This window comes from Paenibacillus sp. BGI2013, assembly GCF_002843485.1.
Classification (GTDB): domain Bacteria; phylum Bacillota; class Bacilli; order Paenibacillales; family Paenibacillaceae; genus Paenibacillus; species Paenibacillus amylolyticus.
Genome location: NZ_PJFA01000001.1, coordinates 288,358 through 346,028 on the forward strand (window position 1 = coordinate 288,358; position 57,671 = coordinate 346,028).

The window sequence follows — 57,671 nt, forward strand, 5'->3', positions numbered from 1 at the left end:
CCGGATGTGAATGAGAGCGGTATTCTGTTTACACCTGTATTTCTGCCGTCCGGCAACGCAGGAACTGGGGATCAGAGCAATGTATCGCAGCAGACTGCGGGAGCAGATGCAGAGAGTGATGCCGGAAGCCCTGCCGAAGAACATGCCACGAACAGTAACGGGAGTTCCTTGAGGGAAGATCACGTTCATGAGCATGATGGGCATTCGGGACAAGCCGAATATGGTGAAGCACCTCTGCCGGATGATCCCGGTCCTGGACCGGAAGAGGACGGTGGTGGATATGAGTGGCAGGCAGCGACAACCATGCCTGAGGCATCCGACAACCGGAAGGAACCGGGATTGGTGACGGTTTCTTCAATGGATAATGGTAATGACGAAGGACAAGAGGTGTCTTCTTCGCGCGCGGAACAAGAGGAGCTGTCCTCTGTGGAGAAGAACGTTGCAGTGTCTGATGATAATTCGGATGAGGAAAAATTAACGGGTGCAATACGATTTGGTCTGGCCGCTGTGAAAAATGTCGGTACCCAGGCAATGGAAAGCATTATGATCGTAAGGCAGGAGAGACCGTTCGACAGTTTGCTCGATTTTTGTCGTCGTGTGGATTTGCGTGTATGCAACAAACGTGTGATTGAATCGCTGATCCAAGCCGGAGCTTTTGACACATTACCTGGGCACCGGGCCCAATTGCTGGCGATGCTGGATGAGACTGTTGAAGCAGCGTTGAAATGGCGCAAGGAACGTGAGGATTTGCAGATTCAATTGTTTGACTTTGTTGAGACGCCAAACTGGGAGATTGAATATCCGGAAATTCCTCCTTATTCCTCAGGGCAACAACTGGAGCTGGAGCGTGAGTTGTTAGGTTTGTATCTCTCCGGGCATCCGCTGGATGACTATGAAGATGTGCTGGAATCGAGTGGGGCTGACCGGATCATGGAGCTGACCGAGGCGGCAGACGACACGATGACCGTCGCCGCGGGTATGGTTGTGTCTGTGAAGTCGATTACGACGAAACAGGGCAAGGCTATGGCGTTCATGGAGCTGGAAGACCAGATTGAACGCTGTGAAGTGGTTCTCTTTCCCGAGGTATGGCGGCGTAGCCAGCAACATGTCGGGAAAGGTGAACTGCTCGTCGTGCGTGCCAAAGTGCAGCAGCAGGACGAAGGGTTTAAGCTGCTGGCTGAGGAAGTGGTGGCGTTGTCACCGGCGGCACTGGAGCAGCAGCTGCGCAGCCGTGACCGGCGCGTCAAGCCCGGCAGCGGCAGCTCTTCGCGCGCGGCGCAGGCGGCTTCGCCGCGGCGACCAGCGGGCGCAGGAGCCGAAGCGCAGCGCAGCAGCGCAGGCGGGGATGCTTCCGCTGTGCGTAGCAGCGGGAGCCAAGGCTCGGCAGCGACGCGCAGCGATGCGGGAGGTACGGGCGCAGCCACGGCGGCGGCAGGCAGCCCGGAGCAGAGCCGCGAACCGCGGGCTGTGGAGCAGCGGGTGTTCGTGAAGATTGCCCCGCATGCGGAGAAGCCTGAGCTTCTGGCACGTCTGAAGCAGCTACTTCAGGAGCATCCCGGACCTGTGGCGACAGTGCTCTTCTATGAGCAACAGCAGAAGCTGCTTGCGCTGAGTGATGCCTACCGGATTAAGCCATCACCAACCTTGTTCTCCGAGATGGAGAAAATGCTGGGTGAAGGCACGGTCAAAATTAAATAAGAGGCTGTCCCGTAAGTGATAGCACTTATCCATAGTATGAAACCTGTTTGGCTCAATGCTGAACAGGTTTTTTTTGATTATTTTAGTGCGAGCTCGGTTCCCTGACGACAGGGTTTAAACAAACAAATTGCAGACTTGTTATAGGCCAGCTACAGACCAGAGCGGAATGTACAATCCTGAAACAGGTTTAGGCTGCGACTGGTCTTAACCATCCGCACATTTTATGAACATTTTAACAGGTTGCTGCATACACTTGAGAACACCGAAGGACCTCGTGGTCCTCGGGGGATTGATGCGGGAGGTCGAGATATGTCATATGAAATCGTAGAAGCCATGCTGGCCCGGCGGGGTGTACGGATTGATGCAATCGCAGCAATTGTATACCGTCTGCAAAAAGGGTACCACCCCGAACTGACCTTGGACGACTGTGTAACCAGCGTGAAATCCGTTCTGCAGAAACGAGAGGTGCAATATACGCTCTATACGGGTATTGCTCTCGACGAACTTGCGGAGAAAAAACTCTTGCCCCAACCGTTACAGGCTATTATGGAAGCGGATGAATCCCTGTATGGAGTGGACGAGACTCTGGCCCTCGGCATTACTCATGTGTATGGTATGATTGGTTTAACCAGCTTTGGTTACCTGGATAAAGAAAAAATAGGTGTAATTCATGATTTGAACGAACACACAACAGCCATTCATGTCTTTTTGGATGATCTGGTCGCAGGGGTGGCTGCTGCGGCTTCTGCCCGGATTGCACACAAAAATATTAAAGCCAAAAAATACCCCTCAGACCTTTAACCCCCTGTATTTCCATGCTTGTCTGTTATGGTCAATCTAATGGCTCATATGAAGGTCTTCAAGGGCGGCTGACGCTGCCCTGATAAGCTTGCGGCTGCTTATGGAAGAGGTATGAACAAGAAGATTTCGTCAACCATATGAGTTATTCGTGGGGGACTAATGTCCCTCATGATCCCAAATTCTCCCCAAAGGTCCCGAACCCTTTCTTGCAGAAAAAAAGTGAGGTATGTTATCATTAGTCCAATATACGGGCTCTGAACATTAGCTTAGGGGGCGGACAAGGCATGTGGACGGTGATTTACATTGCACCGACAGCAAAGGTTGCGGACAAGATCAAGACCAAGCTTTCGGAAGAAGGTTTTCTGGTACAGACCCGTCCCATCAGTTTATCCAAGCAGCAATTTGAGATTCGTGTCCCTTCTGGGGAATTGGAAGAGGTCCAGGAAGTGTTGAATTCCATTCTGCATTCCTGATTTGTTCGACATCAACGTGCCTTGGCAGATGAAGAAGTACCATCGGTACATAAGGGACTAATCGCGTAAGCGGAGAGAGGAATCGACTTGCATGTATTGTATGCTGCTGTCCTTCCTTCTTTTTTTGTTAGGACAAGGACCGACCTGGTTGCTCCCGGAGACCCTACCAAGATAGATTCAAACATCGGCGCAACAATCTTTCGGTTTTTGCAGGTAACATCAATCGTGCTGACAGAAGCCGGTGATCCTTGCCCTGTACCGGCGGATTTTTTTGTTGTGAATGCTGGACAAGGCCCATGGCAGCGTGTGGGTCGTAAGCGGTTTACCGTAACACGCGGATGAAGCTGCCACAAGCAGCGCTCTGCAGGTTGCGGCCATCAAATCAACGGCTGGAGAGGTGTAGTTGTGTTCAAAGATATATTCCAGAAGAAACGGAAGTACGCTACCATACCTTCCGAGCGTGCACTTCCCGGCGAAGGCCAGGAAGTCCTAGAACGCCCAAAACGTGAAATACCTGAAGGGCTTATGAACAAGTGCAGCAAATGCGGCACCATTCAATATAGCAAGGAATTGGAGAAAAATCTGAAAGTATGTCCTGCCTGCGGTTACCATATGCGTCTTAACGCTATGGAGCGCATTGCTATGGTACTTGATGATCAAGGATTTGTTGAGTTTGATGCTGATATGATATCGGTTGATCCACTTGGCTTTCCTGGATATAGCAACAAATTGGAACAACAGCGTCTGAAATCGGGCCTGAAGGAAGCGGTAATTACAGGGGAAGGAACCATTGATGGCCTTCCTGTAGTTGTTGCTGTCATGAGCTTTGATTTCTTCACAGGCAGCATGGGTTCTGTTGTAGGGGAGAAAATTACCCGTGCCATTGAGCATGCCACAGAGAAACGGTTACCATTGATTATTTTCTCAACATCAGGTGGTGCTCGGATGCAAGAGAGTATTCTCAGCCTCATGCAAATGGCCAAAACAAGTGCAGCTTTATCCCGTTTGGATGAACAGGGCGGGTTGTACATTTCGGTCATTACGGACCCAACAACAGGTGGAGTCTCGGCAAGTTTTGCGAGCCTGGGCGATATTAACATTGCCGAACCTGGCGCTGTATTTGGTTTTGCCGGCAGAATCGTTATCGAACAGACGATCCGTCAGAAGTTACCTGATGATTTCCAAACGGCTGAATTTAATATGCAACATGGTCAGTTGGACATGGTTGTGCACCGGAAAGAGCTTCGGGCCACTCTTGGCAAGCTTTTGGATATGCATAGTGAAAAAGGAGGGGTCTAAATGGCGGGTGAGTTGCCATATGAAGCGCCTCTGGTTGAGATGCGCAAAAAGATTGATGAACTCGTACAGTTTGGACAGGAAAAAGGGATCGACTTCACGGACGAGATTGCCCGCCTGGAAGAACGTTACCATAGACTTGAAGAAGAGATCTACACTGGCATAACAGCAGCTCAGAAGATGCATCTGGCCCGTCATCAGCAGCGCCCAACGGCGCTGGACCTGATCCAGCTGATATTTACGGACTTCATTGAGCTGCACGGTGATCGCATGTTCGGAGACGATCTTGCGGTTGTTGGCGGACTTGCCAAGTTGAATGGAAAGACAGTAACGGTAATCGGACAACAGCGGGGGAAAGACACGAAGGATAATATCGCCCGCTTTTTCGGCAGCGCTCATCCAGAAGGTTTCCGAAAAGGACTTCGTCTGATGAAACAAGCGAACAAATTTGGCCGTCCTATTATTACGTTTATTGATACTAAAGGGGCGTATCCGGGTAATACTGCAGAAGAGAGAGGTCAATCGGAAGCGATTGCTCGCAACCTGATGGAAATGGCGAAGCTATCGGTTCCTGTTATTGTTGTGGTCATCGGCGAAGGTGGAAGCGGCGGTGCCCTCGCTATGGCTGTGGGTAATCGTGTGTTGATGCTGGAACATGCGATCTATTCTGCAATCTCTCCGAACGGCGCTGCTTCGATTCTCTGGAAGGATGCATCCAAGGCAGATCAGGCGGCTGAAGCAATGAAAATAACAGCCAAAGACCTGTTAGAGATGGAAGTCATTGAAGAGATTGTCCCTGAGCCACGCGGCGGTGCTCATCGGGATTATGAAGCGTCTGCTGCTTTCATCAGTGAAGCTTTGGTCCGTCATCTCGACGATATGAAGGGTTGGAGCGGGGATCAGCTGAAACAGGATCGTTATGAGAAATTCCGTAAAATTGGATCGGTCACGTTTGAACCTCAAGCATCCAATGAAGCCCCTCAAGAGCTTGTAAAAGTCGATGTTGCGAGTAATTTGTCGGGAAATGCTGAATAATGTGACGAATTTCCTATACAAATGAGCAAAAGTATAGTAAATTTAATAGTTGGAAAAAGAAAAATAGATAAAGAGTAATACCTTTAAAATCGGAGGAAACCCAAAATGCGTAAAACGAAAATTGTATGTACCATTGGTCCATCCAGTGAATCTCTGGAGAACACCAAAAAATTGATTATGGCCGGTATGAATGTGGCCCGTCTGAACTTCTCCCACGGTGATTTCGATGAGCACGGCGGACGGATCATTGCGATTCGCCAAGCATGCGAAGAGTTGAACAAAACAGTAGCGATCCTGCTGGACACCAAAGGACCGGAAATTCGGACAGGTAAACTCGAAGTTGAACCGATCGAATTGGTTCAAGACGAGTACATCACTTTGACAACAGAAGAAATTCTGGGCACCAAAGAACGTCTTTCCATTACGTATACAGATCTTCCGAATGATGTTGAACCGGGATCTACAATTCTGATCGACGACGGTCTGATCGGACTGACTGTGGTGGAAGTGCAAGGCACCGAGATCAAATGCCGTATCGTTAACGGCGGATCGATCAAAAGCAAAAAAGGTGTTAACGTTCCGGGCGTTGCCATTTCTCTACCGGGTATCACCGAAAAAGACGCTAACGATATCGTATTTGGTATCGAACAAGGTGTCGATTTCATCGCGGCTTCTTTTGTACGTAAAGCAAGTGATGTACTTGAGATTCGTGAATTGCTTGAAAAACACAATGCTGGACATATCCAAATCATCTCCAAAATCGAAAACCAACAAGGTGTCGATAACCTCGACGAAATCCTTGAAGTGTCTGACGGCCTGATGGTTGCTCGTGGAGACCTGGGTGTTGAGATTCCTGCGGAAGAAGTACCATTGGTACAAAAACGCATGATCCAAAAATGTAACGTTGCAGGTAAACCGGTTATCACAGCTACACAAATGCTGGATTCCATGCAGCGTAACCCGCGTCCAACACGTGCGGAAGCAAGTGACGTGGCGAATGCGATCTTCGACGGTACGGACGCAATCATGTTGTCCGGTGAGACAGCTGCGGGTAAATACCCAGTTGAATCTGTTCTGACCATGTCCCGTATTGCTGAAAAAGCAGAATCTGCTCTGCCTTACCAAGAGTTGTACCTGAAACAACGTGTTGCTCAACAAACAACAGTTACGGAAGCAATCAGCCAATCGGTTGCTCTCCAAGCTCAAGATTTGAACGCAAAAGCGATCATTACTTCGACTGAATCAGGACATACTGCACGCATGATTTCCAAGTATCGTCCAGAATCTCCAATCATCGCTGTGACAACGGAAGACAGAACTTCCCGTCGTTTGGCTCTGGCTTGGGGTGTAACTCCTGTCAAAGGAAGACTGGTTGATTCCACGGATGCTTTGTTCGAAAATGCAATTGAAGGCGGCGTAAAATCCGGACTTGTTAAAGAAGGAGACCTGGTTGTGATCACAGCAGGTGTACCTTTGGGTCGTTCCGGTTCTACCAACCTGATTAAAGTAAGCCAAATTCCAAACAACGCTTAATAGCGTCTTGGATGGAGAAGCAACAGGAGAGAAGCAATGGGGCTTTATTGTCCCGTTGCTTTTTTTCCATCTTATTGACACTTTACAACGAGGTAACACGTATGAATGATAGAACGAAGGAGGCCGATAACGTGCGAGAACAGAGCAATGGTAACTGGTATGCGGCACGTCTTCGTGTACGCTATCAAGAAAGTGACCAGATGGGCGTGGTCTACCACGCGAACTATTTGAATTGGTTTGAAATCGGTCGAACTGAGATGATTCGCCAAATGGGGTATACATATCGTAAAATGGAGGAACAGGGGTTACTGCTTCCCGTAACCGGACTGGATGTGAAGTATCACAAGCCTGCCCGATATGATGATGAGATTATCATATTCACCCGTATTGCTGCATTTAGTGGTCTGCGACTGAATTATGAGTATGACGTAAGACGCATGTCTGAAGAACCTGATGAGCATATGGCGATTGGAGAACGGGTATGGTCAACTGATGAATCACTCCCCGGTGAACGGCTAGTTACAGGTTCTACCCAGCATGTATGGGTGAATGGGGACTGGAAGCCAGTTCGGCTGGATAAGGCAGCCTCTGAGTTATACAGCGCGCTTGAAAAGGTGTGGCTTTCGGGAAAGGGGTAATACGTCAATGCGAAAATGGATGTGGGCTTTACTCTTAATCATTCCGGTGATTGAATTATTTGGTTTTATTCTGATGAGTGACTGGATCGGAGCCGGAAAGACATTGCTTCTCATGATTCTCACGTCCTTGATTGGTATAGCAATGTTGCAGTTTGAAGGGCGAAAAGTACTTGTGGACGCCAAATCCGAGATGGAGCGTGGCAAGGTACCTGGAAGAAAAATGGTCGATGGTCTTTTTATTTTTGTCGGTGGTTTCTTGCTTTTGATTCCAGGCTTTGTAACGGATCTGATCGGCTTTACACTGGTATTTCCTTTAACACGTCCGGTGTACCGTCTGTTCTTCCTGGGGTGGCTGGAGAAAAAAATGAAAAGTGGCAAAATTACGTTTTATCGTCGTCCGAAATGAAACACCAGTTGTTTTGCATAATGAAAAGGCTCCGCTCAACAGATGATTTCTGTTGAACGAAGCCTTTTTCTATTTTTCCTGCGTGCTCATAAGGTCATGCCTCATCGGACACGTCCGTTGATGATATACGTTCTGAGGTCGCGTAATACGTTAGCCCGATTGAACGCATCGAGAATCACGAGACTGACAGGGCCAATAATCAAGCCCAGAACACCAAACAACTTCAAACCCACAAACATGCCAACCAGCGTGGCGAGTGGGTCGAGCCCTACACTGCTTGCAAGTACCTTCGGTTCAATAATCTGACGGGCGATCAATAAGATCAGATAGATAATACTAATCCCAATACCCAGATACAGATCCCCATTCATAAAGAGGTACGCTGCCCAAGGCACCATGATAAGGCCAACACCCAGATAAGGAAGCAGATCGACCAAACCAATCATCAGAGCGATGGTGAAGGCTGAATTGACTTGCAATATAAGCAGTCCAATCATGACGAATAGTGCTGTAATCGAGATCATGATCAATTGTGCTCTTGCGTATCCGAACAGTGCCTTCTTAAGGTCGGTCCATATGTCGGATATCGGCTTGCGAATGGAAGAGGGTACCCATCCCGATACGGTGATGTTGTGCCTGGTCCAGCTTTTGCTAATGAAGAATGTAGACAACAGAACAACGATTAATACCGCACCCATGTTCGGCAGGGAAGTCAGCAGACTCAGAATCATGTTGAAAAATCCGGTGACCAGATCTGTCACGGCTGTACCCACCGTTTCAGTTGTTTTACTAATATTGCTGTTGATGGTTTCCTGGTAGTTGGGATTTTCCTTGTAAAATTCATTGATCTGCGCAGTCAAACTCTGAATGGTGTCATTCTGGGTCCAGCGCACAAACGTGTCCTTGATCTCATCAACATGTAGATCAAAGCTTGTCGTAAGTGAAATGACTTCTTTTACCATACGGGTAATCGCCGCAGACAGCACCACCGCAATGGCTCCAAAATAAAGGATCAATGAAAGAGTCACAGCCAGCCAGCGCGGGAATCGTGCTCGATGCTGAAGCAGTTTCACTAATGGATTCATGGCATAGGCGATAATCCAGGCAATCGCAAAAGGGTACAAGAGCGGGAACAGCAAGTATATGGCAACGGCGATCAGAACGGCCGCAATGATAACCCATAAGCCACGGAGCAGGCGTTTCATTATTATTCTATCCAAGCATCAACTCTCCTTATTTCAATTAAGCCGACCTATGTATGATCCATGAATCAGTATTAGAAATAGATGGCTATCTTAATTAATATAGAGCATTTTCAAGGTTTTGAAACGCCGGGATGTTAACAGATCTTGTTCAAGAGTGGACTTTTGCACAAGATCTACGAGGATTCTTTCTTTTGCCTAGAGTATGCCTTAGTATTACAGAATATAGCAATAGAAAGTTCCTCATACGACAGGATTGGTTAAAAAACATTAAATGTCAACCTTGTTTTTGTAAAGGCTTTCAAAAATGCTTTATCGGACCGATAAAGAAGTTTGATGTGCGAATGAACTCTCATCATGTTCACATAAACGACAAAATCCAGTATGATGTTATAAGTAAATACCGATTGACAGATAGGAAAACCTTAGTTTGAAATATTTGTTAATTTTAAAATGAAAATGTTTACAAAAAGAGAATAGGTGCATTTTGGCACTTATATGACACTCTGGAATGGTTCCTGATTTCGCTTATTAAAGGAGAGATGTATATGACAGCTACCAAAGGTCTGGAAGGCATCGTTGCGACAACCTCTTCGATCAGTTCTATTGTAGACGGTGTGCTCACATACCGTGGTTACGATATCGACGATTTGGCTGAACATGCCAGCTTTGAAGAAGTTGCCTATTTGTTGTGGTTTGGTAAATTGCCAACAACGGATGAACTGAAATCCCTTCGTAAAAGCCTGAGCGATTACGCGCCGATTCCGAGCGAGTTGATTGCACAAATCCAATTGTACCCGAAAAATGTCAGTACCATGGCAGCACTTCGTTCCGCTGTCTCTGCACTTGCACTGTACGACGAGCAAGCGGATGAGATGACAACGGAAGCGAATGAGAACAAAGCGGTTAAGTTGCAAGCACAGTTGCCAACGATTGTGGCAGCCATCGCCCGTATCCGTCAGGGCAAAGAACCTGTGGCTCCAAAAGAAGGCGCTTCCATCGCAGAGAACTTTTTATATATGATGACTGGTGAAGAACCATCCGAGACCGCAGTGAAAGCATTGGATCAAGCCCTTGTCCTGCATGCGGATCATGAGTTAAACGCTTCGACATTTGCAGCCCGTGTAACGGTTGCTACGCTGTCGGATATCTATTCCGGTGTAACTTCCGCCATTGGCGCACTGAAGGGACCACTGCATGGCGGTGCTAATGAAGCCGTTATGAAAATGTTGAATGAGATCGGTACGCCAGATCGTCTTGAAGCGGCAATTCAGGAAAAACTGAATAATCGTGAAAAAATCATGGGCTTTGGACATCGGGTGTACAAAAACGGTGATCCACGCGCCAAACATCTACAGAAGATGTCCAAGGAACTTGGCGAGATGAACAATGATACGCGTTTGTATGATATGTCTGTGAAGATCGAGGAACTGGTAACAGGACAAAAAGGACTGAAGCCTAACGTAGACTTCTATTCTGCTTCTGTATATACCCAACTGGAGATCGAACAGGAATTGTTCACTCCGATCTTTGCCATCAGCCGGGTGTCGGGATGGACTGCGCATATTTTGGAACAGCTTGCGGACAATCGCATCATTCGTCCACGTGCGGAGTACACTGGTCCTACAGAACAGAAATACGTTTCTATTGAACTTCGCTAATAGCCACAAAAACAGTATAATAATATGGACGAGGTGAAGGGTTGGAAAGCAGAGGCTTTACTGGCTTAAGCTCTCAGGACCCTTCTCTCAACAAGACTAGTGGTATGATGAATACTGCATATACGAAACCTAGGAGGAATTTTAACTATGAAATTAGAAAAATTTGCTCACCCAACTGAAGGCGAAAAAATCCAAATTGATAACGGTACACTTCAAGTACCTAGTAATCCAATCATTCCATTTATCGAAGGTGACGGTACAGGCCGTGATATCTGGAAAGCTTCCAAACGTGTATTGGATGCAGCTGTTGAAAAAGCTTATGATGGCAACAAAAAAATCGCATGGTATGAAGTGTTTGCTGGACAAAAAGCATTCGATACATACGGTGAGTGGTTGCCGAATGATACACTGGAAGCCATTCGTGAGTATATCGTAGCGATCAAAGGACCATTGACTACGCCAATCGGTGGCGGTATTCGTTCCCTGAACGTAGCCCTGCGTCAAGAGCTTGACCTGTACACATGCTTGCGTCCTGTTCGTTATTTCGACGGTGTACCTTCTCCGGTTAAACGTCCTGAGTTGGTAGACATGGTCATTTTCCGTGAGAATACGGAAGATATCTATGCAGGAATCGAGTATGCTGAAGGTTCTGAAGAAGTGAAAAAAGTGATCCAGTTCCTGCAACAGGAGATGGGTGCTAACAAAATCCGTTTCCCTGAGACTTCCGGTATTGGTATCAAACCAGTTTCTTCCGAAGGTTCGAAACGTCTGGTACGTGCAGCAGTGCAGTACGCAATTGACCATAACCGTAAGACGGTTACATTGGTACACAAAGGTAATATCATGAAATTCACAGAAGGTGCCTTCAAAAACTGGGGATATGAAGTGGCTGAAGAAGAGTTCGCTGACAAAGTATTCACATGGGCACAATACGACATCATCAAAGAAAACGAAGGTACAGATGCAGCGAATGCAGCACAAAAAGCTGCTGAAGATGCTGGTAAAATCATCGTAAAAGATGCGATTGCCGATATCGCTCTGCAACAAGTATTGACTCGTCCAGGCGAATTTGATGTTATCGCAACATTGAACCTGAACGGTGACTATCTGTCCGATGCACTTGCAGCGCAAGTTGGCGGAATTGGTATCGCTCCTGGAGCGAACATCAACTACGTAACAGGACATGCTATCTTCGAAGCAACTCACGGTACTGCACCTAAATACGCGGACAAAGATGTCGTGAACCCTGGTTCCGTTATTCTGTCCGGAGTAATGTTGCTTGAGCACTTGGGATGGCAAGAAGCAGCTAACCTGATCTACAAAGGTATGGAAACATCCATTAACAATAAAACAGTAACGTATGACTTTGCACGTCTGATGGACGGCGCTACTGAAGTGAAATGTTCTGAATTCGCGGATCAAATCATTAAAAACCTGTAAGGGGAGATGTGAATCTTGACTATTCAGCGCAAAAAAATCACAGTAGTCGGCGCCGGTTTTACCGGTGCTACGACCGCATTAATGCTTGCCCAAAAAGAACTCGGGGATGTTGTGCTGGTTGATATTCCTCAACTGGAGAACCCGACGAAGGGGAAAGCACTCGATATGATGGAAGCAAGTCCTGTTCAAGGATTTGACAGTCATATCGTCGGTACTTCCAACTACGAAGATACTGCAGGTTCTGAGATTGTAATCATCACCGCTGGTATCGCCCGTAAACCGGGTATGAGCCGCGACGATCTGGTCAATACGAATGCGGGTATCGTGAAGTCCGTTTGTGAAAATGTGAAAAAATATTGCCCTGATTCCATCGTCATTATTCTAAGCAACCCGGTGGATGCGATGACTTATGCAGCTTATCAGACCCTTGGTTTTCCTAAAAACCGTGTTATCGGTCAGTCAGGTGTTCTGGATACAGCACGTTATTGTACCTTCATTGCGCAAGAGTTGAATGTATCTGTTGAAGATGTTCGTGGATTCGTTCTTGGCGGCCACGGGGACGATATGGTACCCCTCGTTCGTTATTCGAGTGTAGGTGGTATTCCGATTGACACGCTGATTCCGGCAGAACGCATTGAGTCCATTGTTCAACGCACACGTGTTGGCGGAGGCGAGATTGTGAATTTGTTGGGTAACGGCAGTGCCTATTATGCACCAGCAGCTTCGCTTGTTCAGATGACCGAAGCCATTTTGAAGGACAAGAAACGTATCATTCCAGTGATCGCTTATCTTGAAGGTGAATATGGCTATAATGATCTGTTCCTCGGTGTACCAACCATTTTGGGTGGTAATGGCATTGAGAAAATATTCGAACTTGACCTGACAGCGGAAGAAAAAGCAGGATTGGACAAATCTGCTGATTCGGTTCGCAACGTCATTTCGGTAGTAAACCTGTAAGTTTGAAAACTTTTTGAACAGAAGCTAAAAGAAAACCTCCGGTAAACCCGGAGGTTTTCTTTTCTTTGGATAAGTTCCCCAGTATAATGGGATGTGATGTATAGCACACCGAAAATGTTGAGGAGGATGAAAATTTTGACAATGATTATGTATTTGCTCCATATTGTTGGAGCACTGGCGATGGGATTCTATTTGATTCTGCCATTTGTGGTCGGTAAAATCCGTACCTTGAATGCCGCAGCACAAGAGGGAGCCTTTGCATCACTTCGTTCTTTGAACAAAGTCGCGCAGTATGGACTTGTAATCCAACTTCTTACTGGTGGTTACCTGATGACCAAAGGTGAGTATTCTCATGTCTGGATGGCTGTCGTTGTTGTTCTGCTTTTGGCTATTGCGGCTATTGGAGGAATCATGGGTAAACCGCTGCGACTCGCTGCAGAAGGTGTGAAAAACAAACGTGATGTGGGTCCTGAGCAAAGCAAGATCCGTATGTTCAGTACACTTCTGGCTGTATTCTTGTTAATCATGGTGTACCTGATGGTGAATAATCAGGTGATCTAAGTGCGTTGCGGACGGTTAATCCACCCTACGAAGATGTATTGTTAGTTGTTGGTTAAGCGTTTGCAGACGCAATTAGGACAAGCCGGATGAGATGTAAGATGGTGTTTCGTTGGAACAAACAAAAAATAGACAGCCTCATTGGCTGTCTATTTTTTGTTATTATCAAGATGAAATCAGCAGTACTCGGTTTATTTTGAACTGGAACTAGAGGGATCACTACCCTACATATCATCATACATATTCATCTGACACGGTCTACGTTGGTTAGGTTGTACTCACAGTATATGCCCGCACTGCATTTCGACCATTACGCTTGGATTCGTACAAGGCAGTATCAGCATCGCGTAACAAGGACTCCAGCGAATCTGACCCTCCATTGTACTGGGCAATACCAAAGCTTGAGGTGAGCGTAATAGGCACTCCCTTAACATCCAGGGGGTCATTCAACAAGGCAACTCTCAGTTTTTCGGCAAGTTTCTCGGCTTCTTGAAGCGAGGTATTCGGAAGAGCGATGACAAACTCTTCTCCTCCATAACGGGCAAATAACATCTCAGGGCTTAAATATCGATTACAGACAGAGACCACATGAATGATGGCCTGATCGCCAACATCATGCCCGTACGTATCGTTGATGCGTTTAAAGTAATCAATATCAAATAAAATGAATGAAACAGGTTGCGGATTAAGCTGAGCTTCACTCAAAATCTCCCGTCCTCTATGCAAAAATTGAGTGCGATTATAGATTTTGGTCAAACCATCGAAATAAGCCAGTTGTTTCAGCTGTTCTTGCAAGAAGCGTTGTTCCGTTATATCGATTAACATAATTAGACTGCCCACAGTCTGTGCATCCTTGTTATACACGTAAGATGTCCTGACCTGATAACAGACGGTCTCTCCGTTTAACTGCCAGTACAGATCGGTTTGCAATCCTTCTCTTCCGTATTCAACGGGAAACGTCTTTCCAGCAAGATTAAGCCAGATATCATCCAAGGGTTGGCCAATCATGGTTGTATTAAGCTCTGGCAACATGTCACGCAGAGATCTGTTGTAATCGACCAGTCGATTGAAACTATCCAGTACAATTACACCTTCACGCATACTCTCAAAAATACTGTCTTTGGCGATGGGTACGATGGTCAGTAGACGTGAGGATAGAATCGCCCAGATATACATGGCAGATGTGATACACATGAGCACGGGGACGGGGTCCATCCCGCCGGGGGTCAAACCAAGCAAATACAGAAAAGCTGCGACCATGGGAATAATCTGTGAAGTAATGAGAGTAAGTAATTGACGACGATACATCTTCTTGGTGTGTCTCCATTGTCCAATCAGAATAAGGCAGGCACATAACAGACAGGAGAAGGTGAATGCACCATGTACAACATACCATTGACCCACTGCGATATCCATCAGAGGAACGGGACTATCTTCTCTCAGCCATACTTTTTTATAAAATAGATGATGAAAGTCATTGGTTGCAACCATACCTAGTGTAATGGAAGGGATTACAAACAGCGAGGCAGTTACCTTTTTGGATAACGTTTTTCCTGTGTACTTTATCATCAACATGAGGCCAAGAGATGCGGAGAAGGGCATGCCTGTATACTCCACGGTGGTCCAAAACATCATCTGCTCCAGCGTGTTGCTGGCCAGCTCAATCGCATAACCAAAAGTATATATGGAGAGTGCTGCTGTGTAGAGAATGAATATTTTGGAACTTGGAATCTCGGATCTTCTGAAATAGGTATATAAACACAAAAAGACATTCAGCACGGCTGAAGTAGCGACGAGTGTTATATATGAATTAATATGCGATTCCATTGTAAGGTCTCCATGTTAGGTTAGAATGATTAAACCAATAAAGATGAGAGTTAAAGCACATCAGTATACTGTACATTGTACATCAGCCCAAGCAGCATAGGAATACACTTTGTATCATGAAACAGTCTAATTTCGAATAAATTTCGAATTTTGGCCAAACAGGCATTAAAGCAAATTGGTTGTTTGATATCCAAAGAGAGTGGTAAATAACGATTAGAGACAGCACGCTGAGGCTTAAGTTGCTGTTCATCGCAGAAGAATAATCTGAACTGTTCATGCCATCCTACAGAATGAGACTTTTTCAGAGAACGAAAGACAAGGAAGTATACAGTTAGGGTCCATGTCTTCTGTAATCCAAACATGTTCACATTTTGAGAGGAGAATGTTAGATGTCAACCAACACACAGCAAAATCAAAAAACAATGCCAGCACAGCATCAGGATCAACGCCCCGGTATTGAATCGGAGATGCATCCCAGACCGGAATTTGAGAAGCCTGAATACAAGGCAGCAGGTAAACTGACGGGTAAGGTGGCCCTTATTACAGGGGGTGACAGCGGAATTGGACGTGCTGTTGCTGTTACGTATGCCAAGGAAGGCGCGGATGTAGCCATTGTATACCTGAGCGAGCACGAAGATGCCAAGGAAACGAAACGTCAGGTCGAACAAGAAGGACGCAAGTGTATCTTGATTGCAGGGGACATTGGTGATGATGCCTTTGCGAAGAAATCGGTTCAGCAGACAGTAGATGAACTGGGCAAACTGGACATTGTCGTGAATAACGCAGCAGAACAGCATCCACAGCAGAATCTGGAGGATATTACGCCAGAACAGCTGGAGCGTACATTCCGTACCAATATCTTCGGCATGTTCTATGTGACGCAGGCAGCCCTTCCACATCTGAAGAAGGGCAGTACGATTATTAATACAACCTCCATCACAGCCTATCGCGGCAGCCCGACCCTGCTTGACTATTCATCTACCAAAGGAGCAATCACTTCGTTCACTCGTTCGTTATCGATGAATGTGATTGAGAAGGGAATTCGTGTTAATGCCGTTGCACCAGGGCCGATCTGGACACCACTCATTCCATCCACATTTGATGAGAAAAAAGTAAGTGAGTTTGGCGCAACGCAGCCAATGAAGCGGCCAGGACAACCGGATGAACTGGCTCCAGCCTATGTATATCTAGCTTCAGATGATTCTTCGTATGTGAGCGGACAGGTGATACATGTGAATGGCGGCGAAGTGGTGAACGGATAATACGTAATGAATGTTTAGACTCAGGATAGGATTGATTATATAGAGAGACGTATCGCTTTCAGCATGGCTGAGCGGTGCGTCTTTTTTATATCAGGTGAATATGTATGTCAAAGATGCGGTTAGCACCTGTTTACAAAAGTCGGCATCTCTGTTGATACAACTATGATATTTTATTATTAGCCTTGTCTCACTGCAGTTGATAGCGTATTGCAAAGTACTGACTGAAAAGATTGGGAGTCCCCTAATCTGTGATATGATAGATCGAGCAATTATACTCGGAGGGACAAGTCATATGAAAATTAGCAAACAGAATGCGGCGCATTATATATGGGGTGGGAATTGCGATGGTTGGCACCTTGTTCAAAACGAAAAATTGAGCATCATTCATGAACGAATGCCCGCAGGAACGGCTGAAATACGACATTATCATTCGGTAAGCCGTCAGTTTTTTTTCATCCTCAGCGGTGAAGCATGTATGGAACTTAATGGAGAGACGTTTGTGCTGGAAACCCATGAAGGAATAGAGATTGCACCCGGAATGCCGCATCAGATGATGAATCGGAGCGACGAAGAAGTGGAGTTTCTTGTAATTTCCAATCCGGGTACCCGTGGGGACCGAATTGAACTGGATTCAATGTAGAGCAATTCATTAGATATTAATCTGATCATAAAGGAAGAGATAGATGAGACCGTTCCGAATTCGCCTTGCCATCATTATGATGGTGCTGATCGGTGTATCCGTCATTGTGGCTGGATATACGATGGGCAGAGTGTTTAAGACTACGCATATAGCCGCATTGGAGCAAACCATGGTGCGCGAGATTAATTTGCTCAAAGCAACTTTTCCATTCCATGATGCAAGTGATCCAACCTCGGAAGCCACACGAAAGTATTATTCAGATCGGGCGCTGGAACTGGATCGTCTGACGGATTCCCGGGTAACCTTCATCAATAAAGACGGCATGGTCATTGGAGATTCCGAGAGTGATCCGGCATCCATGGATAATCACTTGAACCGTGAGGAGATTAAGGGTGCCGTCGGAGATGGATACGGGCAATCCATACGTTACAGTGAGACATTGGGACAAGACATGCTGTATGTAGCGCTACCTGTGAATTCGGATCAAAGTGATATGATTGAAATACCTAGTGGCAAATTTGATGGTTACATTCGTCTATCCATGAGTCTACAGGCTGTGGATCAAGGGCTTCAGCGTGGTTGGATGATCATGTTTGCTGCACTTGGGCTATTGTTCTTAATTGTCGCGTTTGTCAGTTATCGGGTTGCACGTGGATTAACCTCCCCGATTGAGCATATTACAAAAGTGGCCCATCGGATCACCAAGCTGGAATACGATGCCAGAGTTGATGTAACGCGTAGAGATGAGATCGGACAGCTGGGGCTTGCCATAAACGGAATGGCAGACAGCTTGCAGTCCCAGCTGAAGACGATCCGTGATAATGAAGCGTTGTTACAGAGTGTCCTCGCGAACATGACCGGAGGTATTGTCATGATCGACGCAGGGCAATCCATTGCACTGGTCAATCGGGAAGCGGAGCGTATGCTTGGTATTCAGGCAGGAAAGGTTACGGGTAAACCTTATACTGAATTGAAAAGACACTACGAATTAACTCGCACCATTGAAGAGAGTGTTGCACTGAAAGAACGGATGCATGAAGAAGTGAGTGTGTTCAACCCGGAGGAAAAACTGATCCGTATTGATGGAGTACCGATGTCCGAAGATGATGGTGGGTATCGAGGCATGTTGTTCCTGTTGCAGGACGTGACGGCGATTCGCCGATTGGAGTCCATGCGCAGTGAGTTTGTTGCAAATGTCTCTCATGAGCTCAAGACACCAGTTGCTGCGGTCAAAGGGTTTGCCGAAACGTTGCTCAGTGGCGGGGTACAGGATAAGGAGACAGAGCGATCATTCCTGAAAATCATCTATGATGAAGGAGATCGACTTAACCGATTAATCGGGGATATTCTGGAGTTATCCAAAATTGAATCGAAACGCGCACCGCTGCAATGCTCCCCTGTTCATGTACACTCTTTCTTCGAAATGGTGCTGGGCACCTTGTCCAAGGTGGCGGAGAAAAAGCAGATTCGTCTGGAAATGCATGTTCCGGAGGAACTGTACATTGAAGCGGATGAGGACAAGATGAAGCAGATTTTCATTAATCTGTTATCCAACGGCATCAACTATACCCCCGATGGTGGACGAGTGAAGTTGCAGGTGACGATGGATAACGATGATGAAGTTGTCTTTGCGGTGTCAGATACAGGAATTGGCATACCGAAAAAAGATTTGCCGCGAATCTTCGAGCGGTTCTATCGTGTTGATAAAGGCAGATCCCGTAATTCAGGGGGCACAGGCCTTGGACTTTCCATCGTTAAACATCTGGTGGAATTGCATCATGGCAAATTGTCTGTAGAGAGTGAACTGGGCATGGGGACAACGTTCCGTGTGATCCTTCCATTCATTCAAGACGAAGAGATGTAGGCGTCAGGTATCAAAATGTAAAAAGTGTGTATTGTTTTACACCGCGTTAACAAATTAGTGCTATGATAGAAAAAGTGTTGTGGCAACAGACAACCTATGAAGAGAGAAGGGGTATCATGGCACAGCGTTTGCTAGTTATTGAAGATGAACCTACATTATCAAGATTACTCACGTATAACCTGACACAGGAAGGTTATGACGTTACGGCAGAGGATCACGGATCTGCAGGATATGATCGGGCCTTGTCCCAGGAATTTGATCTCATTTTGCTGGATTTGATGCTTCCGGGCATGAATGGTCTGGACATTCTGAGCAAGTTAAGAATACAGGGTGTTAGTACACCTGTTATCATTCTGACGGCCAAGAACGGTGAAGCCGAGGTTGTACAGGGACTGAAATCAGGTGCCGATGATTATATTACCAAACCGTTTGGTGTATCTGAGTTATTAGCCCGAGTGGATGCGGTATTAAGACGTTATTCCAATGGTGAAGATTTACCACAGCTTGAGGACAAGGATGGCTCACGAATTATTCTGGGAGAGCTGGAGATTTACCCTTTGAAATATGAAGTGACACTGGGTGGACAATCCATCAGTCTGCGTCCGAAAGAGTTCGAAGTACTTCTATATTTGGCTAAAAAGCCGGGTGTGGTACTGACAAGGGATGATCTGATGAACGCTGTGTGGGGCTTTGATTATATCGGAGGTCAACGAACGGTGGATGTTCACGTCAGTTCATTACGTAAAAAGCTGGAGTTGGACCCGGAATCGGTTCACATTGATTCCATTCGTGGTGTAGGTTATAAATTGGTTGTCAAAAGAAAAACTCCCCATCATTCAAGTTAGCAATGATCGGGGAGTTTTATTTTACGTTCATTTAACATAAAGGAAGATTTTTCTTTACGTAGAGGGAGTAGCATGGACTTATCTGAGTGATACTTTGTACCTACATAACCCACCTCAAGACGGAGGTATTACGTAAAGGAGATTGCGCATTTATGCCCATGTTGCTCGAAGTGAAACCTGACCAGCCTCATGTTGTTTTACATAATGAAGAATTAACGACACCCATAATGGAGCAAACTGAAGTAGCACTAGTTGCTGAAGAATCTGTGATCCATTTGCAGGACTATTATCGTCAGGTACCTGTCGCGGGAGTCCATACCACCTGTGGAGAAGCTGCCACGATGATGAATCAGGATCAGGAACACCCATGTATCGTATTGTGTGATGAGCAGATGGAACCCACTGGATTGTTAATGCGAGAGACGTTATATCGGATGTTAAATGGCCGTTTTGCGGCAGATCTATTCTACCGTAAGCCGGTCATACAAGTAGTGAATACATCTCCCGTTATTGCAGATATTCATATGGAAGCCGCAACGATTATTGATATCGCACTTGGACGGAATGAACAGCATTTCTACGATTGTCTGCTGGTTACGGAACAAGGCAGACTGCTTGGTGTGCTGACGATGCGAGACGTAATGTCCCTCTCTCGCAGACTGCAACAGGCTGTTACGGAAGAGCGTATACGTACAGTAACCGAGAGCAGACAGGAGATATCCAGAATCAACGATGCGGTCACCAAGCTGGTGAATGCTGCGAATCAGACCGTTCATGAGGCCCGTGAGATCATGGCATTGTCCAAACAGGGCGAAGAGAGTTTGAAGCACGTTGATGCTTCCTATAACCGGGTACATCAGCATATGGAAAGTCAAGGTCAACATGCGGATCACATGCTGAATTCGATCAAAACAGGCTCAGGCATGGCACAATCCATTCGCTCCCTGGCAGATCAAAGTGGTCTCCTCGCCCTGAATGCTTCCATTGAAGCAGCTCATGCCGGTGAATATGGACGAGGTTTTCAGATTGTTGCAGGCGAGATTCGAGCGCTCGCAAAACAGACCCGTGAGGTTGCGGGGAACATGTCTTCATTGCTAGAGAATATTGGTGGATTGACCCTTCAGACTGTTGAACTGGTTAAGGCAAGCGGAGCGGAGATTGACGACAGTTCGGTGCATGTCACCGCAGGGGGAGCAACGTTCCGACAACTGAACAGTGCGGTGAGAGATTTGTCTCGTATAGCAGAGGAGATCGCCATGGAAGGCGGGAAAGCTGGAGAAGTTGCAGAGCACATTCGTACGAAGCTGGATGAGATGGTTTCGAATGGAGAGTAAACTATAAGGTAGTCAATAAAGCAGGCATCAGCAATCAGATTGATCCATCAAGCAGATCATGAAGGTTAAGGATGTCTTTTTTACATTCCGTTAACATGAAAGTGATACTGTTTTTACAATGAAAGGGTAGGATATTAAAGATGGCCGAGCAGCGATGAAAGATTATCAGTATCGGTCTCAACGTAAAGGGAGTTTCCGTGTCCCTGCAGCGAAGGAGAAGTGAACATCCATGAAGGACCTCATTCACATTGAAAATCTTAATTTATATTATGATACGCATCACGCGCTTAAAAATATATCGATGGATCTGCCGGAAAAAACCGTTACTGCGTTCATCGGGCCGTCAGGTTGTGGTAAATCGACATTGCTTCGCACGTTAAACCGGATGAATGACATGATTCCGGGTGTTCGTGTGGAAGGACAGGTTATGCTGAATGGCTCTGACATTTACAGTAATGAGATTGAAGTGGAGACACTGCGCAAACGAGTTGGCATGGTGTTCCAACAACCGAATCCTTTTCCAAAATCCATATACGATAACGTGGCTTATGGACCGCGCTTGCACGGGGTAACCCAAAAGGCTGAACTGGATCAGTTGGTGGAACAAAGTCTTGTCCATGCTGCATTGTGGGATGAAGTGAAGGATGTATTGAAAAAGTCGGCACTTAGTTTGTCCGGCGGACAACAACAGCGTCTCTGTATTGCACGGGCGCTGGCTGTACAGCCTGACGTTCTGCTGATGGATGAAGCAACGTCTGCACTCGACCCAATCTCCACATTGAAGATTGAGGAACTGGTGAAGGAATTGCATCACAAGTACACGATCGTTATGGTTACCCACAATATGCACCAAGCGGCACGGGTATCTGGACGCACGGTATTTTTCCTGAATGGTGAAGTGGTGGAGGCAGCTGATACGGAGACGTTATTCTCCACACCGCAAGATTCCCGGACCGAGGATTATATATCTGGAAGGTTCGGTTAAGCGAGCTGAATTGGAATGATCCCGGCATACCCGGAGATGATGGATAAGGAGGACATGAAATCTATGATTCGCAGAAAAGAATTTGATCAGGAGCTTGAAGAGCTGCGTACCTTGCTCAAACAAATGGGTGAACATGTAGGAGCAGCATTGGATGGTGCTATTGAGAGTTTACAAACGATGAACGCGGAGAAAGCTCAGGTCATCATCAAGAATGATGCGAATCTGAATGCCCTTGAAGACAAAATTATGGAACTTGGCTCCAAACTGATCATCACACAACAGCCGGTGGCGAAGGATCTTAGACGTATTATTGTGGCATTCAAAATCTCCAGTGATCTGGAGCGTATGGGAGATCTTGCACTCGACGTGGCGAAGGTGACACTCCGGATGGATGGACAGAAGCTGATTAAACCTCTGGTGGATATCCCGCAAATGGCAGAAATCGTGAAATCCATGGTCGATGAATCCATCGAATCTTTCCTGAAAGAAAACACAGACCTGGCCTATAAAATGGCTCAAACGGACGATCAGGTGGACCAACTGTATAGCCACATGATCAGTGATCTTTACACTTTAATGACTGAGCACCCGAATCAGGCTTCACAGGCTATGCTGCTGATGATGGTTGGACGTTACATTGAACGGATTGGCGATCATGCAACCAACATTGGTGAGAGCACGGTATACCTGGTGACAGGTAAACGTCCAGATCTGAATCAATAGAAGAGTATTGATTTGGAATTGGGGAATCGGTACTGATTAAGTAATGCAATCATATGAATGGAAAAGGACTTTCTCTCAGGTAGGCTGTGTACAGCTGTCTGTGGAGAAGGTTCTTTTTTGCGATTAAATGTGAAGTGAAAGAGGCTATTCTTTTTGATGTGACAGGTGGGTATGGTATCATGAGAGTAGATGTAATTTGAAGAGGTTGACCATATAATACGCGAGGTGCTGGAATGGACAAGTTTATTCTCATAGATGGAAATAGCATTATTTACAGGGCGTTTTTTGCAATGCCGCCTCTGACCAACTCGAAAGGTCTGCATACCAATGCGGTATATGGCTTCACTACGATGCTGCTGAGATTGCTTGAAGAGCATAAGCCTACACATGTCATGGTTGCATTTGATGCAGGCAAAATCACGTTCCGCCACGAAGGGTACCAGGAATACAAGGGTGGACGGGAGAAAACACCACCAGAGTTGTCAGAGCAATTCCCTTTGCTCAAAGAACTGCTGAAAGGACTTGGCATTGCTCAGTTTGAGCTAGCTGGATTTGAAGCGGATGACATCATCGGAACGTTAACCAAACGCGCAGATGAAGCGGGTAGACAGGTGCTTGTTGTATCGGGTGACAAAGATATGCTGCAGCTTGCTTCCGAACATGTACATATCGGGCTGACGCGTAAAGGGGTAACCGATATTGAGCTGTATGATCCTGCTCAGATTAAGGAGCGTTATGGTCTGACGCCGCTGCAAATCATTGATCTCAAGGGTCTGATGGGCGATGCGTCCGATAACATTCCAGGCATTCCCGGGGTTGGAGAGAAAACAGCGTTGAAGCTGCTGCACCAGTTCGGATCGGTAGAGGATGTACTGAACGGCACAAGTGAGCTGAAAGGCAAGATGAAAGAAAAGATCGAGGCCCATGCCGAAGATGCCCGGATGAGCAAACAACTCGCGACGATTCACCGGGAAGTTCCGCTGGAGCAGACGTGGGAGGATATGCAATTCGCTGGATTAAAAGAAGAAAATGCGGGCCCTGCATTGGCCAAGCTGGAATTCAAATCCTTGCTCGAACGCCTGTCGTTCAGTGGCAGCATCGGTTCTGAACAGGAAGCGGTCCCTGCTGCCGAAGTTGAATCCTCCATTGCAACAGAGGACAACATCAGTGAGCTGTTCAGTTCACTGAATTCCATTGATGTCCTCCACGTGGAGACACATGGGGATAACCCGCACCAAGCGAAATTGATTGGACTTGCTGTAGGTTCCGCTGGAACATATACGTTCATATCTCCCGAATTGCTTCATTCCGAAGCTGCGGCTCCAGTGCGGGCATGGCTTGGTAATTCAGACCAGCCAAAGCGCGGTTATGATCTTCATCGTGTGGACCTGGCCCTGCATGCGCATGGCATTGAATTCGCTGGTGCGTCATTTGATGTACAACTAGCTGCGTATTTGCTTGATCCAACGGAATCCAACCAGACGATTAGTGGACTCACGACCAAGTATGGTCTGCCTTCACTTGTGGAGGATGACACGGTTATGGGCAAAGGGGCCAAGTACAAGGTACCGGAAGTAGAAATACTGGGGGATTTCCTATGTCGGAAGGCTGCTGCAGTAGCAGCCATTATTCCACTTCAGGAGCAGGTGTTGGAAACCGATGAGATGAATTCACTGTTCCATGAACTGGAAATGCCGTTGTCACGTATATTGGCGGACATGGAGAAACAGGGCATCAAGGCCAATACAGCCGATCTACAGGCTTTGGGCAGTGAGTTTGAAGAACAGATCAGCAGGTTGATGGCTGAGATTTACAAGCTGTCAGGAACGGAATTTAATCTGAATTCACCAAAGCAACTGGGTGAGATTTTATTTGATAGACTGGGCTTGCCAGTGGTGAAGAAAACAAAAACGGGTTATTCCACAGATGCGGAAGTATTGGAGAAATTGGCTCCTTATAATGATGTGGTCAAGCATATTTTACAATATCGTCAGCTTGCCAAGCTGCAATCCACTTATGTGGAAGGATTGCTCAAAGAGATATCCAATCGGGATGGCAAGGTGCATACGTATTATCGTCAGACCATTGCTGCAACGGGACGACTTAGCAGTCAATTCCCGAACTTGCAGAACATTCCGATTCGGATGGAAGAAGGTCGCAAAATCCGGAAGGTATTTGTTCCTTCCGAACCTGGATGGTCCATTTTGGCAGCAGACTATTCCCAGATTGAACTGCGTGTACTAGCCCACATTTCGGACGATGAGCGCTTGAAGGAAGCATTTGTCAATGATATGGATATTCATACAAAGACCGCTTCGGATGTATTCGGCGTGAAGCCTGAGGATGTGGATGGGGATATGCGTCGTTCCGCCAAGGCAGTTAACTTTGGTATCGTGTATGGAATAAGTGATTATGGCTTATCACAAAACCTGCATATTACACGTAAAGAGGCCGCGCAGTTTATAGATCAGTATTTTGAAGTATTCCAGGGTGTGCGCCGATATATGGATGATATTGTGAAGGAAGCTCGCCAGGATGGTTACGTCAAAACGTTGTTGGAACGTCGTCGCTACCTGCCAGAGATTAATGCCAGTAACTTCAACCTGCGTTCTTTCGCAGAGCGTACGGCGATGAATACACCGATTCAGGGAACAGCGGCAGATATCATCAAGCTGGCCATGGTACAGATGGATGAAGCGCTACGGGAACGCAAGTTGAAGAGCCGTATGTTGCTTCAGGTGCACGATGAACTTGTATTCGAAGTGCCTGCGGATGAATTGGAATTGATGAAGGAATTAGTGCCTTCTGTCATGGAAAAAGCATTGGAACTGTCGGTTCCGCTGAAAGCAGAAGTCAGCTTTGGTGATAACTGGTACGAAGCGAAATAAATCAAGTGCTGCGCGGTTTTTCCGGTATTTTACAATAGGCCCTTCCATGTCCGAGATATAAGAAAAGGGTCCCGCTGAGCGCCATCTTCCGTTATAATATAGGGGAGGTGAGAACATCATGCCGGAATTACCGGAAGTCGAAACAGTCAGAAGAACATTGAATCAACTTATTGTGGGCAAAACGATTGATCATGTTACCGTTAGCTTGCCGCGGATTATTCAGCGGCCGGACGACATAGATGCATTTGCAATGGAACTCGCGGGACATACCGTCATTGGGGTGGAGCGCCGCGGCAAGTTTTTGCGTATTTTGCTGGACGGGCTGGTGCTTGTCTCCCATCTGCGGATGGAAGGAAGGTACGGAGTGTACGAGCAGCATGAAGATGTGGAAAAGCATACACATGTGATCTTCCATTTTAATGATGGTACGGAATTGCGTTATAAGGATGTGCGTCAGTTCGGTACGATGCATCTGTTTAATGCAGGTGAGGAACTGGTGTCCAAACCTTTGCTGAAGCTGGGACTGGAGCCGCTTGATCCAGCCTTTACGGTAACTGCATTCCGCGAGGCGGTTGGCAAGCGTACAACCAAAATCAAGGCTGTACTTTTAAATCAGGCATATGTGGTTGGTATCGGGAATATTTATGTGGACGAGGCTCTATTTCGCGCAGGTATCCATCCCGAGACCATCGCCAAGACACTGACCGAAGCTCAGTTAACGGTGCTCCATGAAGCGATTGTAGCTACGTTGCAAGATGCAGTGAATGCAGGGGGATCTTCCATCAAGTCCTATGTGAATGGACAGGGTGAGATGGGGATGTTCCAGCATCAACTGAAAATCTATGGACGCAAATCAGAACCTTGTACAACTTGTGGTACGTTAATTGAAAAAACGGTGGTTGGTGGCCGTGGCACGCATTTTTGTCCGAACTGTCAGCTGCTGTAACATGAACTGAATGAACGAAATGATGAAATCATAGCACCCTTGGATTCCTCCCTCCATATACTGATATGGCAGAAATAAGCGGGCGTATACCCATACTGGCATCTTCAGTTGGCACGAGTACCGCACAGAGGAGGAGTCCGGGGTGCTGCATCATTTTATTTCATTGCTGGCGCTTGCTTTGGCGCTTAGTTTAGATGGTTTTGGAGTCGGGATTACATATGGGTTACGGAGGACTAAGATTCCCCTGTTATCTATCGCTGTTATTTCGATCTGTTCGGGATTGGTTATTGCCTTGTCGATGCAAGTAGGTGTGTTGTTGTCCCATGTGGTGTCACCGGATATCGCTTCGATCGTGGGAGCCGTTATATTGATAGGTATTGGTGCATGGTCACTGTTGCAACTAATTCGAAAGCAAGGCAAAGAACAGCTGGAAACAGACACTGGAATGGGTGAGGCAGCAGAAGCAAAGGTAACTGGAGTGGGAGAAGCACAAGAGAGACTGTCGGATTCAAAGGGCAGGAATCAGGTGCTCGCACTGGATCTGGAGCAGTCGGCTTCAAATGGATCACTGGAACGAATGGTATTTACACTGGAGCTGCGCAAGCTGGGCGTTGTCATTCAGATCCTTCGTAGTCCCTCCAAGGCGGATATGGATAACTCGGGAAGTATATCTGCTCAAGAAGCGATGTGGCTGGGTATTGCCCTGTCTCTGGATGCGTTTGGAGCAGGTTTGGGAGCGGCACTTCTGGGATTCCCTACACTATGGACAGCACTCATTATTGCACTGTTTAGTGGGGCGTTTCTGTCACTCGGCATGAAGGTTGGCCTACGATTCTCAGCTCTGCGCTGGATGCGAAGACTGTCTGTATTGCCAGCGCTATTGTTAATGATTATGGGAATAATGAAGTTGTTATGAGGTGAAACGATGAATATAGGCTTAACCGGCGGGATCGCGACAGGCAAAAGCAGTGTTTCCGCCTATCTCGCCAGTAAGGGAGCGTTGCTCATCGATGCAGACGTTATTGCCCGGGAAGTTATGATGCCCGGGCATCCCGTGTTGGCCGCCGCTGTTAAGCGGTTTGGACAAGCCATACTGAACGAAGATGGAACACTGGATCGGAAAAAGCTTGGGAGTATTGTTTTTCAACAACCAGAGGAACGAAAGGCATTGGAGGCTATCACACATCCGGCGATCCGAAAAGAGATGCGCGAACGGGCTGCTGCATATGCGTTGCAACATCCGGATAAACTTGTGGTATCTGATATTCCTTTGCTCTACGAATCAGGTCTGGAGGACGGTTTCGAGGAAGTCATGGTTGTATATGTCCCGAGATCGGTGCAACGAGATCGCTTGATGAGTCGGGATGGAATGACTGCAGCGCAGGCTGAGGCTCGAATGGATGTACAGATGGATATTGAGCGCAAAAAACAGCTGGCTGACATTGTCATCGATAACAGCGGCTTATGGCCTGCGACGGAACAGCAAATTGACTCATATCTACAGCGTAAGGGTTTGTTATGAAGATATTGCGTAAGAAACGTGTACTGCTGTTGATGTTTGTGTCTTTTGTACTGGTGTTATTTCTGAATACAAACTGGATGGCATGGTTCTATCCCATACATTATAAGGAAGAGATCCGTGCCCAATCTCAGAGTTATGAGGTTGATCCGTTTCTGATTGCTTCCATTATCAAGGTGGAGACCAATTTTAAGACAAGCAAGGAATCCAAACGAGGTGCCATTGGGCTCATGCAACTGATGCCTGACACGGCGAATTGGATACTGGAACAAGCCAAAATTCCCGACACTTCGCTGGAGGAATTGAAGCACGAGCCTGAACGAAATATTCAGTTAGGCACATGGTATCTGCGGAATCTGTCCGATCAATTTGATGGCAATGAAGCAGTTATGATCGCTGCCTATAATGCGGGTCCAGGCAAAGTAAACAGTTGGCTTAGAGATGGTGTATGGGATGGCTCGTTCGATACAGTGAAAGATATTCCGTTTGGTGAGACGCGTCACTATGTACAAAGAGTCATTTACTATTATAATCAGTATGTAAAGATCTATAATACGTTCTAAGTATATAAGTAGAAGCACAGAGCAGGCCGGTTATTCACCGGCCGCTCCATGCTCCTCTGTGTAGCGTATTACGATGCAGATATTATTGGTATTGACCTGCCAATTGCTGTTCTGCAATTGTTACCAGACGCTTCGTGATGTATCCACCGATCGAACCGTTCTCGTAAGAAGTCATGTTACCTTGGTATCCGTCTTGTGGGATGCTGATTCCGAGTTCTTGAGCAACTTCATATTTCATTTGCTCGAGTGCTGCGGAAGCTTTAGTTACCACCAAGTTGTTGGAGTTACCATTGCTTTGTGCCATTGCTGTTCACCTCCTCGCGGGTTGGTAAAAGTATTATGTGTCGGCAATGCGTTTTTCATTACAAAATCAGTACAGGGAATATGTGGTAAAAAGTAAAACGTGGGAAGTGATCTGTTTTGAAGTGTCCTTATTGCGGTTATATGGGTACCAAAGTGCTTGATTCGCGTCCGGCCAACGAAGCAAAATCCATTCGTCGTCGCCGTGAGTGTGAGCAGTGTGCCCGAAGATTTACAACGTTTGAGATGATTGAGGAGACTCCACTGATCGTCATTAAGAAAGATGGCAGTCGTGAAGAGTTCAGCCGGGACAAAATTCTCCGTGGGCTTATTCGTGCCTGTGAGAAACGTCCAGTCTCCGTAGAGACCCTGGAGATGATGGTATCTGAAGTGGAGAAATCTCTGCGTAATACAGCTGATGCTGAAGTGGAGAGTCGCCAGATTGGTGAGTTATTGATGGAACAGTTGTTTCCAGTTGATGAAGTGGCGTATGTCCGTTTTGCGTCGGTATACCGCCAGTTCAAAGATATCAATATGTTCATGAAAGAACTGAAATCCCTGTTGTCCAAAGACAATCTGGAGGATTAGTGAAGTTGGTAAAGGGAGAAGAGCAGTCTGGAGTTCCAGTCCGTGTGTACCAGAGAAATCGGTTGTTCTTCTCCAATCACTTTGGATCTTGAGAAAGTGATTGACAGCGAAAGCTGGATTTTATATGATATAGGAGTCGCCTGTGGAACGTAGCAGTGTTGGACAAGTTATCTATTTCATATCCTGGGGCCTTAGCTCAGCTGGGAGAGCGCATCGCTGGCAGCGATGAGGTCAGGGGTTCGATCCCCCTAGGCTCCATAATCAAGAATGCCATCACATTATTGCGATGGCGTTTTTTTTGTGGTGAAATAAATCAGAACATGCATAATTAATTAGAATTTTTTGGACTTGGGGACGAATATTCTAGATGCAAAAATAGAGGGTTTAAAGTCCTGACTGTGGAGTTGTCAAAAAAAGTACAGTTTGAAAACAAGGAGACCCTTCCGGCTGGATATTGTCCAACCGGAAGGGTCTGCATTTATCTGTATACGCTTTCAGTTAGCCAGATATTCGACGAATCTTACAAAGATCGTGGCTACTTCGGCGCGGGTGGCGGTGGCTTTGGGAGCAAAGAAGTTGTCCGGCTTGCCTACTACAATGCCGATGTCCCGCAGTGCCTGAACGGCCTCCAATGCCCAGGAGCTGATCTCACTCTCGTCCGTGAAGGACTTAGCCTGGCTTTCAGGGAGCTCATAGCCTTTGTACTTCATGTAGTTGTACAGTATCACCAGCATCTGCTCGCGCGTCATTGGTGAATTGGGGTCAAACAGGTCTGCGTTTGTACCGTGGACTATGCCTTTTTCGGCTGCCCACTCGGCTGCCGCGGTGTACCATTGTCCGTCCGTCACGTCGTTAAAGCGGGAACTCGTGTAGCTGGAGAGGTTTACGTTCTCAAGATTGGCCAGTACCTGCACGAACATTGCTCGCGTCATTGCGTTGCCCGGTGAGAACGTCGTGGACGTCGTACCGTTGAAAAGATCGTATGTGTAGGCGAAATTTATATCGTTGTAAAACCAGTCGTCCATGTTGGCATCCCTGAAAGGATTGCCCGATATCACGAGGAAGCCCAGTGGGGTGACGTCATCAAACGCCAGCTCCGTACCCTCACGGATGTTCAACGACATGCCGTTATCTAAGCTAACTTTTGCGCCGCTCGGTCCTACCACAACCGCTCCGCCGCTCCGTATCTTCGATCCGCCGTGAATATCCACACGGTTGCCGTTGGGCAGGGTCACATGCGCGTCTTTGCCGCCTACTGTAACCGTACCGTCGCTCGCTATCGTCGATCCTCCCGAAATGGTCACTGTGCTGTTGTCGCCGGGTAGTATCACTTCGGCGCTCTTGTCTGCCGGAATGGTTAACTTACCGTTTGAGTCTATCGATGTGCCTTCGGGTACCTTAATCTTCGTCCCGCCTTTGGTCGCAATCTCGCCGCCACCGGGAAGGGTGGTGTTGCCGTTTTTGTCTGTGATCGCGGGTTTATCCTTCGGTGTATTCACTGTGTAGGTCGACTTCAACGTTCCAGCGTCTGTCCCGGTGCCCGTATTGTCGGTGTTGCCCGTATTACCGATGTTGCCGGTATTTCCGGTATTTCCGGTGTTTCCCGTATTGCCGCCAGAATCAGGCACAGTGGGAGTCGTCGTCTTCATCGGCGTCGTCGTAGCACTGATCTCCGCGCCGTCGCCCTTTGCATTCACCGCGATGATGGTGAAGTTGTAGCCTTGGCCATTTGTCAGGTTCTTGAAGGTATATTTGGTCTCCGTCGCATCCAGTGTGATCGGCGTCCCGTTGCCATACCATACCTTGTAGCCCAAGATCGCACTGCCACCGTCGTCAGCAGGGGCGGACCAGTTCAATGTGACCTGTCCGTCACCGGCTGTCGCCTTGAAGCCGCTCGGAGCACCTGGCACGACCGGTTTTCTCTGCGCGAACATCCAATCAAAGACGTCTGTGTAGTCATTGTTCCAAGCCGGCAAGTTAGAGGACTGCGCCGTGGGAGCTATGCTCCAATTCCCCATAGTTATCTGGTTGTAAAGAACCGCCGCTTCAACTTCGTGGGCTATGTAATCAGCCAGAACAGGTGTGTTGGCCGGATTAGGCCTCAGATTTGGCTGATCAAATTGATTGTAGGGCCACGTAAGGACCTCATTACTCTCAAAGCGCGAAGCCCTCGCGTTGATCATTTTTGGCATATTGTTATTGATGAAGTTATTGAGGTTAGTCTGGTAGCCTCCAACATTATGAGCATTTAAAAACATCCAATAGGCCAGATTGTTGTGAGCGTCGTTGTCCTTAGCATTCGGTGAACCGCTTACCGGGGCCATAGGTGCGGCGGCGGCGAAGAAGCCAGGATGGCTGTTAACTAAGTTGTTTGTATACTGGCCGCCCCATGAGAAGCCCGCCGCGTAAACACGATTAGGGTCTACTTCGCCGCTGGCAATCAGGGCGTCTATGACCTTCTTAACATTCTCTGTTGAGGGAACAGATACGCCATTATAGGAAATATTCAGTACATGGCTGGCGTACTTGTCAGGATTTTTCTCCATTTTTTTCATTAGAGCGACCGAGCCGTTGGCGGATTTCATGGCCGCTTTTTGGTCTGTCGCAGCGTTTGTGCCGCCGCGTGACATGCCGTGGGTATAAACATACAGCGGCAATCCTTTGATCACTTTACCGTCTTCATCCTTGTGAAGGTAGAGCGAGCGATTGACCGAATTGTCCGTGAATGTTGTAAACTTGTCAAGGATCGGATTCACAACTATTTCCTGTTCAAAAACCACGTTGCGAAGTGGACTCCCTTCTGTCAGTACGATCTCTCCGTTTGGGACGATGTTGTAAACCTGCTTTGTCGAGTTACTGCTGCCATCCAGCGTTGTTTTGCCGCCGCTCGCTGAATAAAACTCAGACTCAACTACGATGTAACGGCCGCTTGCCAGTCCGTCCTGATAATCTGGTGAATTGCTTACCGGCCCCAGATAGCCGCGTACCTTCGGTTCGTCATTAGCGTATACCCTTGTGATCTTGCGCGTTCCTTCAAAGGTCACCGCTTCGCCGTTCAGGGTTGTGTTTCTGGCTGACAAGGTAAACAAGCCCGAATTAAGCTCGGAGCCTAACGCTGCCTTCCCCTCGCCTAAGTCGATGATGACAGCCGTTGTGTACTCGCCACTGGCGAAGTTGTCATTCCATACGATAAAGGGAAGTATCCCCGCGTCCGGATCGTTTTTGAATGTTACGTGAATTGTATGGTCAGCCTCAATATTCGAAAAGGTATAAGTGCCAGCAGATAGAGTCACGGTCTCGCCGTCTACCGTTACGGTATCCACCATTTTGCCGGAATCGGGGGTAAACGTAAATTCTTTGTTAGAGTCCCGATCTACTCTCAGAACATCGCCGGGTGGGTTCGGCGTTATTCGGCCGCCCGGTCCCGCAGTGGCGGTGATTGAGAATCTGGTGTCCACTTCATTGGCTAAAGAGAGCTGCAGGCTGTCTGTAAAAGAAGCAGCGCTGGTGTAAGCCGCGTCCGGATCTCCGAAACTGGAAACGACTTCATAGCGGTCACCGCCCTTTTCCGTTGAGTTATTAATATAAACCTCAAAGGTAAGCTTGCCCTCCTCCAAGGTCAAGGTTCTTTTGGGTATTCTCATCTCCACGATATATCCTGTTTCCGTGATCTGGGTCCATGCAGCTCTGCCCGGAGCGGCCTGCCCTGAGAACACACCCGACGCGCTGACGCGCCATTGGTTTGAGCCTCCGGTTCCGGTGCCGACATAAAACTCCAGGCTGTCGTACTGGTGATCTCCGCCAGCTCCCTGATATAGATTACTGTCATTCACAACTACTCGGGAATACAGGTAGTCATGGTCCCAAAGGATTTTGGCTGTGCCCGTGGCATGGGGTCTGGGATCGGCGGGCACAGTGCTTTTGTTGATGTGATGCTCCATGGTCTGGCCCCAGAGTGGGTCGTTTGACCCGAGTTCGGGAGTTCCAAAAATGGCGGTGGGTGTTTCATTCGCTTCTGCGTTCTCGATGTTGTCAGTGGCGGCGGCATAGCTGGTAGGCATTAGCGACGCCACCATTACCAAGCAACAGAGGAACGCGAGCATTCTGCTAAATCGTTTTGGCATAAATGAAAATCCTCCTTATTTTTCGATGCGGTGCACCCATGGCTTACCGCATCGTATTCGGACACGTTGTCCATATGACAAGCGCCCAACTATATATATTATGTTTATCAGGCGTTCAATCCTTTAATTTAAACATAGCGTATATATAGAATGAAAACGATTACTTCGAAGTATAGAGATAGTGTTGAAGTTTGCTTGAATTGCAATAAAAAAATCCACCTTATTAACAAGATACTACATTGAATTGGAAGTGTTGAAGACGTAATATGAGAAGAAATGTAAGCGCATTCTTTTTTTTAAAACGTATCTCTATTTCCTTGAGCGAGGTGGTCTGGTTTTATAGGTGAGAGATATGGGTTGTATGCTTCTGAAAATTAATCGAAGGGAAGAATGCTATGCGGAAGCAAATTACAATCCTAATGTTAGTTTTACTTATGACCTTCAGTAGCTGGTTTAATCTTGTTCTGCCATTTAGCAATCAAGCTTCAGCGGACACAATAACACCAACGATGTTGGCGCATTATCCATTGCTTGAGGATGTACAGGATATATCAGGTAATGAAAAGCATGGAACGGCCGTAGGAGACATTACTTACACCGATGGTCTCACTTTACCTGGGGGAACAGATAGTAATACAAACTACGTTCAGCTTCCTACTGGTTTGTTTGATAATCAAGAAAATACAACGATATCTGTATGGATCAAGAGCAACACTGGAAGTGGGAACTACTCAGCATTATTCTACGGTACTCCAGCAGCTGGCAATAACTTGCCAACGAATTACTGGATGTTTAATCCATCGAATCCAAGTGGTGATTTTAAGTCAGTATTTACGAATAACAATAATGTTGACCAGCCTTGGACGACTGAGGTAGGGGTATCAGGCACTTCTACGTCACAGTACGAAGGTCAATGGGTTCACTATACGACGGTCATTACAGAACGCTCTATTACAGGTTACATTAACGGTGTAAGTATAGGCACGACCGCCAAAGAGAAAACAACAGCAAGTTTTGGTACTGATTTGCATGCTTACATCGGTCGCTCCAATTATTTAGGGGATGCTACTTTTGCAGGCAGCTTTCAAGATTTAAGAATTTACGGAGAGGCACTAGATAATGAAGATATCGCTGTAGTATATGAACAATCGTTTAATGAAAAGCAAATACAACAAGGCAAAATAGAGCTAACGTTAGGTGATATATCGGCAGTTACAGAATCTCTTGAACTGCCTACTCAAGATAAGAATGGCGCAATGATCTCATGGACTTCTAGTGATGAGAGTGCGATTAGTGCAACCGGGGAAGTGTTCTTACGAGAAATGGAGCAACAAGTGACGTTAACTGCAACCATTTCTTTAGGTGGAAGCCAGGCAACGAAGGAGTTTATTGTTACCTTACTACCTAAGGATGACTCTATTGAGCAGATTGCCGTTAAGAATGTCTTGCTTAATGAACCTACATTTATTTTATCAGCGGGGGACAGCGAGATATTAGTAGCTACTATTTCACCTTCAAATGCAACAAATAAAAGAGTTATCTGGGCATCTAGTGACTCCAGTGTAGCGATTGTCAATTCAACGGGTAAAGTTACAGCTGTTAGTGAAGGTACAGCCACAATTACGGTACAGACTGAAGATGGAGAGTTTACAGCTACATCAGCCGTTACCGTTAAGGGAAAATCGCTAAAAGATGATCTTATTCTTCATTACAACATGAAGACGACTGAAGAAGTAGACGGTCAACTCGTACTGAAGGATGTTGCCAATAAGGCAGTTACATTTGACGGAATATTTAGAAATCCAAACAATGGACAATTCATTTCAAACAGTGAGGTTGGCTTTGTCTCCTTCAATGGTGGAAGCTCTACATCTAATAGTGGGCATGTTGAGATTCCTAAGGGCTCAAATGGATTAGATCTACTACACGGTCTGAATGAGATTACAGTATCTTCAATCGTGAACTGGACGAATGATGGGACGAATCGCTGGATCTTCGGTTTGGGTACTGTATTAACACCAGAAACGAACAAATATTTCTTCGTAACACCACGTCACGGTAGTGGATCAGGTAATATGATTGCCACAGGTATCTCTAAAAATGGCTGGCCGAACGAAGCATTAGTTACAGGTAGCGCAAACTCAAACCTTATCGGTGGGCAGTGGAAGCATGTAACGGTGTCCTTGTCCGAAGCTAGCAATAGGATAACGTTATTCGTGGATGGAGCTAAGGTTGCTTCGGGTAATGCAAAGGGACTAAAGCTGTCAGAAATTATTAATCCGGATGCTACTTTCTCTGGCTTTATCGGTAAATCAATCTTCTCAAACGATCCATACCTTCAAGGTAGCGTAGCTGATTTTCGAGTATATGATCGCGCGTTGACAGACCAAGAAGTAGGCGAGTTATATCAACAAGAAGGAGCAACTCACATCTCAAAAATACGTCAGCTGACTGTTGATGATGCAGCGAATCAACTCAACATCAGTCGTTACTTAGGTGAAGGCGATAAAAGCACCGATAAGATAACAAGAAACGTTACATTACCGACAAGCGGTAAAAACGGCGTGAGCATTACTTGGAGTTCCAGTCATCCTACTGTCATTTCTAACCATGGCACTGTACAACGTCCAGCTGTTCAAGCAGATAATGTTCAGGCAGAGCTTACGGCTACTTTAACGTATCAAGGCGTATCAACTACAGCTGTATTCCCTGTTACGATCTTGAAGCAATTCGATGATCAGCAGAAGGTTGATCTGGACGCTGAACAAATAGAGATCTACAATGCTGAGAACGTTAAAGGTAACATACGTCTTGCTGCTACAGGTGAACAAGGCTCCACAATTACATGGTTATCTAGCAAACCGGCTGTTGTGAAAGGAACGTCTGAAGCGGCTGGTAATGCTAAACAGCTAGGCTGGGTAAGTCGTCAAGCTACGGATACGCCCGTTACGCTAATAGCTACAATTACAAATGGTGCAGCTTCTAAAGAGCTAATTTTTAACGTTACGATTAAACAAGCAATTGCGCCAGTACAGCATGATGCTTACTTCTTTGCGTACTTTACAGGTGAATATGAGGGTGGTGAAGAGATATCCTTCGCTACAGCTGAAGATCCATTGTTCTGGAAAGGGTTGAATAATGGTAAGTCGATCCTTCAATCTGATATGGGTGAAAAAGGACTTCGGGATCCATTCGTTATACGGTCTCCAGAAGGTGATAAATTCTATATGCTGGCAACCGATTTGAAAATGGGCGAAAGTACAAATTTCGACCAAGCTCAAATTACGGGTAGTCATTACATGATGATCTGGGAGTCGGAGGATCTCGTTCATTGGAGCGAGCAGCGTATGATCGAGGTTGCTCCTAAGAATGGAGGAAATACGTGGGCACCCGAAGCTATCTATGATCCGCTAACTGGAGAGTATATTGTATTTTGGGCATCATCGATGAAAAACACAGAGACATATGGTGATTATAACGGAAGACCTGCAGGCCAGTACAATGTGATGTACTACGCAACAACAAGAGACTTCTACAACTTCTCTGAGCCAAAGGTCATGATTGATGAGTCACTTCCGACCATTGATACGACGTTTATTGAGCATAATGATATGTTGTACCGATTCACCAAATCAGAAGTGAATACTAAAGTGTATGTGGAGAAAGCACCAACTTTTTATTATGACAAGGACGGTATTGCAGCAAACGGCCTTCAATACGACGCTGTTCCGGGTACACGTGATAATAAACTTGGCTTGATCGGAAATAATGGAAACAACGAAGGGCAAACGATTTTTAAGGATAATAATAAAGACCAATGGTATCTGTTCCTTGATTCATGGCCATATCATGTTCGATATACAACAGATCTGGATAGTAGCACACAATATATGAACAATGTATTAAGTAGTGATCAATATGCACTTCCGCCAGGACCACGACACGGAACCGTAATTCCAATCTCACGTGCAGAGTATGATGCTTTGCAAGAGAAGTATGCCTGGAAAGGTCCAGCACCATCAACAGACCCGGTTGTACATTACTCATTTGATGCAAATACAGTGAATGGTACAACGGTGAATGACATTTCTGGCAATGGTCATCACGCAACACTAGTAGGTGGAGCAACGATTAATGAAGAGGATCGTATTGGTAAAACGGGTGGTGCACTAGAGCTTAATGGATCAACAGGATATGTGAAGCTGCCAGATAACTTGATTCAATCCTTGAATCTTGAGAAGGCTACGTTCTCTACATGGGTTCAAATGGACAGAAATCAAGCAAATCAAAGAATATTTGATTTTGCTTCCGACACAGGCAGACAGGTTAACCGCAACACCATGTACTTGAGCACACAAGGTGATACAGGTAGTCTAGAGTTTGCTGTCGTAACACCTTTTACAGAGAAATTTAGCAATGACAGCACGCGACTAGGATCAGAATATAAATATGCGGTGAGAAATTCCGGGTTATTACCAACGAAGACTTGGCAGCATGTTGCAATTACAATGGATGAATTTGATGCAGTATTGTATGTGAATGGTCAAGAGGTTAAACGTAGCTCGACATTTAACGTTGAGCCGAGAATGTTACTGGAAACAACGATGAATTATATTGGTAAATCGAGAAACAGCTCTCATAGTTTATTTGATGGTAAATTGGATGATTTCCGTATTTATAATCGTGCATTATCCGTTGAAGAGATTGCAACATTAGCTGATGAAGACGTTACTCCTCCAGTAGAGCAGCCATCTGGGGCAGAGCTCATTCTTCACTACAATATGGATGATATTGATGGTGCAACGGTTATTGACCAAACAGGAAACTTCAACGGAAAATGGATGAATCCGTCTAAAGCAGAATGGATTCGTACACAAGATGCTGGTGTACTAAGCTTTACTGGTGGCACAACTAACTCTTATGTAGAACTACCACAAGGAGTTCTCGATGGTTTAACGGATATGACTGTTTCATCCATTGTGAACTGGAGCGGTAAAAACGCTGCGGAGTGGTTATATGCATTAGGAAGACCAAACAATAATACACACTATACGTACTTCACACCACGTTATAACGCTAACGGTCTAGCTCGCCTAGGTATCGCGACGAATGCTTGGAATAATGAGTCTTCAACTTCTACCACGGGCTTAAAGAATAATGAATGGAAAGTAGTTACGACTGTTGTTTCAGGCACGGATGGTACACTAACGCTTTATATTGATGGTGTTGCTGTTGCATCAGGCTCAACGAATGGAATGACACTAGAACAAATAAAAAATACTTCAGGCAGTAGTGGAACCATCGGTAAGTCATTTTATACAGCTGATCCATACTTCGGCGGTATGATTGCAGACTTCCAAATCTATGATGGTGCAATGACTGCGGCAGATATTACATCACTTAAGGCTCATGCAGATCAGAAGATTGCTAAAATGGAGGGCATGCTTGTATCGGCTGCGACGGAGAAATTAACGATTCATGATCTTCTTGCTGCTAATGCATCAAAAGATACGATTATAAGCAATGTAACATTGCCAACATCAGGTGCTTATGGCACGAGAATAAGCTGGACTTCAGATAAGGGGAATGTCATCTCAACTACAGGTGCCGTAACTAGACCAGCTAACGCAACAGGTGATCAAGTTGTAACGTTAACAGCAGTATTTACAGATGGTACAGAGACAGTTAACAAAACTTTTCAGTTGACGGTTAAGGCATTGCCAAACGATGTCACTTCTGTAGATGAAGCAAAAGCAGCACTAGTCGTTCATAACATTAATGATGTAAGAGGTCATATATCATTACCAACATCTGGTCTATATGGAACAACGATTACTTGGGCTTCTGCACAACCAAACGTCGTTTCAGTTACTGGAGAAGTAAAACGTCCGGCACACGGTAGTGGAAATGTAGATCTGAAGCTTACAGCTACGATTAAGTTGAATTCAGCATCCACTACGAAGGAATTCATTGCGAAGGTGAAGGAACTGCCTGCTGATGAAAAATATGCGGGATACTTTTTCACATATTTCACTGGAGAAGGTACTGCAACAGGGGAGCAAGTTTACTTTGCACTAAGTAACGGTAATGATCCGTTGAACTGGCGAGAATTGAATAATGGTAAACCTGTATTAACCTCTACCTTAGGGGAGAAGGGTGTACGTGATCCGTTCATTATTCGTTCGCCTGAAGGTGATAAGTTCTACATGATCGCTACCGATCTGAAAATTAACGGCAATGGTAACTGGGGCAGAGCACACACATGGGGCAGTCGTTCCATTATGGTTTGGGAATCGAATGATCTAGTCAACTGGACAGATCAACGCATGGTAGAGGTTGCACCGGAAGAAGCGGGTAATACATGGGCACCAGAAATTATGTACGACAACACAACAGGTGAATATATCGTATTTTGGGCATCAAGAATGTTTGATGATGCATCCCATACAGGCGATGCTTACCAAAAAATGATGTATAGCAAGACAAGAGATTTCTATACGTTTACTGAACCGCAAGTATATTTGGATTATGGATATTCCATTATTGACACAACGATGATTGAGCATGAAGGAAAAGTGTATCGTTTTACGAAGGATGAGCAAAACAACGGAGCTTCTGCTCCATTTGGCAAGATGATCTTCCAAGAGGTGGGTGACTCGATCTTAGATCCAACCTTCAAGATGATTAATCAAGGCGTTGGTAACATCAAATGGGTCGAGGGTCCAACGATCTTCAAATCGAATACCGATGAAAAATGGTATTTATTCGTAGATGAGTTTGGTGGAAGAGGTTATGTTCCATTCGAGACAACAAATCTTGCATCAGGTGTCTGGACATTATCTTCTAACTACAACTTACCAGCTAGTCCGCGTCACGGAACGGTAATTCCAATTACACAAAGTGAGTATGATGCACTCAATGGGAAGAACGTACCCGTTAGCGAAATTAGCTTGGACAAAACGACGTTGTCCATCTTAGAAGGTCAATCAGGGCAATTGACAGCTACGGTAGCACCAGCTAATGCAACGAAAAAAGCAGTAATATGGAGCTCTAGCGATACAGCTGTAGCGACTGTAAGTGCGACAGGTCAAGTAACAGCGGTGGCACCAGGAACAGCAAGGATTACAGTAACTACAGTGGATGGTGGTTTATCATCAAGCGCTACGGTAACGGTAACACCATTGGTTGATGGAACACCACAAGCACCAAGCAGTGGTGATGGAAATGGTGGCGGTGACGGTAACATTCCTGCACCTACAGTACCAACAGCTCCAGGTGGAAATGAGCCAGTGGTCATGGACAACGGCCAAATAAACATTAAACCAGTTGTAAATGAGAGCGGTACTTCTAAAGTGAAGTTAAGTGCGGATACGCTGAAGCGTGCGCTTGATCAAACGACAGGCGGTAAGTTACACATGCAAGTTGAAGCTGATGCAAGCTTGAACGGGCTAACGATTGAGCTCGCAGTAGATGCGCGCTTAACAAGTGGATCTTCTACGATAGATCGCATCGAGATCAACACAGGCTCTGCAGTCGTAACAGTGGCAACCGAACTGCTTGGAACAGGAACAAGTGCGGGAAAAACGTTAGGATTGTCGATTAAGAAAATTGCAGCTAATCAACTGCCAGCTGGCGCACAAGCTCAGCTGAACGGTGAGGTCGTATACGATATCGAGCTAACGATTGATGGTAAGAAACTTATAGAGTTTGATGGCAGAGATGATCTCGTGATTGAATTGCCATACACACTAAAGGCTAACGAAAATCCAAACAACGTCGTTGTATACGATGTGAAGGACAACGGAGAGCTAAGAGTGGTGACGAATGGTAAATACAATGCAGCGACAGGAAAAGTAGAGTTCAAGCCAACGTATCTGAGCAAGTATACGGTAGCGTATGTTGCAACGAGCTTTAAGGATGTGACCCAAGATTGGGCGAAGGATGCGATCTCAGCATTGGGAGCAAGAGGCATTGTGAAGGGTGTAGGCAACGGCGAGTTTAATCCGAATGGTCAAGTGACAAGAGCAGAGTTCATCACCATGCTGATGAATATGTTTGAGCTATCGGATGAGAGCGCAACGACAAGTTTTAGTGATGTGAAGCAAGGAGAATGGTACCATGGAAATATCGCAACCGCGCAGAAGCTGGGGATTGTGAACGGGAAACCAGATGGACGATTCGGAGTTCATGAGAACATTACGCGAGAAGATATGGCGGTTATGGTATACAAGGCTGTCCAAATTAAGCAACTAGCGTTAGCAAGTGGTGAAGCTACAGCCTTCAAGGATGAAGCAAACATCGCAAGTTATGCGAAGCAAGCGGTAGAGGCAATACAGGGAGCAGGCATAATAAACGGTGTAGGTAACGATGAGTTTGCACCGAAGAAGAATGCCAGCCGTGCAGAAGCAGCAGTGATGATCTATAATGTGTTGGGTTTGATGTAGACACGTTAATTATAAGGCAGTTGCTATTGATTCACTCAGATCATAAAGTTGGGCGGAAGAACTTGTTCCGTCCACTTTATTGTCTGTTTAATCAGCGAGCAGGAAAAGCCGTTAGATCCTGGCTTAAAGAAGTAGCTGTTAACTTTACCTTAATACGGGCTCAATTCTTCCTCTAAGATTATCTGTATAGGCCAGATTTCCATCCGTCGTGATTACGGCAGCTTCGATATCCTTCATATTATTAACTTTATGAATAATGGAGACCGCATCTAACCCAAATAATTCTGTAGTATATATATCACAGTCGAGCGATCGATCCGCAATAATCGTTAAAGAAGCGATATTACTTTCGATGGGATAACCTGTTCTGCTGTTAAATATATGATGGTACTGACTCCCTTCCTTTTCTAAAACTCTCTCGTATATTCCTGATGTAACAACGGATTGCTCGCGTATACTAACGAGTGTTGCTGCATTTCCTCTAGGTAAAAAGGGATTTTGAATTCCAACCTTCCAGTGACTGGACCCGGTGGGAGAATCGCCATGAACCAGAACATTGCCGCCCATATCGACCATAGCTGATGCAGCTCCGTTTTTCTTGAAGAATGACATAACTTGATCAGCAAAATAACCTTTAGCGATCGCTCCAAGGTCGATTTCCATGCCTTTTTTGAATAAATGGACCGTTTGCAGCTCATCGTCAAGCTGTATATGCTCCGGATTCAAGAGCTCCAGCACTGCTTTAATCTCGGTATCTTCCGGCACATGTGCCTCGCGAAAACCAATTCTCCACAATTTGATCAAAGGCCCTATCGCAATATTTAAAAATGAATCTTTATTCAGGCTGTGTTCTTTGCCTATCTTAATAAGATCATACAGTTCCTTGTCTACTCTAAGTGGATGTGATGCGGCTTCTTTTTTTAGCAGGGCAAGCTGCGATTGCTCACTGTTGGCACTAAATACTTGTTCATAACGGATGAGCATATTCACGGCTTCCTCGGCAAGCTCTTCAGCATCTGTCCCCTCGATATAGAGGGATATGTTCGTTCCCATGAGTGGTATCGTTCTCGTAAAAGCTTTCATGATAGCCTCCTATATTGCACATTGTTGTCCGTGATTGAGAAAAGTATGGATGAGGTCATGATCCACGCTATTCAGCTTTTTTGCTCCATGATGGGCTATAAAATAATCCAGACTCATCTTCTCTAGAGGGATTGGATAGATGTTGTATTCCGAAGGGCACTCCTTGATATGGATGCTTTCAGGCACAAAAGTTAGACCTAAATTATGCTTTGCAAGCTTGAGTACAGTGTAGATTTCATTGCTTTCCATAACGATATTAGGCTGTACCTTGTAGACACTGAGCAATTGATCAATCTGTTTTCGGATTGCCGAACCCTTGGACGTTAGAATAAGCTTTTGATTCAAAATGGTGCTGATCTCAATTGTGCCCTCCGGGATGACTGCAACATTCTCTTGATATAATTCGCAGCAACGCGGAATGATGGCCTGGTAACTATGCCTGCCCCAGTTAAACGAGTTCAAGTTAGGGGAGATACTGCTTGAATTTTGCCCGATCCAGAAGTCCAGCTCATTATTTTGGAGACGTTTCTCATTTTTTTCAGGTAAATCCTCGACAAGATTAATTTTATAAGCAGGATGAAGCTCGAGAAAATCCGGTAAAAAAAGGGGCGTTAAGTACACACCGAGGCTCGGAAGAATGCCGATCCGTATCACCTTATTGCCAATATCCGATACATATGAGATTTCCCTAATAAGCTTGGCGTAGCTGTTTTCGAGTGACGTTAAGTATTGATAATATATTTTCCCCTGCTCGGTTAATCGGTACGGAAGTTTGTTGCGAGTGATTAGCTCACAGCCCAACTCAATTTCGATTTTTTTGATAACCTTTGTGAGGTAGGGCTGAGATATGTAAAGGGATTGTGCGGCCCTGCTATAGTTGCTGTATTTTAATAGGCTGTCAATGTAACACAAGATATCTTGAGATTCTAACTTAGACATGTTCCTCACCCCTTGTGAAAAAAGTAACAAACTTTGAATTTGAGGTGATTATAACAAATTAGTTATCAAACTGCAATGAATAACTATTAGATCATTTGAGCTTTGATATGTTAGAGTTAGGCCGAAAGATTGAGCCTGACAGTAACGAACATCATCTCGAATGACAGAGAGGGGATTACGATGAACTATTTAGCTATCGTGGGCACAAATTCGGATGTGTCAACGAACCGGACGCTACTTCAATTTATGCAAAAGCATTTTGCTAGTGAAGCCCAGATTGACTTGTTTGAAATTAAGGATATGCCTGCCTTTATTGAAAAAGATGAATTAGAGGATGCTGAAGTTGATATTCCTGTGAAAGTACAAGACTTATTAGATCAAATCTCTAAAGCGAAAGGTGTCATTATCGCTACTCCCGAGTATGACCATGCGATCCCTGCCGTGTTGAAAAGTGCTCTGGAATGGATCAGCTACACGACTCAAACCTTGAAAGACAAGCCTGTTCTGATTGTAGGTGCTTCACATGGTGCACTCGGTTCTTCCAGGGCACAAGCGCATCTTAGACAAATCCTGGATTCACCTGAGCTTGGTGCGAGAATGATGCCTAGTAGCGAGTTTCTTTTGGGAAAATCCCAGAGTGCATTTGATAGCAGTGGTAATCTCATTGACGCTCAAAAAGTGGCCGAGCTTGACGAAATCTTCAATGAGTTTGTTTTGTTTACGGAGCTCACTACGGAACTGTTATCCAAAAGGACGTTGAAGAAAAAAACGAAAAAATTTTCCTGGCAAGAGTAGGGGGCTAATCACAATGAAAATCATAGCGATCGTTGGCACAAATGCAAAGAAATCGTATAATCGCAAGTTGCTTCAATTCATACAAAAGCATTTTGAGTCCAGAGCAGCCATTGAAATCCTCGATATTACAGATGTTCCGATGTTTAATCAGTCCGATAACCAAACAAACAGTGTAATTATACAATCGTTTAATGAAAAAATTATCGCAAGTGATGGTGTCATTATTGCGACTCCAGAATATAACCATTCCATCCCTTCATCCCTTAAAAGCCTGCTGGAATGGTTGAGCTTTGAAATCCATCCGCTTGCTGGCAAGCCCGTGATGATCATTGGTGCGTCACAGGGAACACAAGGTTCCTCGCGTGCACAACTGCATCTTCGTCAAATCCTGGATGCACCAGGTGTCGAAGCTAACGTGATGCCAGGGTATGAATTTTTGCTTGGCAGCGCACATAAAGCATTTGACGAATCAGGCAACCTGAACAATGAAGGAACGATCGATTTCCTGGAAACATGTTTCCTGCGGTTCCTTCGGTTTGCCAAAATTTCAAATCAGCTGAACGAAGAAGAAGAATTCACTTATAATCCCGGTGTGTATGAGATCAATGCCATAGGTCACAGTGGCAATCTGCCGATGAAGGTATCCTTTAGTGAAAATAGAATTGAAAGCATCGATATCGATTCGAAGGGTGAAACGGAAGGGATCGCCGATGTTGTTTTTGTAAGAATTCCGAATAAAATCATTGAGGGACAGACGCTGAATGTAGATGCTCTCTCAGGTGCTTCTGAAACCAGTAATGCTGTCATCAATGGTGTAGCCAAAGCGGTTAAACTTGCCGGAGTGAATCCTGACATCCTGAAAAGACGTCCAAAACCTGCTAGCAGCCAGATGAAAGATGACGAAGAATACACTTGCGATGTGGTCGTTGTAGGTGGAGGTGGCGCAGGACTCAGTGCTGCTGCTACAGCTTTACAACAAGGAGCAAGTGTGATTGTACTTGAGAAATATCCTGCTGTTGGGGGAAATACGATCCGCTCAGGTGGTCCTGTCAATGCTGCAGATCCTGTATGGCAACAACAGTTCACTGAGAATCCAGGGGAAAGACAGACGATTGAGAATTTGTTAAGTACCGATGAGAGCTTGATCCATCCAGAATATGTAGATGATTTCCATGCACTCAAAGAAGAGTTTACTGCGTATCAGGATAAGTTCGGCACAGAAAAGGCTTATTTATTCGACTCCCCACTTCTTCACAGAATGCAAACGTATTTTGGGGGCAAACGTACAGACCTGAATGGGAGCATGATCTATGGACAATACGGTCTGGTCAAAGTACTTACAGACCGTGCCTTGGAAAGTGTAAGGTGGCTTGAGGATATCGGGGTTGAGTATGATAAGAGTATCGTATTTGCTCCAGTGGGTGCCCTTTGGCGCCGCGGCCATAAACCTGTCAAAAGTTATGGCTCTGCCTTTATCATTGCACTTAGCAAATATGTAGAAGAGCATTCAGGAAAAATTATTACAGATAGCCCGGTCAAACAATTGATCATCGAAGATGGAAAAATAACAGGTGTTATCGCAACAGGTGTCAATGGTCAGAAAATAACCATTCATGCCAAAGCCGTTGTTCTTGCTAGTGGCGGTTTTGGTGCAAATACTCAGATGCTCAAGGAATATAACACATACTGGAGCCATATTGACGATGATATCAAAACAACAAATTCCTATGCGATGACTGGTGATGGAATATCGCTTGGTAAGAGTGCAGGAGCAGCACTGACAGGCATGGGCTTCACTCAAATGATGCCGGTAGCCGATCCGGATACGGGCGAACTCTTCAGTGGACTGCAAGTACCTCCTGAAAACTTTGTCATTGTTAATAAAAAGGGAGAACGATTTGTTAATGAATTCTCTGGAAGAGATGTCTTAACCAAAGCTGCTATCGAGCAGGGAAGTTTATTTTACCTGATTGCGGATGACGAGATCAAGAAAACGGCAGCGAACACAAGCCAGGAAAAGATAGATCAGCAAGTAGAAGCGGGTACTCTGTTTAGAGCCGATACGATAGAAGAACTGGCCGTGAAAATCAATATGGAACCTGAAGTTCTTAGAAATACAATTCATAAGTATAACTCATATGTGGATGCGGGCTTTGATCCGGAGTTCCATAAGGATACGTTTAGCTTAAAAGTCGAGAAGTCTCCATTCTATGCTACGCCTAGAAAGCCGGCGGTTCACCATACAATGGGTGGTATCAAGATCGATACCCAAACTCGCGTATTGGATGAAAACGGTCAGCCGATTGCACATCTGTATGCCGCTGGGGAAGTTGCAGGAGGTATACATGCAGGCAACCGTTTAGGCGGTAATGCCTTGACGGATATCTTTACTTTCGGACGAATCGCTGGTAAGACTGCTGTTGATGAGATGAATGATTAGAATGTAACCTAAGAAATATATATCACTCCAGGTTCCATATGTAAAGAACCCGCTTAACACAAGGATTTTCGAGTGTTTTGCGGGTTTTTTCGATGTGGAAATGGTTTGGTTTTGTGGTCGTGGTAATACGAATGTTCTCAGACCCCAAACCAAGCCCGGTGAAGGGCATATACGCCTTCTGTAATATCCTCAATACTCAATCCACCAAAACCAATCTGAACCATGGATTGCTCCGCTTGAGCTGGTTGCGCCCAAAAGGGGGATACCGGGTAGACCTTGACACCTTCCTTCTCAGCAGTAGCAATCAGCTTGTGTTCATCCATTCCGTTATGTACACGCAACAAAATATGAAGTCCTGCATCCTCACCAATGATGGTAACTTGAGCACCCATCATCTTCTGAATCATTGAAATAAGTGTGAATTGCTTCTGTCGATATACCTTCCTCATCTTGCGAATGTGGGCTTCCCAATGTCCATTACTCATAAACAGTTCTAAGGTGTTCTGCTGAAAATGAGAGACCGTTTGATCATATAATCGGTAGTCTTGTTTACGGTGTAGCTCTACCATTGTCTGTGGTAGAACCATATATGCAATTCGTAATGAAGGAAGAAGGCACTTTGAAAATGTCCCCAGGTAAACGGTTCGCTGTTGAGTATCCAGGCTTTGCAGGGAAGGTATCGGTTTGCCGACATATCTGAACTCACTATCATAATCGTCCTCAATAATGATCCCATTCTGGTCTGTTGCCCATTTCAGTAATTGCATTCTCTTGGCGAGCGGCATGACCATTCCATAGGGGAACTGATGTGACGGTGTAATGTAGACGATGCGGGAATTGCTTTTGTATAACTTATGGATATGAAGACCATCTGCTTCCAGCGGAATCGGGTGAATGTTTAGACCTTTATGTTGAAAAACCGTCCGAACACCGTCATATCCCGGGTCTTCCATCGCGATACCATGACTAACGTTATCTATTAATCCAGATAACACACCGAGCAGGTATTGAACACCAGCTCCAATTATAATTTGATCAGGTGAACAATTTACTCCTCTAGAGCTGTGCAGGTAATTTGCAATTTCAGATCGAAGTCCCGGTTCTCCAAGAGGATCGCCATAAGAGAACAACTTCATTTGGTTCTGGAGCAAGCTCTGATTGGATAACTTGCGCCAAGTGGCAAATGGAAAATGCTCGGCATCTACGTCACCATAACGAAAATTGTATCGAATCTCAGGGCTATCCTGAATACTGTTTTCCAACCAATTTTTACTCACTACATGGGACAGGGGCAATGCTTCCAGCTTCAAATCCATTATGTATAAGCCACTCCTTGGCCTGCTCTGGACATAACCTTCGGCTAATAACTGTTGATAGGCCATATCGACTGTATTACGGCTAATGTGGAGGTGGCTGGATAGTGAACGAATAGAGGGAAGACGACTATCGGCTGGTAACTTTCCGTTCAAAATATCTTTCTTAATATAGTGATAAAGCTGAGCGTATAACGGATCTCCAGACTCTCTGTTCAACAATAATGTCAAATCAATCATGCTAATCCTCCTCGTTGCCAGAACTGACCCTATGATTTTGTTGAGAGTTGTCACTACTTATGGGGTCAATCGATGGTTACAATTATATCAGTTCCGGTCGAATTGAAAAGATATCAGTGCACTGGATTACTATTGTTGTAGGAGGAGAAGGAATGAACAAACCTATAGATGTTATGGAACGAATAGAAAATCCGTCAACAAAAGCGGTGGAAAACTTCAATCAACACCCTGGTTTCCGCCGTATGTTTGCCCCAGACCAATTAACAATAGGGCTGTTTTTACCATTTAAATTCTATAAAGGACACATGGATGTTCTAAAAGGTCAAGCTGACCTCGTGGAAAGCATTGATCAACGCAATTTTGCAGCCGTATGGGTGCGAGATGTCCCTTTATTTGATCCCGGCTTTGGAGATGCTGGACAAGTATTTGACCCATTTGTCTATCTAGCCTATCTTGCTGCAAGAACCAAAAACGTCTCCCTAGTAACAGGAAGCGCGATCTTCACGCTTCGCCATCCGATTGATTTAGCCAAGGCAGCTGCATCCATTGATGTACTCTCGGGCGGACGACTTGTGTTAGGGATTGCTTCTGGCGACCGACCTGCTGAGTTTCCGGCATATGGGATAGATGGGGAGCATCGTGATGTGCGATTCCGGGAGACGGTGGAGTTTTTTCGTGAGCTTATACAGGATAGAACTGGCGCAATTCAATCTTCTCTTGGTCAATTGAAAGAGCTTGAATTGCTCCCGAAGCCCGCAGCCGGTGGCATTCCGCTCGTTGTGACGGGTTCAAGCAGGCAGTCTTTAGATTGGATTGCGGAGAACAGTGACGGCTGGCTCACATATCCCGAAGCAACGGCAAACGAATCCGGTCCTCAGATGCTTGGCCATAAGATTAGTGCCTGGCGTGAAAAAATACCTAATGGCATGTTCAAACCGCATATGACCAACGAATGGATTGATCTTGTGGAAGATGTCAATTATCCGCGAACACCGCTTCGTGGCGGATACATATTACGTACAGGTCGGGCAGGTTTGATTCAGCTTTTGGAGGAATGGCGAGCGGTGGGAGTTAATCATGCTGCACTAGGCATTCATTTTTCCAGTCGGCCTCCTGCTGAGGTGATTCAGGAGTTGGCAGAGGAAGTATTGCCGCTCTTTCCTACGCATGTGAGTCCGAAGCCGTTGTTTACAGGGTGGTAGAGCATAAAATTATTGCCTGATGACACAGATGGCTTTTCTCCGCATTTCTGTTAACGATCAGAAGAGTATCGATCCGCTGACAGCGATAAGGTCAGGGGTTCGATCCCCTAGGTACCATAACGAAAAAGACGTCATTACGAAATATATTATGGCGTTTTTTTCGTTATGGATTGTTCAGATAGCGAATGCGTAGCTTAGTCCGCGTGCGTGCATGAAGCTGTAAATCGACTCGATACAGCAGATCAGGAATGATGCCAAAGGTATGACACAGTTTTTATGTAAGCGCTTTAATTTAATATAGACAAAGGATGTCGACGGTGATAATATTGTTTCTATAAGAAACTATATTGTTCTTATCGAATATAATTATAAGGACTTCATTCTTAAGTATACGAATAACGCCCTGTGCTAAAGAATTTTAATTGTTTGGTGCTTGAGCGTAACGAGAGGGATGGGAAATATTATGAGTATAATTGAAACAACAATCGAATCTTTTGACGGTACTCGGCTATATTCTAGTAAAAATTTAGTTAGTGATGCAAAAGCCGCTGTCGTTATTGTACACGGACTAGCTGAGCATGCAGGGCGCTACGATTATTTGACAGAGAAGCTGAATCAGCGCGGGTTTAGCGTGTATCGCTTCGACCATCGGGGTCATGCCAGATCCGAGGGACAGCGTACGTTCTATAAAGAGTTTGATCATCTTATTGAAGATGTTCATGTCATTGTCGAGGCGGCAATGCAAGAGAGCGGCGATCTTCCGCTGTTTGTCATCGGACATAGTATGGGCGGTTTTGCAACCTCGTCCTTTGGAACGAAATATCCAGGCAAGGTCAAAGGCATCGTACTATCCGGAGCGCTCACTCGTTACAATACAAAAGTTGCCGGAGAACTGCCGATGGATCTTCCTACAGGCACGTATTTCCCTAATGAGCTGGGCAGTGGCGTATGTAGTGATCCCGCAGTTGTATCCGCTTACGCGAATGACCCACTGGTTGAAAAACAGATTTCTGTAGATTTATTTAACAGTCTGGGAAATGGAATAACATGGCTCAAGGAGAACGCCAAGCAGTTTACAGATCCCGTGCTTGTACTGCATGGGGCCAATGATGGACTGGTCAGCGAAAAGGATTCCCGTGAGTTTTACGGCGATATCGCTTCAACGGATAAAACACTCAAAATTTATGCTCATCTGATGCATGAGATATTTAATGAACCGACTCGTGATGACGTTATTGAAGAAGCGATTACATGGATTGAAAAACGGATCTGATTTCAGTAGAGTAAGAGAGAGAATCTGAAATATGAAAGGGATTACTCATGAAATTAGATTGGATGGGCGACCATCGGGAACTGATTGAGAAAATTATCAAATACGGTAATGCGTACTCGAACACGTATAAGCTGCAGCGAAGTTATGGTACAGACATGATGTTCTCGGCTTCACAGATTCAGACGCTGGAATACATTCTGGAAGCCGAGGACAAGGAAGAAAAGATGTCGGAAATGGCAGCACGCCTGGGCGTAAGCCGCAGTACATTTTCCAAGAACGTGAAGAATCTGACGGAAAAAGGTCTACTCGAAAAATTTCATTTAAACGGCAACCGCAAAGACATTTATGTCAAACCTTCGGAGAAAGGTCGCGAGGTATATGCGAAGTATACCGAATTTGTAAGGGAGCTTTGCTTTGATGAGATTTTCAAGTATGCAGATCAGATTTCAGAAGCGGATAAGCAGAACTTTGTTCGCATCATGGATCTGTTTGCCGATGTGCTCGTCTGGTATGGTGAAAAAGAACAGGAAGCGCGCAAGTTAATCAGAATTGATTCCTCTGAAACATGAACCTTTAAATTAAGGCACCAGCCCATTCCCTCCGCGAATGTCCGTCATACAGTATAAAGTGCTTGATGCAGCAGAGGCTGTAGGACAATTATTCAGCAGGGAGTGGGATGTGTGAAATCATCAACCAAGCTTACCGGACGGGTTATTTACAAAGGTGATCCAGGATATGAAGCGGCGCGCAAGAACTGGGACCCGCATACGGACAAATTTCCCAAAGTGTTTGTATTTGCCCAACGGACGAAGGATGTATCCAATGCTATCCGATGGGCTCGTGAAAACAATGTACCGATCAGGCCGCGGAGCGGCAGACACGCGCTGGAAGTGAATCTTTCCCAAGTGAATGGCGGTATCGTGATTGATGTGAGTGATCTGAATTCCATCAAACTTGATAAAAAAAATGGAACGGTTGTCGTGGGTACGGGTAACCGAGTAGGGAGAATTGCGAATACCCTTGCCAAGCAAGGTTTCATAGCTCCTTTTGGTGACAGCCCTACTGTAGGGATCGGTGGAATTACGTTAGGTGGGGGAATTGGGCCTCTCCAGCGTACCATCGGTCTCATCAGTGATAACCTGCTTGAGGTAGAGATGGTGGACGCCAAAGGAAAAGTGATTCGGGCTAATAAAAATCGTAATTCGGATCTCTTTTGGGCCTCGCGGGGAGGCGGCGGCGGTAACTTCGGAGTGTACACCCGTTACAAATTCAAAGTGCGCCGGGCTCCAGCGAAGGCGACTGTATTTAAAATCACCTGGCCATGGGCTCAATTCGAGAAGGTGCTCAAAGTATGGCAGAGGTGGGCTCCCTCTGTGGATACAAGACTGGGCAGCGAGTTGTCCATCGGACCGAAAAAGGGTGGCAATGTTGTCATGGAGGGGCTGTTCCTAGGGTCAAAAACAGAGGCACTCCGTCTATTGCAGCCGATTACGAGTGTTGGCACACCGACAAGTTCCATTGTTCGTTTGTTACCTTACACGGAAGCTGTGAAGTTCTTATTACAACCTGATCCGACCGAGACTCAACGGTATAGCAACCAGTTCTCGTCCGGTTTTGGACGAAAACCATTCCCCGACAAAGCCATTAAATCGATGCGAACATTCTTGGAGAACCTTGAAGAGGGGCCAGGCGGATTCTATTTCCTCAACTGGGGCGGAGCAGTAAGTCGCAAATCACCTAGATCAACCGCCTTCTTCTGGCGTAAAGAGAAGTTCTATGTGGAATGGACCAGTACGTGGCTCAAACCATCCCATGCCGCCAAAAATATCGCACTCGCTCGTAATACTCGCAAGAAATTGCAACCATACATTGTGGGTTCCTATATCAACGTTCCAGACCAAGGGATCAAGAATTCCGGTCCAGTGTACTATGGAGCCAACTATGCCAGACTGCGGAGAGTCAAAGCCAAGTATGACCCGAAAAATGTGTTTAACAATCCGCAAAGCATTACTCCTGCTCGTAGTGTAAAGGTTAAGTAATTTTTTTCTGCCGCCATCTGTGAAAGTTGAATGAGTCTTCCCACACCAAAAGGAATTTCCCTAAGGCTATCCAATGGCCTGAAGGAAAATTCCTTTTTTATATGATGGGAGAGGGAATGTATATTTTTTGTTTATCTGGGCTAATTATCGAGAGAATGAATGTGCGGTCTTTAATCGATCGGTGGAGACATGTAATCAGGCTTGTATAGGTTCCATATTTGTCACACTAATTACTAAACTCTTCGAGAACGCGTCTGGATTCGGACACAACCTTTCTTCTATCCGATTACAGGATTTGTTAGCTTTCTTTTTCACTTGTTACGATATTCCTGCGGCGTGCAGCCATAATGTTTTTTGAAGATTTTGATGAAATGGGGGGGAGCCAAAAAACCGAGCAACCCGCTGACTTCCGCGATCTTGAGATCGGTGCTCCGCAACAGATGAATGGCCCGTTCCATCCGGGTACGGTACAAATAATCACCGATTGTTTCGCCAGATACGGTCTTATACACTTTAGATAAATATACAGGATGCAGTTTCACGTGGTCCGCGATCGTCTGAAGGGAAATCCCCTCGGCAAGATGTTCTTGAATGAACGTTCGAACCTTAGAGGCGATCCGCTGGTGTGAATCTTCCACTTGACAGGAGGTCTTTACACGCAAGGTTCCGATTAGATTCTCAGCCCACTGAAAGATACGCTGTCTTGAAAGCTGGCTTTTCTTCCGCAGGAGCCCATACGATCAAGAGGCTCACCACCAGCTCGCGCGTGAAGTCGCGCGTGAGACGATGGTGCTGCTGAAGAATGAGGAACAGTTGCTGCCTCTGGCGAAGACGGGCAAGATTGCACTGATTGGCGCTTTGTCGGAGCGAGTGCGTTATCAGGGCGGCGGAAGCTCACATGTGAATCCGACCAAGCTTGATTCTATTCAGGAGGAGATTCGGAAGGCAGCGAGCGAGGAAGCCGAAATCATTTACGCACAAGGCTACGATCTGGATAGCGACGAGAACGACATGGCTTTGCTAAACGATGCAAAGCGGATCGCAAGCGAAGCGCATACCGTTGTTTTGTTCGTAGGATTGCCCGATCGATATGAATCGGAGGGTTACGACCGGACGTACCTGGATTTGCCGGCGAATCAATGCCACCTGATTGAACAAGTCGCTTCTGTTCAGCCAAACATCGTGATGGTTCTGAGTAATGGAGCCCCGGTGGTCATGCCTTGGCTAGGGCGTGTAAAAGCGGTGCTGGAAGCATACTTGGGCGGACAAGCACTGGGCGGCGCAATCGCCGACCTGTCGTTCGGAGATACGAATCCTAGCGGAAAGCTGGCGGAGACGTTCCCGCAGCATGTGAAGCATAACCCGTCCCATCCATTCTTTCCTGGGGAGAGAGATCACGTGGAGTATCGGGAAGGACTGTTCGTCGGATATCGGTATTATGAAGCGAAGGAGATCGAGCCACTCTTCCCGTTCGGTTACGGCTTGAGCTATACAACGTTTGAATACAGCAATCTGAAGCTGGACTCACCAGAGATCACGGACCGGGATACGCTGCAAGTCAGCCTGGACGTGAAGAATACGGGCATCCGGCTTGGCAAGGAGACTGTTCAGCTGTATGTGCGCGATGTGGCGTCCAGCGTTATTCGTCCGGAGAAAGAGCTGAAGGGCTTCGAGAAGGTTGAACTGGCGCCGGGTGAGACGATAACGGTAACATTCACGCTGGACAAACGCAGCTTTGCATATTACAACGTTGACCTGAGCGATTGGCACGTAGAATCGGGCGAGTTCGAGCTGCTGATCGGCAGTTCCTCTCGGGATATAACACTCCGGGCTTCGGTAACGGTTCGGTCGACGCAAGAGATTGTCACGGCGATCCACCGGAACACGACGATTGGCGATCTGATGGCCAATCCGAAGACCGCCCTGATTCTGCAACAACTGAGAGACAAACGGCCTGAACTTGCACCGTCCGATGCTGTTTCCTCCGAGATGATGGCTGCCATGATCCGGGATCTGCCGTTGCGTACGTTCCTGTCCCTTGTCGGAGGGGGATGACCGAGGATAGGTTACCCAAGTTGCTTGACCAACTTAATCAGGCAGTAGGCTTTGAACAATAGGTTATATCACAAAGAGAACAGTGGTAATATTAATTATACTTCCCTTGACCAACAGCATACGAGAGTGTTGATAGCAATACCACGCATGCTTGCAGTCCATCAGAAGGCCCTGAACACAGCGGTCCTGGTTTCGGATGAAGAGCCAGAGACTCCAGATGTTGCTTCACATAGGCTTGAAGGTACCATTGGCCTCAGCAGTGATCATTTGCTTGAGCTGGAGATGGTGGAGGCGAATGGAAAAGTGATTCGGGCCAATAAAAATTGCAATGCATATCTTTTCTGGGCTTACTGCCAATGTTAGATGGGTCTAACAATCGGAAGTTCAGTTCTAAAAACGCGCCTTTTATGGCGTGTTTTTTTGATTTTTATGTTAGTATAGATGCCAAAACCAGGAACGGATATCAACATGGAGAGCAGATATTATAGCTGTAACTTAACCTGTTAGATGAATTTTATGATACTTGAATGGAGGGTTTGATCATGTTTGTACCTATCTTATCCACCAAATTATACATTCCAACTCTTCGTACTAAAGTGGTAGATCGTCCTCGACTGAATAACCTCTTGAACGAGGGGATGCGTGCGAAACTGATCCTGGTGTCTGCTCCCGCAGGTGCGGGCAAAACGACGTTAGTCAATCAATGGATCACGGCTTCTTCCCAATTAACTGCATGGCTCTCGCTGGAGGAAGCCGATAAAGATCCTGCCCGATTTTTGACATACCTCTGTGCTTCTTTACAGACGATTTCTCCTAAACATGGAGAGGCTATAATAGAATTAATTCAATCACCCGAGCCGCCAGTGTAGTGCATCTTTAATTGTTTAGGTTGTGTTTTTATTGGGAAATAGAAAAAATATCAATTATAACCATAAAATTACTTGTATGTTTTTAATACATGATGTAAAATTTTTGAAGTAAATAGAAAATGTATCTCAAATAAGGGGTTGGTTAAATCACGTGAAAAATTTATGTATATTATGATTAAAATGGATGCTTAGAAATCTTCTTCAATATATAACTGATCATTTTTGCATAAATCGAGCTAGCGATCTTAAATAAAATATATAGAGCGGAAATTTACTACTGATCTGTATATTATAGCTTTAATCGTTAAAATTCTATTTATTCAAATGATGAAATTTTAATAAACCTAATGTAGTTGATATTGAAGTGAATGTAGCAAATTACTTTCTTCTGCAGCATCCAAAGGTAATCCATGTCAGATATTAAAATCCAGATCTGTTAATCATCAATTTCATTTATTATTAATTAAAGAGGAGAGATTGAATATGAAGTTAAAAAAAGTTATTATTAGTATTATGTTGGGTGCGCTTACGCTAAATATCTTACCAATCCCACAATCACATGCTTCTACAATTAACATTCAAGGAACAACTTTGTATAATGATAATGGTGTAGAAATTACTAAAACAGATAACGGTGTATTTCTGAATGATGAAATTAATAATGAAACATTAAGTTTGGTATACAAAAACTCTGAACATACTGAAGCGACAATTACAGATCAGAATGGGAACATACAAGAGTTATTTAAAGATGACAATGGAAATGTATATCTTGATGGAGAATTGTTTTTAGAGTTTACAACCAATTCAGAGCAATTAAAATTAGATGCTAGTACACTAAATGCGCGTTTATCTGCTGCTGAGAATTGGACT

Annotated in this window: 45 protein-coding genes and 1 tRNA gene (2 of these 46 only partly in view); 38 read left to right on the forward strand and 8 right to left on the reverse strand. The window is 45.7% G+C overall.

Features of this window, described 5'->3' with window-relative positions:
• From CXK86_RS32480 to CXK86_RS01335, 9 genes are all read left to right on the forward strand, one after another.
• Nucleotides 1–1,698, forward strand: partial view of a DNA polymerase III subunit alpha gene (locus CXK86_RS32480; protein WP_256720073.1) — the final stretch only. 2,412 nt of this gene lie to the left of the window's left edge; only the last 1,698 of its 4,110 coding nucleotides appear in the window; its start codon lies beyond the left edge, outside the window; it ends in the stop codon at nucleotides 1,696–1,698.
• Between the two features lie 309 nt (nucleotides 1,699–2,007).
• Entirely contained in the window at nucleotides 2,008–2,499 is a 492-nt protein-coding gene (locus CXK86_RS01300; RefSeq protein WP_036609851.1) for a phosphatidylglycerophosphatase A family protein, read from the forward strand.
• Between the two features lie 284 nt (nucleotides 2,500–2,783).
• Nucleotides 2,784–2,972 carry a hypothetical protein gene (locus CXK86_RS01305; protein WP_017689496.1) on the forward strand — a complete coding sequence of 63 codons (189 nt, stop codon included), beginning with the start codon at nucleotides 2,784–2,786 and terminating at the stop codon, nucleotides 2,970–2,972.
• Between the two features lie 207 nt (nucleotides 2,973–3,179).
• Nucleotides 3,180–3,314, forward strand: coding sequence for a hypothetical protein (locus tag CXK86_RS32485; protein ID WP_255319678.1), 135 nt, complete (start codon nucleotides 3,180–3,182; stop codon nucleotides 3,312–3,314).
• A gap of 63 nt (nucleotides 3,315–3,377) precedes the next feature.
• Nucleotides 3,378–4,271 carry an acetyl-CoA carboxylase, carboxyltransferase subunit beta gene (accD, locus tag CXK86_RS01315; protein WP_036609844.1) on the forward strand — a complete coding sequence of 298 codons (894 nt, stop codon included), beginning with the start codon at nucleotides 3,378–3,380 and terminating at the stop codon, nucleotides 4,269–4,271.
• Entirely contained in the window at nucleotides 4,272–5,303 is a 1,032-nt protein-coding gene (locus CXK86_RS01320; protein ID WP_036669951.1) for an acetyl-CoA carboxylase carboxyltransferase subunit alpha, read from the forward strand.
• A 105-nt stretch (nucleotides 5,304–5,408) separates the two neighbouring features.
• Nucleotides 5,409–6,836, forward strand: a complete 1,428-nt coding sequence (gene pyk / locus CXK86_RS01325) for a pyruvate kinase (protein ID WP_017689492.1) — start codon at nucleotides 5,409–5,411, stop codon at nucleotides 6,834–6,836.
• A 101-nt stretch (nucleotides 6,837–6,937) separates the two neighbouring features.
• Nucleotides 6,938–7,474, forward strand: a complete 537-nt coding sequence (locus CXK86_RS01330; RefSeq protein ID WP_047842320.1) for an acyl-CoA thioesterase — start codon at nucleotides 6,938–6,940, stop codon at nucleotides 7,472–7,474.
• A gap of 7 nt (nucleotides 7,475–7,481) precedes the next feature.
• Entirely contained in the window at nucleotides 7,482–7,880 is a 399-nt protein-coding gene (locus tag CXK86_RS01335) for an FxsA family protein (RefSeq protein WP_036609835.1), read from the forward strand.
• Nucleotides 7,881–7,981: 101 nt separating this feature from the next.
• On the opposite strand, the gene ytvI is transcribed toward CXK86_RS01335, so the two are convergent.
• Nucleotides 7,982–9,100: a sporulation integral membrane protein YtvI gene (ytvI, locus tag CXK86_RS01340; protein WP_036609832.1), complete on the reverse strand. Its 1,119-nt coding sequence runs from the start codon at nucleotides 9,098–9,100 to the stop codon at nucleotides 7,982–7,984.
• Between the two features lie 530 nt (nucleotides 9,101–9,630).
• Here ytvI and citZ point away from each other — a divergent pair.
• From citZ to CXK86_RS01360, 4 genes are all read left to right on the forward strand, one after another.
• Nucleotides 9,631–10,743, forward strand: a complete 1,113-nt coding sequence (gene citZ, locus CXK86_RS01345) for a citrate synthase (RefSeq protein ID WP_017689488.1) — start codon at nucleotides 9,631–9,633, stop codon at nucleotides 10,741–10,743.
• 147 nt (nucleotides 10,744–10,890) lie between these two features.
• Nucleotides 10,891–12,183, forward strand: coding sequence for an NADP-dependent isocitrate dehydrogenase (icd, locus tag CXK86_RS01350; protein WP_036609828.1), 1,293 nt, complete (start codon nucleotides 10,891–10,893; stop codon nucleotides 12,181–12,183).
• Nucleotides 12,184–12,198: 15 nt separating this feature from the next.
• Complete coding sequence (gene mdh, locus CXK86_RS01355; protein WP_074094381.1) at nucleotides 12,199–13,140, forward strand: malate dehydrogenase; 942 nt, start codon at nucleotides 12,199–12,201, stop codon at nucleotides 13,138–13,140.
• 135 nt (nucleotides 13,141–13,275) lie between these two features.
• The gene (locus CXK86_RS01360) at nucleotides 13,276–13,701 is read left to right on the forward strand and encodes a hypothetical protein (RefSeq protein WP_017689485.1); all 426 of its coding nucleotides are present in this window, start codon (nucleotides 13,276–13,278) and stop codon (nucleotides 13,699–13,701) included.
• Nucleotides 13,702–13,965: 264 nt separating this feature from the next.
• Here the strand turns inward: CXK86_RS01360 and CXK86_RS01365 are convergent, their stop codons facing one another.
• Complete coding sequence (locus CXK86_RS01365; RefSeq protein ID WP_101313348.1) at nucleotides 13,966–15,525, reverse strand: histidine kinase N-terminal 7TM domain-containing diguanylate cyclase; 1,560 nt, start codon at nucleotides 15,523–15,525, stop codon at nucleotides 13,966–13,968.
• A 389-nt stretch (nucleotides 15,526–15,914) separates the two neighbouring features.
• On the opposite strand from CXK86_RS01365, the gene CXK86_RS01370 reads away from it, so the two are divergent.
• The 12 genes from CXK86_RS01370 to CXK86_RS01425 all read left to right on the forward strand — a co-directional run bounded on the left by CXK86_RS01370 (nucleotide 15,915) and on the right by CXK86_RS01425 (nucleotide 29,094).
• Nucleotides 15,915–16,787, forward strand: a complete 873-nt coding sequence (locus CXK86_RS01370; protein ID WP_036669971.1) for an SDR family oxidoreductase — start codon at nucleotides 15,915–15,917, stop codon at nucleotides 16,785–16,787.
• Nucleotides 16,788–17,079: 292 nt separating this feature from the next.
• Entirely contained in the window at nucleotides 17,080–17,427 is a 348-nt protein-coding gene (locus CXK86_RS01375; protein WP_101313349.1) for a cupin domain-containing protein, read from the forward strand.
• A gap of 43 nt (nucleotides 17,428–17,470) precedes the next feature.
• Nucleotides 17,471–19,291 (forward strand): two-component system histidine kinase PnpS, encoded by a 1,821-nt coding sequence (pnpS, locus tag CXK86_RS01380; protein WP_036669981.1) that lies wholly within the window; start codon nucleotides 17,471–17,473, stop codon nucleotides 19,289–19,291.
• A gap of 116 nt (nucleotides 19,292–19,407) precedes the next feature.
• A complete protein-coding gene (locus tag CXK86_RS01385; RefSeq protein ID WP_036609823.1) occupies nucleotides 19,408–20,136 on the forward strand; it encodes a response regulator transcription factor in 729 nt (242 codons plus the stop codon).
• Between the two features lie 152 nt (nucleotides 20,137–20,288).
• Complete coding sequence (locus tag CXK86_RS01390) at nucleotides 20,289–21,470, forward strand: methyl-accepting chemotaxis protein (RefSeq protein ID WP_101313350.1); 1,182 nt, start codon at nucleotides 20,289–20,291, stop codon at nucleotides 21,468–21,470.
• A gap of 229 nt (nucleotides 21,471–21,699) precedes the next feature.
• Nucleotides 21,700–22,455 (forward strand): phosphate ABC transporter ATP-binding protein PstB, encoded by a 756-nt coding sequence (gene pstB, locus CXK86_RS01395; protein ID WP_036609821.1) that lies wholly within the window; start codon nucleotides 21,700–21,702, stop codon nucleotides 22,453–22,455.
• A gap of 63 nt (nucleotides 22,456–22,518) precedes the next feature.
• Nucleotides 22,519–23,178, forward strand: coding sequence for a phosphate signaling complex protein PhoU (phoU, locus tag CXK86_RS01400; protein ID WP_101313351.1), 660 nt, complete (start codon nucleotides 22,519–22,521; stop codon nucleotides 23,176–23,178).
• A gap of 233 nt (nucleotides 23,179–23,411) precedes the next feature.
• Nucleotides 23,412–26,066: a DNA polymerase I gene (gene polA, locus CXK86_RS01405; protein WP_101313352.1), complete on the forward strand. Its 2,655-nt coding sequence runs from the start codon at nucleotides 23,412–23,414 to the stop codon at nucleotides 26,064–26,066.
• A gap of 118 nt (nucleotides 26,067–26,184) precedes the next feature.
• The gene (gene mutM, locus CXK86_RS01410) at nucleotides 26,185–27,012 is read left to right on the forward strand and encodes a DNA-formamidopyrimidine glycosylase (RefSeq protein WP_036669994.1); all 828 of its coding nucleotides are present in this window, start codon (nucleotides 26,185–26,187) and stop codon (nucleotides 27,010–27,012) included.
• Nucleotides 27,013–27,154: 142 nt separating this feature from the next.
• The gene (locus CXK86_RS01415; protein ID WP_036670002.1) at nucleotides 27,155–27,928 is read left to right on the forward strand and encodes a manganese efflux pump; all 774 of its coding nucleotides are present in this window, start codon (nucleotides 27,155–27,157) and stop codon (nucleotides 27,926–27,928) included.
• A gap of 9 nt (nucleotides 27,929–27,937) precedes the next feature.
• Nucleotides 27,938–28,534, forward strand: coding sequence for a dephospho-CoA kinase (coaE, locus tag CXK86_RS01420; protein WP_101313353.1), 597 nt, complete (start codon nucleotides 27,938–27,940; stop codon nucleotides 28,532–28,534).
• On the forward strand, nucleotides 28,531–29,094 hold the full coding sequence (locus CXK86_RS01425; RefSeq protein ID WP_062833563.1) for a lytic transglycosylase domain-containing protein: 564 nt from the start codon (nucleotides 28,531–28,533) through the stop codon (nucleotides 29,092–29,094). The genes coaE and CXK86_RS01425 overlap by 4 nt, the downstream gene beginning before the upstream one ends.
• 82 nt (nucleotides 29,095–29,176) lie before the next feature.
• On the opposite strand, the gene CXK86_RS01430 is transcribed toward CXK86_RS01425, so the two are convergent.
• A complete protein-coding gene (locus CXK86_RS01430; RefSeq protein WP_017689472.1) occupies nucleotides 29,177–29,398 on the reverse strand; it encodes an alpha/beta-type small acid-soluble spore protein in 222 nt (73 codons plus the stop codon).
• 116 nt (nucleotides 29,399–29,514) lie between these two features.
• Between CXK86_RS01430 and nrdR the strand changes: the two genes are divergently transcribed.
• The gene (nrdR, locus tag CXK86_RS01435) at nucleotides 29,515–29,982 is read left to right on the forward strand and encodes a transcriptional regulator NrdR (RefSeq protein WP_026081166.1); all 468 of its coding nucleotides are present in this window, start codon (nucleotides 29,515–29,517) and stop codon (nucleotides 29,980–29,982) included.
• 185 nt (nucleotides 29,983–30,167) lie between these two features.
• Nucleotides 30,168–30,240 (forward strand) — tRNA-Ala (locus CXK86_RS01440).
• A gap of 236 nt (nucleotides 30,241–30,476) precedes the next feature.
• Here the strand turns inward: CXK86_RS01440 and CXK86_RS01445 are convergent.
• On the reverse strand, nucleotides 30,477–34,106 hold the full coding sequence (locus tag CXK86_RS01445) for an S-layer homology domain-containing protein (RefSeq protein ID WP_101313354.1): 3,630 nt from the start codon (nucleotides 34,104–34,106) through the stop codon (nucleotides 30,477–30,479).
• 419 nt (nucleotides 34,107–34,525) lie between these two features.
• On the opposite strand from CXK86_RS01445, the gene CXK86_RS01450 reads away from it, so the two are divergent.
• On the forward strand, nucleotides 34,526–42,550 hold the full coding sequence (locus CXK86_RS01450; protein ID WP_180361707.1) for an immunoglobulin-like domain-containing protein: 8,025 nt from the start codon (nucleotides 34,526–34,528) through the stop codon (nucleotides 42,548–42,550).
• A 144-nt stretch (nucleotides 42,551–42,694) separates the two neighbouring features.
• On the opposite strand, the gene CXK86_RS01455 is transcribed toward CXK86_RS01450, so the two are convergent.
• Together CXK86_RS01455 and CXK86_RS01460 are read right to left on the reverse strand one after the other, a co-directional pair.
• Nucleotides 42,695–43,633 carry an FAD:protein FMN transferase gene (locus tag CXK86_RS01455; RefSeq protein ID WP_101313356.1) on the reverse strand — a complete coding sequence of 313 codons (939 nt, stop codon included), beginning with the start codon at nucleotides 43,631–43,633 and terminating at the stop codon, nucleotides 42,695–42,697.
• Between the two features lie 9 nt (nucleotides 43,634–43,642).
• Nucleotides 43,643–44,572, reverse strand: a complete 930-nt coding sequence (locus CXK86_RS01460; RefSeq protein ID WP_101313357.1) for a LysR family transcriptional regulator — start codon at nucleotides 44,570–44,572, stop codon at nucleotides 43,643–43,645.
• A 180-nt stretch (nucleotides 44,573–44,752) separates the two neighbouring features.
• Here CXK86_RS01460 and CXK86_RS01465 point away from each other — a divergent pair, with 180 nt between their 5' ends.
• Both CXK86_RS01465 and CXK86_RS01470 read left to right on the forward strand, forming a co-directional pair.
• On the forward strand, nucleotides 44,753–45,367 hold the full coding sequence (locus tag CXK86_RS01465; RefSeq protein ID WP_101313358.1) for an NADPH-dependent FMN reductase: 615 nt from the start codon (nucleotides 44,753–44,755) through the stop codon (nucleotides 45,365–45,367).
• A gap of 13 nt (nucleotides 45,368–45,380) precedes the next feature.
• Nucleotides 45,381–47,807: a flavocytochrome c gene (locus tag CXK86_RS01470; protein WP_101313359.1), complete on the forward strand. Its 2,427-nt coding sequence runs from the start codon at nucleotides 45,381–45,383 to the stop codon at nucleotides 47,805–47,807.
• A gap of 137 nt (nucleotides 47,808–47,944) precedes the next feature.
• Here the strand turns inward: CXK86_RS01470 and pdxR are convergent, their stop codons facing one another.
• On the reverse strand, nucleotides 47,945–49,360 hold the full coding sequence (gene pdxR, locus CXK86_RS01475) for a MocR-like pyridoxine biosynthesis transcription factor PdxR (RefSeq protein WP_101313360.1): 1,416 nt from the start codon (nucleotides 49,358–49,360) through the stop codon (nucleotides 47,945–47,947).
• A 152-nt stretch (nucleotides 49,361–49,512) separates the two neighbouring features.
• Between pdxR and CXK86_RS01480 the strand changes: the two genes are divergently transcribed.
• The 4 genes from CXK86_RS01480 (at nucleotide 49,513) to CXK86_RS01495 (ending at nucleotide 53,874) form a co-directional block, all read left to right on the forward strand.
• Nucleotides 49,513–50,562 carry an LLM class oxidoreductase gene (locus CXK86_RS01480; RefSeq protein WP_101313361.1) on the forward strand — a complete coding sequence of 350 codons (1,050 nt, stop codon included), beginning with the start codon at nucleotides 49,513–49,515 and terminating at the stop codon, nucleotides 50,560–50,562.
• A gap of 463 nt (nucleotides 50,563–51,025) precedes the next feature.
• The gene (locus tag CXK86_RS01485; protein ID WP_101313362.1) at nucleotides 51,026–51,835 is read left to right on the forward strand and encodes an alpha/beta hydrolase; all 810 of its coding nucleotides are present in this window, start codon (nucleotides 51,026–51,028) and stop codon (nucleotides 51,833–51,835) included.
• A 47-nt stretch (nucleotides 51,836–51,882) separates the two neighbouring features.
• Nucleotides 51,883–52,404 carry a MarR family winged helix-turn-helix transcriptional regulator gene (locus CXK86_RS01490; RefSeq protein WP_101313363.1) on the forward strand — a complete coding sequence of 174 codons (522 nt, stop codon included), beginning with the start codon at nucleotides 51,883–51,885 and terminating at the stop codon, nucleotides 52,402–52,404.
• Nucleotides 52,405–52,515: 111 nt separating this feature from the next.
• Nucleotides 52,516–53,874 (forward strand): FAD-binding oxidoreductase, encoded by a 1,359-nt coding sequence (locus CXK86_RS01495; protein WP_101313364.1) that lies wholly within the window; start codon nucleotides 52,516–52,518, stop codon nucleotides 53,872–53,874.
• 311 nt (nucleotides 53,875–54,185) lie between these two features.
• Here the strand turns inward: CXK86_RS01495 and CXK86_RS01500 are convergent, their stop codons facing one another.
• Entirely contained in the window at nucleotides 54,186–54,512 is a 327-nt protein-coding gene (locus CXK86_RS01500) for a helix-turn-helix transcriptional regulator (RefSeq protein ID WP_180361708.1), read from the reverse strand.
• A gap of 148 nt (nucleotides 54,513–54,660) precedes the next feature.
• Here CXK86_RS01500 and CXK86_RS01505 point away from each other — a divergent pair, with 148 nt between their 5' ends.
• The 4 genes from CXK86_RS01505 to CXK86_RS01520 all read left to right on the forward strand — a co-directional run.
• Nucleotides 54,661–55,929 carry a glycoside hydrolase family 3 C-terminal domain-containing protein gene (locus tag CXK86_RS01505; protein WP_101313366.1) on the forward strand — a complete coding sequence of 423 codons (1,269 nt, stop codon included), beginning with the start codon at nucleotides 54,661–54,663 and terminating at the stop codon, nucleotides 55,927–55,929.
• A 126-nt stretch (nucleotides 55,930–56,055) separates the two neighbouring features.
• The gene (locus CXK86_RS32865; RefSeq protein ID WP_180361709.1) at nucleotides 56,056–56,292 is read left to right on the forward strand and encodes a hypothetical protein; all 237 of its coding nucleotides are present in this window, start codon (nucleotides 56,056–56,058) and stop codon (nucleotides 56,290–56,292) included.
• A gap of 179 nt (nucleotides 56,293–56,471) precedes the next feature.
• Nucleotides 56,472–56,798: a hypothetical protein gene (locus tag CXK86_RS01515; RefSeq protein WP_101313368.1), complete on the forward strand. Its 327-nt coding sequence runs from the start codon at nucleotides 56,472–56,474 to the stop codon at nucleotides 56,796–56,798.
• A gap of 483 nt (nucleotides 56,799–57,281) precedes the next feature.
• Nucleotides 57,282–57,671 carry the 5' portion of a hypothetical protein gene (locus CXK86_RS01520; RefSeq protein ID WP_101313369.1) on the forward strand. The gene runs 303 nt beyond the window's last position, so only the first 390 of its 693 coding nucleotides appear in the window; the start codon lies at nucleotides 57,282–57,284; its stop codon lies off the right edge, out of view.

Bases quoted from the DNA above. Each gene is read 5' to 3' on its own strand.
- CXK86_RS01300 (WP_036609851.1), top strand. From the start codon at position 2,008: ATGTCATATGAAATCGTAGAAGCCATGCTGGCCCGGCGGGGTGTACGG.
- CXK86_RS01305 (WP_017689496.1), top strand. From the start codon at position 2,784: ATGTGGACGGTGATTTACATTGCACCGACAGCAAAGGTTGCGGACAAG.
- CXK86_RS01320 (WP_036669951.1), top strand. From the start codon at position 4,272: ATGGCGGGTGAGTTGCCATATGAAGCGCCTCTGGTTGAGATGCGCAAA.
- pyk (WP_017689492.1), top strand. From the start codon at position 5,409: ATGCGTAAAACGAAAATTGTATGTACCATTGGTCCATCCAGTGAATCT.
- CXK86_RS01330 (WP_047842320.1), top strand. From the start codon at position 6,938: ATGAATGATAGAACGAAGGAGGCCGATAACGTGCGAGAACAGAGCAAT.
- CXK86_RS01335 (WP_036609835.1), top strand. From the start codon at position 7,482: ATGCGAAAATGGATGTGGGCTTTACTCTTAATCATTCCGGTGATTGAA.
- citZ (WP_017689488.1), top strand. From the start codon at position 9,631: ATGACAGCTACCAAAGGTCTGGAAGGCATCGTTGCGACAACCTCTTCG.
- icd (WP_036609828.1), top strand. From the start codon at position 10,891: ATGAAATTAGAAAAATTTGCTCACCCAACTGAAGGCGAAAAAATCCAA.
- CXK86_RS01365 (WP_101313348.1), bottom strand. From the start codon at position 15,525: ATGGAATCGCATATTAATTCATATATAACACTCGTCGCTACTTCAGCC.
- CXK86_RS01370 (WP_036669971.1), top strand. From the start codon at position 15,915: ATGTCAACCAACACACAGCAAAATCAAAAAACAATGCCAGCACAGCAT.
- CXK86_RS01375 (WP_101313349.1), top strand. From the start codon at position 17,080: ATGAAAATTAGCAAACAGAATGCGGCGCATTATATATGGGGTGGGAAT.
- pnpS (WP_036669981.1), top strand. From the start codon at position 17,471: ATGAGACCGTTCCGAATTCGCCTTGCCATCATTATGATGGTGCTGATC.
- CXK86_RS01385 (WP_036609823.1), top strand. From the start codon at position 19,408: ATGGCACAGCGTTTGCTAGTTATTGAAGATGAACCTACATTATCAAGA.
- CXK86_RS01390 (WP_101313350.1), top strand. From the start codon at position 20,289: ATGCCCATGTTGCTCGAAGTGAAACCTGACCAGCCTCATGTTGTTTTA.
- pstB (WP_036609821.1), top strand. From the start codon at position 21,700: ATGAAGGACCTCATTCACATTGAAAATCTTAATTTATATTATGATACG.
- phoU (WP_101313351.1), top strand. From the start codon at position 22,519: ATGATTCGCAGAAAAGAATTTGATCAGGAGCTTGAAGAGCTGCGTACC.
- polA (WP_101313352.1), top strand. From the start codon at position 23,412: ATGGACAAGTTTATTCTCATAGATGGAAATAGCATTATTTACAGGGCG.
- mutM (WP_036669994.1), top strand. From the start codon at position 26,185: ATGCCGGAATTACCGGAAGTCGAAACAGTCAGAAGAACATTGAATCAA.
- coaE (WP_101313353.1), top strand. From the start codon at position 27,938: ATGAATATAGGCTTAACCGGCGGGATCGCGACAGGCAAAAGCAGTGTT.
- CXK86_RS01425 (WP_062833563.1), top strand. From the start codon at position 28,531: ATGAAGATATTGCGTAAGAAACGTGTACTGCTGTTGATGTTTGTGTCT.
- CXK86_RS01430 (WP_017689472.1), bottom strand. From the start codon at position 29,398: ATGGCACAAAGCAATGGTAACTCCAACAACTTGGTGGTAACTAAAGCT.
- CXK86_RS01445 (WP_101313354.1), bottom strand. From the start codon at position 34,106: ATGCCAAAACGATTTAGCAGAATGCTCGCGTTCCTCTGTTGCTTGGTA.
- CXK86_RS01450 (WP_180361707.1), top strand. From the start codon at position 34,526: ATGTTAGTTTTACTTATGACCTTCAGTAGCTGGTTTAATCTTGTTCTG.
- CXK86_RS01455 (WP_101313356.1), bottom strand. From the start codon at position 43,633: ATGAAAGCTTTTACGAGAACGATACCACTCATGGGAACGAACATATCC.
- CXK86_RS01460 (WP_101313357.1), bottom strand. From the start codon at position 44,572: ATGTCTAAGTTAGAATCTCAAGATATCTTGTGTTACATTGACAGCCTA.
- CXK86_RS01465 (WP_101313358.1), top strand. From the start codon at position 44,753: ATGAACTATTTAGCTATCGTGGGCACAAATTCGGATGTGTCAACGAAC.
- CXK86_RS01470 (WP_101313359.1), top strand. From the start codon at position 45,381: ATGAAAATCATAGCGATCGTTGGCACAAATGCAAAGAAATCGTATAAT.
- pdxR (WP_101313360.1), bottom strand. From the start codon at position 49,360: ATGATTGATTTGACATTATTGTTGAACAGAGAGTCTGGAGATCCGTTA.
- CXK86_RS01480 (WP_101313361.1), top strand. From the start codon at position 49,513: ATGAACAAACCTATAGATGTTATGGAACGAATAGAAAATCCGTCAACA.
- CXK86_RS01485 (WP_101313362.1), top strand. From the start codon at position 51,026: ATGAGTATAATTGAAACAACAATCGAATCTTTTGACGGTACTCGGCTA.
- CXK86_RS01490 (WP_101313363.1), top strand. From the start codon at position 51,883: ATGAAATTAGATTGGATGGGCGACCATCGGGAACTGATTGAGAAAATT.
- CXK86_RS01505 (WP_101313366.1), top strand. From the start codon at position 54,661: ATGGTGCTGCTGAAGAATGAGGAACAGTTGCTGCCTCTGGCGAAGACG.
- CXK86_RS01515 (WP_101313368.1), top strand. From the start codon at position 56,472: ATGTTTGTACCTATCTTATCCACCAAATTATACATTCCAACTCTTCGT.